This is a genomic window from Pseudomonas alkylphenolica (assembly GCF_000746525.1).
GTDB classification, from domain to species: domain Bacteria; phylum Pseudomonadota; class Gammaproteobacteria; order Pseudomonadales; family Pseudomonadaceae; genus Aquipseudomonas; species Aquipseudomonas alkylphenolica.
Genome location: NZ_CP009048.1, coordinates 1,413,699 through 1,471,369, shown reverse-complemented (window position 1 = coordinate 1,471,369; position 57,671 = coordinate 1,413,699). Strand labels below are relative to the sequence as shown.

At 62.4% G+C, this 57,671-nt stretch carries 49 protein-coding genes, 2 tRNA genes and 1 pseudogene (2 of these 52 cut by a window edge); 21 read left to right on the top strand and 31 right to left on the bottom strand.

Translation table 11 applies throughout. The annotated features are described in order from the left end of the window. From PSAKL28_RS06825 to PSAKL28_RS06815, 4 genes are all read left to right on the top strand, one after another. Positions 1-36 carry the final stretch of an RluA family pseudouridine synthase gene (locus PSAKL28_RS06825; protein ID WP_038608228.1) on the top strand. It extends 600 nt beyond the left edge of the window, so 36 of the gene's 636 nt are visible here — the last part of the coding sequence; the start codon falls outside the window, past its left edge; it ends in the stop codon at positions 34-36. 137 nt (positions 37-173) lie between these two features. Further along, positions 174-1,463, top strand: coding sequence for a M18 family aminopeptidase (locus PSAKL28_RS06820; protein WP_038608226.1), 1,290 nt, complete (start codon positions 174-176; stop codon positions 1,461-1,463). 102 nt (positions 1,464-1,565) lie between these two features. Continuing rightward, positions 1,566-1,730 (top strand): hypothetical protein, encoded by a 165-nt coding sequence (locus tag PSAKL28_RS27830; RefSeq protein WP_167335113.1) that lies wholly within the window; start codon positions 1,566-1,568, stop codon positions 1,728-1,730. A gap of 48 nt (positions 1,731-1,778) precedes the next feature. Then, the gene (locus tag PSAKL28_RS06815; RefSeq protein WP_038608225.1) at positions 1,779-3,911 is read left to right on the top strand and encodes a mechanosensitive ion channel family protein; all 2,133 of its coding nucleotides are present in this window, start codon (positions 1,779-1,781) and stop codon (positions 3,909-3,911) included. 75 nt (positions 3,912-3,986) lie between these two features. Here the strand turns inward: PSAKL28_RS06815 and phnR are convergent, their stop codons facing one another. Next, positions 3,987-4,700: a phosphonate utilization transcriptional regulator PhnR gene (phnR, locus tag PSAKL28_RS06810; protein ID WP_038608223.1), complete on the bottom strand. Its 714-nt coding sequence runs from the start codon at positions 4,698-4,700 to the stop codon at positions 3,987-3,989. Positions 4,701-4,992: 292 nt separating this feature from the next. On the opposite strand from phnR, the gene PSAKL28_RS06805 reads away from it, so the two are divergent. The 6 genes from PSAKL28_RS06805 to PSAKL28_RS06780 all read left to right on the top strand — a co-directional run bounded on the left by PSAKL28_RS06805 (position 4,993) and on the right by PSAKL28_RS06780 (position 10,239). Then, on the top strand, positions 4,993-6,057 hold the full coding sequence (locus PSAKL28_RS06805) for an ABC transporter substrate-binding protein (protein WP_038608222.1): 1,065 nt from the start codon (positions 4,993-4,995) through the stop codon (positions 6,055-6,057). An 82-nt stretch (positions 6,058-6,139) separates the two neighbouring features. Further along, positions 6,140-6,946, top strand: coding sequence for an alkaline phosphatase family protein (locus tag PSAKL28_RS06800; protein WP_038608221.1), 807 nt, complete (start codon positions 6,140-6,142; stop codon positions 6,944-6,946). Between the two features lie 5 nt (positions 6,947-6,951). Then, entirely contained in the window at positions 6,952-7,785 is an 834-nt protein-coding gene (locus tag PSAKL28_RS06795) for an ABC transporter permease (RefSeq protein WP_167335141.1), read from the top strand. After that, a complete protein-coding gene (locus PSAKL28_RS06790; protein ID WP_038608219.1) occupies positions 7,772-8,569 on the top strand; it encodes an ABC transporter permease in 798 nt (265 codons plus the stop codon). The genes PSAKL28_RS06795 and PSAKL28_RS06790 overlap by 14 nt, the downstream gene beginning before the upstream one ends. A 1-nt stretch (position 8,570) precedes the next feature. Beyond that, entirely contained in the window at positions 8,571-9,560 is a 990-nt protein-coding gene (locus tag PSAKL28_RS06785; RefSeq protein ID WP_038608217.1) for an ABC transporter ATP-binding protein, read from the top strand. 25 nt (positions 9,561-9,585) lie between these two features. Then, positions 9,586-10,239, top strand: coding sequence for an HAD family hydrolase (locus PSAKL28_RS06780; protein ID WP_038608215.1), 654 nt, complete (start codon positions 9,586-9,588; stop codon positions 10,237-10,239). A gap of 80 nt (positions 10,240-10,319) precedes the next feature. On the opposite strand, the gene PSAKL28_RS06775 is transcribed toward PSAKL28_RS06780, so the two are convergent. Then, complete coding sequence (locus PSAKL28_RS06775) at positions 10,320-11,282, bottom strand: NAD(P)H-quinone oxidoreductase (protein WP_038608213.1); 963 nt, start codon at positions 11,280-11,282, stop codon at positions 10,320-10,322. Positions 11,283-11,422: 140 nt separating this feature from the next. On the opposite strand from PSAKL28_RS06775, the gene PSAKL28_RS06770 reads away from it, so the two are divergent. Both PSAKL28_RS06770 and PSAKL28_RS06765 read left to right on the top strand, forming a co-directional pair. After that, positions 11,423-13,510, top strand: a complete 2,088-nt coding sequence (locus tag PSAKL28_RS06770) for a carboxy terminal-processing peptidase (RefSeq protein ID WP_167335112.1) — start codon at positions 11,423-11,425, stop codon at positions 13,508-13,510. Between the two features lie 123 nt (positions 13,511-13,633). Next, positions 13,634-15,412, top strand: a complete 1,779-nt coding sequence (locus tag PSAKL28_RS06765) for a bifunctional diguanylate cyclase/phosphodiesterase (RefSeq protein WP_038608209.1) — start codon at positions 13,634-13,636, stop codon at positions 15,410-15,412. On the opposite strand, the gene PSAKL28_RS06760 is transcribed toward PSAKL28_RS06765, so the two are convergent. From PSAKL28_RS06760 to PSAKL28_RS06725, 8 genes are all read right to left on the bottom strand, one after another. Beyond that, entirely contained in the window at positions 15,388-15,762 is a 375-nt protein-coding gene (locus PSAKL28_RS06760) for a hypothetical protein (protein ID WP_133215943.1), read from the bottom strand. The genes PSAKL28_RS06765 and PSAKL28_RS06760 overlap by 25 nt on opposite strands. Then, entirely contained in the window at positions 15,759-16,097 is a 339-nt protein-coding gene (locus PSAKL28_RS06755; RefSeq protein WP_038608205.1) for a helix-turn-helix domain-containing protein, read from the bottom strand. Before PSAKL28_RS06755 ends, PSAKL28_RS06760 begins: the two co-directional genes overlap by 4 nt. Positions 16,098-16,195: 98 nt before the next feature. Continuing rightward, complete coding sequence (locus PSAKL28_RS06750; protein WP_038608203.1) at positions 16,196-16,636, bottom strand: YkvA family protein; 441 nt, start codon at positions 16,634-16,636, stop codon at positions 16,196-16,198. 283 nt (positions 16,637-16,919) lie between these two features. Next, positions 16,920-17,639, bottom strand: coding sequence for a BamJ family beta-barrel-assembly machinery protein (gene bamJ, locus PSAKL28_RS06745; RefSeq protein ID WP_038608201.1), 720 nt, complete (start codon positions 17,637-17,639; stop codon positions 16,920-16,922). A 227-nt stretch (positions 17,640-17,866) separates the two neighbouring features. Further along, positions 17,867-18,799: a pca operon transcription factor PcaQ gene (gene pcaQ, locus PSAKL28_RS06740; protein ID WP_038608199.1), complete on the bottom strand. Its 933-nt coding sequence runs from the start codon at positions 18,797-18,799 to the stop codon at positions 17,867-17,869. Between the two features lie 129 nt (positions 18,800-18,928). Next, positions 18,929-19,291, bottom strand: a complete 363-nt coding sequence (gene nirD, locus PSAKL28_RS06735; protein WP_038608197.1) for a nitrite reductase small subunit NirD — start codon at positions 19,289-19,291, stop codon at positions 18,929-18,931. Further along, positions 19,291-21,849, bottom strand: a complete 2,559-nt coding sequence (nirB, locus tag PSAKL28_RS06730; RefSeq protein WP_038608195.1) for a nitrite reductase large subunit NirB — start codon at positions 21,847-21,849, stop codon at positions 19,291-19,293. The genes nirD and nirB overlap by 1 nt, the downstream gene beginning before the upstream one ends. Positions 21,850-22,123: 274 nt before the next feature. Next, positions 22,124-25,915, bottom strand: coding sequence for a bifunctional nitrate reductase/sulfite reductase flavoprotein subunit alpha (locus PSAKL28_RS06725; RefSeq protein WP_038608193.1), 3,792 nt, complete (start codon positions 25,913-25,915; stop codon positions 22,124-22,126). A gap of 329 nt (positions 25,916-26,244) precedes the next feature. Here PSAKL28_RS06725 and PSAKL28_RS06720 point away from each other — a divergent pair, with 329 nt between their 5' ends. Next, positions 26,245-26,943 carry a DUF1266 domain-containing protein gene (locus PSAKL28_RS06720; RefSeq protein WP_038608191.1) on the top strand — a complete coding sequence of 233 codons (699 nt, stop codon included), beginning with the start codon at positions 26,245-26,247 and terminating at the stop codon, positions 26,941-26,943. Further along, positions 26,940-29,624, top strand: coding sequence for a DUF805 domain-containing protein (locus PSAKL28_RS06715; RefSeq protein WP_038608189.1), 2,685 nt, complete (start codon positions 26,940-26,942; stop codon positions 29,622-29,624). The genes PSAKL28_RS06720 and PSAKL28_RS06715 overlap by 4 nt, the downstream gene beginning before the upstream one ends. On the opposite strand, the pseudogene PSAKL28_RS06710 reads toward PSAKL28_RS06715, so the two are convergent. The 3 genes and pseudogenes from PSAKL28_RS06710 to PSAKL28_RS06700 all read right to left on the bottom strand — a co-directional run bounded on the left by PSAKL28_RS06710 (position 29,621) and on the right by PSAKL28_RS06700 (position 31,696). After that, positions 29,621-31,312, bottom strand: a pseudogene (locus tag PSAKL28_RS06710) (Hsp70 family protein). The gene PSAKL28_RS06715 and the pseudogene PSAKL28_RS06710 sit on opposite strands and share 4 nt — an antisense overlap. A 155-nt stretch (positions 31,313-31,467) precedes the next feature. Continuing rightward, positions 31,468-31,544: transfer RNA gene (locus PSAKL28_RS06705), tRNA-Asp, on the bottom strand. 76 nt (positions 31,545-31,620) lie between these two features. Further along, positions 31,621-31,696: transfer RNA gene (locus PSAKL28_RS06700), tRNA-Val, on the bottom strand. 160 nt (positions 31,697-31,856) lie between these two features. Here PSAKL28_RS06700 and rdgC point away from each other — a divergent pair. Together rdgC and sugE are read left to right on the top strand one after the other, a co-directional pair. Next, positions 31,857-32,777, top strand: coding sequence for a recombination-associated protein RdgC (gene rdgC / locus PSAKL28_RS06695; protein ID WP_038608187.1), 921 nt, complete (start codon positions 31,857-31,859; stop codon positions 32,775-32,777). Between the two features lie 121 nt (positions 32,778-32,898). Further along, positions 32,899-33,216: a quaternary ammonium compound efflux SMR transporter SugE gene (gene sugE, locus PSAKL28_RS06690; RefSeq protein ID WP_038608185.1), complete on the top strand. Its 318-nt coding sequence runs from the start codon at positions 32,899-32,901 to the stop codon at positions 33,214-33,216. Positions 33,217-33,231: 15 nt separating this feature from the next. Here the strand turns inward: sugE and PSAKL28_RS06685 are convergent, their stop codons facing one another. Both PSAKL28_RS06685 and PSAKL28_RS06680 read right to left on the bottom strand, forming a co-directional pair. Further along, entirely contained in the window at positions 33,232-35,106 is a 1,875-nt protein-coding gene (locus tag PSAKL28_RS06685; RefSeq protein WP_038608183.1) for an MFS transporter, read from the bottom strand. Positions 35,107-35,185: 79 nt separating this feature from the next. Further along, positions 35,186-36,331: a TDT family transporter gene (locus PSAKL28_RS06680; protein ID WP_038608181.1), complete on the bottom strand. Its 1,146-nt coding sequence runs from the start codon at positions 36,329-36,331 to the stop codon at positions 35,186-35,188. 186 nt (positions 36,332-36,517) lie between these two features. Between PSAKL28_RS06680 and PSAKL28_RS06675 the strand changes: the two genes are divergently transcribed. Continuing rightward, the gene (locus PSAKL28_RS06675; RefSeq protein WP_038608179.1) at positions 36,518-37,693 is read left to right on the top strand and encodes an MFS transporter; all 1,176 of its coding nucleotides are present in this window, start codon (positions 36,518-36,520) and stop codon (positions 37,691-37,693) included. Between the two features lie 211 nt (positions 37,694-37,904). Next, positions 37,905-41,378 carry a hybrid sensor histidine kinase/response regulator gene (locus tag PSAKL28_RS06670; RefSeq protein WP_038608177.1) on the top strand — a complete coding sequence of 1,158 codons (3,474 nt, stop codon included), beginning with the start codon at positions 37,905-37,907 and terminating at the stop codon, positions 41,376-41,378. Here the strand turns inward: PSAKL28_RS06670 and PSAKL28_RS06665 are convergent. Both PSAKL28_RS06665 and PSAKL28_RS06660 read right to left on the bottom strand, forming a co-directional pair. Continuing rightward, positions 41,350-42,738, bottom strand: a complete 1,389-nt coding sequence (locus PSAKL28_RS06665; RefSeq protein WP_167335140.1) for a DNA recombination protein RmuC — start codon at positions 42,736-42,738, stop codon at positions 41,350-41,352. The two genes, PSAKL28_RS06670 and PSAKL28_RS06665, sit on opposite strands and share 29 nt — an antisense overlap. Before the next feature lie 179 nt (positions 42,739-42,917). Continuing rightward, entirely contained in the window at positions 42,918-43,346 is a 429-nt protein-coding gene (locus PSAKL28_RS06660; RefSeq protein ID WP_038616287.1) for a tetratricopeptide repeat protein, read from the bottom strand. A 956-nt stretch (positions 43,347-44,302) separates the two neighbouring features. Here PSAKL28_RS06660 and PSAKL28_RS06655 point away from each other — a divergent pair. The 3 genes from PSAKL28_RS06655 to PSAKL28_RS06645 all read left to right on the top strand — a co-directional run bounded on the left by PSAKL28_RS06655 (position 44,303) and on the right by PSAKL28_RS06645 (position 46,784). Beyond that, positions 44,303-44,527, top strand: coding sequence for a hypothetical protein (locus tag PSAKL28_RS06655; protein ID WP_038608173.1), 225 nt, complete (start codon positions 44,303-44,305; stop codon positions 44,525-44,527). A gap of 344 nt (positions 44,528-44,871) precedes the next feature. Beyond that, positions 44,872-45,354: a hypothetical protein gene (locus tag PSAKL28_RS06650; RefSeq protein ID WP_038608171.1), complete on the top strand. Its 483-nt coding sequence runs from the start codon at positions 44,872-44,874 to the stop codon at positions 45,352-45,354. Between the two features lie 146 nt (positions 45,355-45,500). Further along, on the top strand, positions 45,501-46,784 hold the full coding sequence (locus tag PSAKL28_RS06645) for an OmpP1/FadL family transporter (RefSeq protein ID WP_038608168.1): 1,284 nt from the start codon (positions 45,501-45,503) through the stop codon (positions 46,782-46,784). A gap of 60 nt (positions 46,785-46,844) precedes the next feature. On the opposite strand, the gene PSAKL28_RS06640 is transcribed toward PSAKL28_RS06645, so the two are convergent. The 14 genes from PSAKL28_RS06640 to PSAKL28_RS06580 all read right to left on the bottom strand — a co-directional run. Next, positions 46,845-47,402 (bottom strand): glutathione peroxidase, encoded by a 558-nt coding sequence (locus tag PSAKL28_RS06640; protein ID WP_038608166.1) that lies wholly within the window; start codon positions 47,400-47,402, stop codon positions 46,845-46,847. Positions 47,403-47,445: 43 nt separating this feature from the next. Then, complete coding sequence (locus tag PSAKL28_RS28080; RefSeq protein WP_257011861.1) at positions 47,446-47,568, bottom strand: hypothetical protein; 123 nt, start codon at positions 47,566-47,568, stop codon at positions 47,446-47,448. Next, complete coding sequence (locus PSAKL28_RS06635; protein WP_038608164.1) at positions 47,565-48,767, bottom strand: MFS transporter; 1,203 nt, start codon at positions 48,765-48,767, stop codon at positions 47,565-47,567. The genes PSAKL28_RS28080 and PSAKL28_RS06635 overlap by 4 nt, the downstream gene beginning before the upstream one ends. Before the next feature lie 64 nt (positions 48,768-48,831). Next, positions 48,832-49,236 carry a MarR family winged helix-turn-helix transcriptional regulator gene (locus PSAKL28_RS06630; protein WP_038608162.1) on the bottom strand — a complete coding sequence of 135 codons (405 nt, stop codon included), beginning with the start codon at positions 49,234-49,236 and terminating at the stop codon, positions 48,832-48,834. 52 nt (positions 49,237-49,288) lie between these two features. Then, positions 49,289-50,401 (bottom strand): glycoside hydrolase family 5 protein, encoded by a 1,113-nt coding sequence (locus tag PSAKL28_RS06625; protein ID WP_257011896.1) that lies wholly within the window; start codon positions 50,399-50,401, stop codon positions 49,289-49,291. A gap of 149 nt (positions 50,402-50,550) precedes the next feature. Beyond that, entirely contained in the window at positions 50,551-51,279 is a 729-nt protein-coding gene (locus PSAKL28_RS06620) for an adenosylcobinamide-GDP ribazoletransferase (protein WP_038608159.1), read from the bottom strand. A 1-nt stretch (position 51,280) separates the two neighbouring features. Beyond that, positions 51,281-51,850, bottom strand: coding sequence for an alpha-ribazole phosphatase family protein (gene cobC, locus PSAKL28_RS06615; protein WP_038608157.1), 570 nt, complete (start codon positions 51,848-51,850; stop codon positions 51,281-51,283). Further along, positions 51,847-52,902, bottom strand: a complete 1,056-nt coding sequence (gene cobT, locus PSAKL28_RS06610) for a nicotinate-nucleotide--dimethylbenzimidazole phosphoribosyltransferase (protein ID WP_038608155.1) — start codon at positions 52,900-52,902, stop codon at positions 51,847-51,849. Before cobT ends, cobC begins: the two co-directional genes overlap by 4 nt. Beyond that, positions 52,899-53,420: a bifunctional adenosylcobinamide kinase/adenosylcobinamide-phosphate guanylyltransferase gene (gene cobU / locus PSAKL28_RS06605; RefSeq protein ID WP_038608153.1), complete on the bottom strand. Its 522-nt coding sequence runs from the start codon at positions 53,418-53,420 to the stop codon at positions 52,899-52,901. The genes cobT and cobU overlap by 4 nt, the downstream gene beginning before the upstream one ends. Position 53,421: 1 nt before the next feature. Further along, positions 53,422-54,876, bottom strand: a complete 1,455-nt coding sequence (locus PSAKL28_RS06600) for a cobyric acid synthase (protein WP_038608152.1) — start codon at positions 54,874-54,876, stop codon at positions 53,422-53,424. Then, complete coding sequence (cobD, locus tag PSAKL28_RS06595; RefSeq protein ID WP_038608150.1) at positions 54,873-55,865, bottom strand: threonine-phosphate decarboxylase CobD; 993 nt, start codon at positions 55,863-55,865, stop codon at positions 54,873-54,875. The genes PSAKL28_RS06600 and cobD overlap by 4 nt, the downstream gene beginning before the upstream one ends. Next, on the bottom strand, positions 55,858-56,766 hold the full coding sequence (gene cbiB / locus PSAKL28_RS06590; RefSeq protein WP_038608148.1) for an adenosylcobinamide-phosphate synthase CbiB: 909 nt from the start codon (positions 56,764-56,766) through the stop codon (positions 55,858-55,860). The genes cobD and cbiB overlap by 8 nt, the downstream gene beginning before the upstream one ends. Continuing rightward, complete coding sequence (bluB, locus tag PSAKL28_RS06585; protein WP_038608146.1) at positions 56,766-57,413, bottom strand: 5,6-dimethylbenzimidazole synthase; 648 nt, start codon at positions 57,411-57,413, stop codon at positions 56,766-56,768. The genes cbiB and bluB overlap by 1 nt, the downstream gene beginning before the upstream one ends. Then, on the bottom strand, positions 57,410-57,671 hold the end of the coding sequence (locus tag PSAKL28_RS06580; RefSeq protein ID WP_038608144.1) for a cobyrinic acid a,c-diamide synthase CobB. It continues 1,034 nt past the right edge of the window; only the last 262 of its 1,296 coding nucleotides appear in the window; its start codon lies beyond the right edge, outside the window; it ends in the stop codon at positions 57,410-57,412. Before PSAKL28_RS06580 ends, bluB begins: the two co-directional genes overlap by 4 nt.

The window sequence follows — 57,671 nt, the reverse complement described above, 5'->3', positions numbered from 1 at the left end:
GAGCGGCTGCGCTTTGAGTGTCCGGCGCCGTTCTGATTCACCGCATCGCGGGGCAAGCCCGCTCCCACCGAGATCAAAAGTAGCTTGTGGGAGCGGGCTTGCCCCGCGATAGGCACGCCACAAATCCCCCGCCAAGTACGCTAAACTCGCGCCACTGCTGTCTGGAGTGACCTATGCGCGATGCACTGAACCAAGGCCTGATCGACTTTCTCAAGGCTTCCCCCACGCCGTTCCACGCCACCGCTGCCCTGGCCCAACGCCTGGAAGCCGCCGGTTACCAGCGCCTGGACGAGCGCGACAGCTGGGCCACCGTGGCCGGCGGTCGCTATTACCTGACCCGCAACGACTCCTCGATCATCGCCTTCAAGCTCGGCCGCCATTCGCCGCTGCTCGACGGCATCCGCCTGGTCGGTGCGCATACCGACAGCCCGTGCCTGCGGGTCAAGCCGCAACCGGAGCTGCAGCGCCAGGGCTTCTGGCAGCTGGGCGTTGAAGTCTACGGCGGCGCCCTGCTCGCCCCGTGGTTCGACCGTGACCTGTCGCTGGCCGGACGGGTGACCTTCCGTCGTGACGGCAAGGTCGAAAGCCAGCTGGTCGACTTCAAGCTGCCGATCGCGGTCATCCCCAACCTGGCGATCCACCTCAATCGCACCGCCAACGAAGGCTGGACGATCAACCCGCAGACCGAACTGCCACCGATCCTGGCCCAGGTCGCCGGTGACGAGCGTGTCGACTTCCGCGCCCTGCTCACCGACCAGCTGGCGCGCGAGCATGGCCTGAACGCCGATGTGGTGCTGGACTACGAACTGAGCTTCTACGATACCCAAAGCGCCGCGCTGATCGGCCTTAACGGTGAGTTCATCGCCGGTGCGCGCCTGGACAATCTGCTGTCCTGCTACGCCGGCCTGCAGGCCTTACTCAGTGCCGACAGCGAAGAAACCTGCGTACTGGTGTGCAACGACCACGAAGAAGTCGGCTCGTGCTCGGCCTGCGGCGCCGATGGCCCGATGCTCGAACAGACCCTGCGCCGCCTGATGCCCGAGGGTGACGACTTCGTCCGCGTGATCCAGCGCTCGCTGCTGGTCTCGGCGGACAATGCCCATGGCGTGCACCCCAACTATGCCGACAAGCATGACGGCAACCATGGTCCCAAGCTCAATGCCGGCCCGGTGATCAAGGTCAACAACAACCAGCGCTACGCCACCAACAGCGAGACGGCCGGGTTCTTCCGCCATCTGTGCATGGCCGAGGAAGTGCCGGTGCAAAGCTTCGTGGTGCGCAGCGACATGGGTTGCGGCTCGACCATCGGCCCGATCACCGCCAGCCACCTGGGTGTGCGTACCGTGGACATCGGCCTGCCGACCTTCGCCATGCACTCGATTCGCGAGCTGTGCGGCAGCCACGACCTGGCGCATCTGGTCAAGGTGCTGACGGCGTTCTATCGCAGTCGCGATCTGCCCTGAAAAGCAGCGCAGGGCAAGCCCCGCTACTGACCTCAATCACACTCCCTCAAAGCCATACCCGCTATGCTTGCAGCATAAATTCGAATCCAAGGACCTTGCCGCATGTCTGCTTTCCAATCCCTGTTCCTTCCGGTAATTGCCGGCCTGATCCTGCTGACCGTGGGCTTCACCCTGCGTGAGCGCAATGTCGGTGTGTTCATGATGTGGATCGGCACCCTCGGCATGATCGGCATCATGTGCTGGAAGATCCTCGAGAAACTCAACTGACAAATACACTACACTCGGGCGATTGATCGTTTTGAGGTTGATTGTCCGGTGCCCGCTTTTTTCCGCGTTCTAGCTGTATTCCTGGCGTTATTCTTCCTGGCCCCGGCCCACGCTGCCGGCCTGCCGAGCCTGCTTGGCGGTAGCAAAGCCCAGCCCGAGGCCAGCGAGCCGCTGGCCCAGTCCCTGGACGAAGTCATCAAGAACCTGGAAAACGATCAGCAGCGCAGCAAGCTGCTGGCCGACCTGAAGAAGCTGCGCGACAGCACCAAGCAGGCGCAACCGGCTGCCGAGCAAGGCGTACTGGGCCTGATCGGCAGCACGTTCGCCGAGCTGGAAAAACAGTTCAGTGGAGACGCCAGCCCGCTCACGCGCTGGACCCGCGAGCTGGAACTGGCCCAGATCGAATTCAACGCTCGCCTGGTTCCACTCCAGGAATGGCCCCCCATCCTGTTTGGCTTCGCCACCATCATTGCGCTCTGGAGCCTGCTGGCCTATGCCCTGAACTGGGTCAGCCATCGGCTGCGGCTGCGCTTCGGTCTGACGGAAGAATTGCCGCAGCACCCACGCACCTGGGACCTGGTGCGCTTTGCCTTGCGCAAGCTCGGCCCGTGGCTGGTGGCGCTGCTGATTACCGTGTACCTGAGCTTCGCCCTGCCCTCGTCACTGGGCAAGTCGATGGCCATGGTGCTGGCGTATGCCCTGGTGGTGGGTACCTGCTTCTCGGCGATCTGCGTCATCGCCTTTTCCCTGCTCGACGGCCCGCACCGCCATCGCGCCCTGCACATCCTTCGCCACCAGGCCTTTCGCCCGCTGTGGCTGATCGGCAGCTTCGCCGCCTTTGGCGAGGCGATGAATGATCCGCGTATGGCCGGTTCCCTCGGCGATCACCTGGCACACACCCTGGCTACCCTGGCCAACATTCTGGCGGCACTGTCGACTGCGCTGTTCATCCTGCGCTTTCGCCGTCCCATCGCTCATCTGATCCGCAACCAGCCGCTGTCTCGGCGCCTGACCCGCCGGGCGCTTAGCGATACCATCGAAATCCTCGGGACCTTCTGGTATTTGCCAGCGCTGGTGCTGGTTGGCATCTCGCTATTTGCCACGTTCATCTCCGCGGGTGATACCAGCACCGCCCTGCGTCAGTCGTTGATGTGCACGGTGCTGCTGATTCTGTGCATGGTCATCAATGGTCTGGTGCGTCGCCATGGGCTTAAACCGCAACGGGCCAACCGCCGCCAGGCGGTGTATAACGAACGCCTGCGCAACTTTGGCTACACCTTGGTGCACATGGCGATCTGGCTGGTGTTTATCGAGCTGGGCTTGCGGGTCTGGGGCTTTTCCCTGATTGGCTTCACCGAAGGCGAAGGCCATGAGGTAGCGATGCGCCTTCTCGGCCTGGCCGGCACCCTGATCGCCGCCTGGCTGGTGTGGATCCTCGCCGACACTGCCGTGCACCATGCCTTGACCCGCTCGCGCAAAGGCCTGGCCAACACCCGCGCGCAAACCATGATGCCGCTGATCCGCAACGTGCTGTTCGTAGCGATTTTCATCATTGCGGTGATCGTCGCCCTGGCCAATATGGGCATGAACGTCACCCCGTTGCTGGCCGGTGCCGGGGTGATCGGCCTGGCCATCGGCTTCGGTGCCCAGTCACTGGTCGCCGACCTGATTACCGGCCTGTTCATCATCGAAGACTCGCTGGCGATTGACGACTATGTCGATGTCGGCGGTCACCTCGGCACGGTCGAAGGCCTGACCATCCGCACCGTACGCCTGCGCGATATCGACGGCATCGTCCACACCATCCCGTTCAGTGAAATCAAGAGCATCAAGAACTACTCCCGCGAGTTCGGCTACGCGATTTTCCGCGTGGCGATTCCGCACAGCATGAACATCGACCAGGCCATCAGCCTGATTCGCGATGTCGGCCAGAAGATGCGCAACGACCCGTTGATGCGCCGCAACATCTGGTCGCCACTGGAGCTGCAAGGGGTGGAGAGTTTCGAATCGGGCTCGGCGATCCTGCGCGCACGCTTCAAGACCGCGCCGATCAAGCAGTGGGAAGTGTCGCGGGCCTTCAACCTGGCGCTCAAGCGTCAGCTCGATGAAGCCGGGCTGGACCTGGCGACGCCGCGGTTGTCGGTGCAGGTGATCACGGCTGGCGGGGCGAGCGCTGATTAGGGCCTTATCGCGGGTCAAGCCCGCTCCCACCGGGCTTGAGGTGACCGCTGTGGGAGCGGGCTTGACCCGCAATGCTCACCCTGCCTCGGCCTTGATGCGGATCGCATCGTGCCGCCAGTACTCAAGATCACAGTCGATCAGCCGGCCCTGCTGGTCACTGTTGACCCGGGTGATATGCAGCCCGGGGCTGCCGGCTGACACCTTGAGCGCGGTGGCCGCCGCCACTGGCAAGGCCGTGGGCAGAATCTCGAAACGTACCCTGCCGTATTCGATGCCGTAGCTGCGGGCATAGAGCTCGGTCAGCGACTGGCTGAGGTCGTGCTCAAGAATGCCCGGAAAATACTCGGGGTTCAGGTAATGCTCTGCATACAGCACCGCGCGGCCATCAATCCGGCGCAGGCGGCAGATCTGGATCACGCTCGACAACGGCGGCAACTGCAAGCGTGCGCATACCGCCGCGGCCGCCGGTAACAAACGCGCCGACAACAGCTCGGTACGTGCCTCGCGCCCCTGTTCGCGGACCATCGCATGAAAGTGGCTGCGCTCGATCAGGTCGTAGGTCAGCCGTTCGGGCGCGACAAACCAGCCGCGCCGCTCCTCGCGGTAAATCAGCCCGCGTGCCTCCAGTTGCACCAGTGCCTCGCGCAGGGTGATGCGCGTGGTGTCGAACACCTCGCTGAGCTTGCGTTCGGCCGGCAGCTTGCAGCCGGGCGAGAGAAGGCCATGCTCAATCTGCTCCTGCAGGGCATGACAGATAGCTGTTACTGCTCGCGGCGGCAGTGGCTGCATCGAAGGTTACCTATCTGGACTAGTCCAGCACCGGCAGCGCACACATTTGGCGCCTTCAGGGCTATGAGAATAGTGCAAGCCTAGGCAAACCAGATGAATCTCAGATGACAGCCAAGGTGGTCTACGCTTGGTTTTCAGGGGTGCAAGCCCTGACCGGGGGCGGCGCTGGACATCAAATTGTCATGCAACAGGCCTACCTTGGCTCGGGTATTGCTGACCTAGACCAACCGAATCGCAACAACGTCCAACAACACCATTCGCGTTTTGCACGGCACCCACCAAGGAGCTTCGGATGAAACAGCTTTTTCTGGCATCACTGCTAGGCTCGACCATCGCCCTGTGCACGTCGGCCATGGCCGCCGACACCGACCTCAAGGCCCTCGAAGACGCCGCCCGCAAGGAAGGCGCAGTCAACAGCGTGGGCATGCCCGATGCCTGGGCCAACTGGAAAGGCACCTGGGAAGACCTGGCGAAAAAATACGGCCTCAAGCACATGGATACCGACATGAGCTCGGCCCAGGAAGTCGCCAAGTTCGATGCCGAGAAAGACAACGCCAGCGCCGACATCGGTGACGTTGGTGCCGCCTTCGGCCCGATTGCCGTGGCCAAGGGCGTGACCCAGCCGTACAAACCCAGCACCTGGGAGCAGGTTCCGGCCTGGGCCAAGGATAAAGACGGGCACTGGGCCCTGGCCTATACCGGCAGTATCGCCTTCATCATCAACAAGCAAGTGGTGAAGGAAGCTGACATGCCCAAAAAATGGGCAGACCTGAAAAATGGCAAGTACAAGGTGGCCATCGGTGACGTGAGCACCGCAGCCCAGGCGGCCAACGGCGTGCTGGCTGCCGCCATCGCCAATGGCGGTAGCGAGAAGAACATCGAGCCGGGTCTGGCGCTGTTCGCTGACCTCGCCAAGCAAAAACGCCTGTCGCTGGCCAACCCGACGATCCAGACCCTGGAAAAGGGTGAAATCGAAGTCGGCGTGGTCTGGGACTTCAACGGCCTGAGCTATCGCCAGCAGATCGACCCGAATCGTTTCGAAGTGTTGATCCCGTCTGACGGTTCGGTGATCTCCGGCTATACCACCATCATCAACAAGTACGCCAAGAACCCCAACGCCGCCAAGCTGACCCGCGAGTACATCTTCAGTGATGCCGGGCAGATCAACCTGGCTGAAGGTCACGCCCGGCCGATCCGCGCCGAGCACCTGACATTGCCGGCTGAGGTTCAGGCCAAACTGCTGCCCAATGACCAGTACAAAGCCGTGCAGCCAATCAAGGATGCGGCGGCCTGGGAAGCGACCTCGAAGAAGCTGCCGCAGATGTGGCAGGAGCAAGTGATCATCGAGATGGAGTGATCCTGATCGCGGGGCAAGCCCGCTCCCACCGGTGGGAGCGGGCTTGCCCCGCGATACGGCCACCACCTACTGCGGAGAAACCATGAACAACAACGTCATCCTGGTCCTGCTCGATGGTCTGAACCATCAGGTCGCGCACCATGCCATGGGCCACCTGCACGCCTACGTCGAGGCCGACCGCGCCGCCCTGTATCGTCTGGAATGCGAGCTGCCAGCGCTGTCACGCCCGCTGTACGAGTGCATCCTCACCGGCGTAGCGCCCATCGACAGCGGCATCGTGCACAACAACGTCACCCGCCTGTCCAACCAGCGCAGCATCTTCCACTACGCCCGCGAAGCCGGTCTGGGTACTGCGGCGGCGGCCTATCACTGGGTCAGCGAGCTGTACAACCGCTCACCGTTCGACCCGCTGCGCGACCGTCACACCCATGCGCCCAAGCTACCGATCCAGCATGGCCTGTTCTACTACGCCGACCATTACCCGGATTCACACCTGTTCGCCGATGCCGAATACCTGCGCCGCCGTCATGCACCGAACTTCCTCCTGGTGCATCCGATGAACATCGACGATGCCGGCCACCGCCATGGCCTGGACAGCAGCCAGTACCGCAACAGCGCGCGCAGCGCCGACATCCTCCTGGCCGACTACCTGCAAACCTGGCTGCAAGAGGGTTACCAGGTGCTGGTCACCGCCGACCATGGCATGAACAACGACCGCTCGCACAACGGCCTGCTGGCCGAGGAGCGCGAGGTGCCGCTGTTCGTGTTTGGCGATGCCTTCAGCCTCGACCCCGCCGCCAAACCGCTGCAAACCGAACTGTGCGGGACGATCTGCGAACTGCTGGGCGTGCCCCACGACAAGCCGGTGTGCCGGGAGCTGCTCAAGTGAATTCGATCAAACGCAGCAAGTGGCTGGCGTCACTGTTCCTGCTGCCTTTTGCGCTGTTTTTCATCATTTTCCAGATCGCCCCACTGGCCTGGGTGGCGATCCACAGCCTGCAAGCCGAAAGCGGCTGGGGCTTGGCCAACTTCAGTAAAGTGTTCGAATCGCGGTTCTACCGCCAGGCGATCCAGCACAGCCTGGAGATCAGCTTCTGGTCGAGTGTGTTCGGCATCCTCATCGCCATTCTTGGCAGCTACTCGCTACGCAAGGTCGACTCGCGCCTGCGCGACTTCGTCAACGCCTTCGCCAACATGACCAGCAACTTTGCCGGCGTGCCGCTGGCCTTTGCCTTCATCATCCTCCTCGGTTTCAACGGCGCGCTGACCATGCTACTGAAACAGGCCGGGATCATCGAGGACTTCAACCTCTATTCGAAAACCGGCCTGATCATCCTTTACACCTACTTCCAGATTCCGCTGGGCGTACTGCTGCTCTACCCGGCCTTCGATGCCCTGCGTGAAGACTGGCGCGAATCGGCTGAACTGCTCGGCGCCAACGCCTGGCAGTACTGGCTGCATATCGGCCTGCCGGTGATGACACCGGCACTGTTGGGCACCTTCGTGATTCTGCTGGCCAATGCCCTCGGCGCCTACGCCACGGTCTATGCCCTGACCACCGGCAACTTCAACGTCCTGCCGATTCGTATCGCGGCGCTGGTGGCCGGCGATATTTCCCTGGACCCGAACCTGGCCAGCGCCCTGGCAGTGATCCTGGTCGGGCTGATGACCCTGGTGACCGTCGTCCATCAATGGCTGTTGAAGAGGAGCTACCATGTCGCGCGCTGAACCGGGCACGAGCCGCCTCTACCATCGCCTGATGGTGTACCTGCTGTTCATCATCCTGTTGCTGCCGCTGGCGGGCACCCTCCTCTACTCCCTGGCCACCAGCTGGTCGGCGAGCCTGTTACCCAGCGGCCTGACCTTCAAGTGGTACCTGGCGCTATGGAGCGATCCGCGCTTTCTGGCTGCCTTCGGCCAGTCGCTGCTGGTCTGTGTCGGTGCGCTGCTGCTGTCGGTGCTGCTGATCCTGCCGTTGCTGTTCGTGGTCCACTACCACTTCCCGCGGCTCGATGCGCTGATGAACATCCTCATTCTGCTGCCCTTCGCCGTGCCGCCCGTGGTGTCTTCGGTGGGCCTGCTGCAGCTGTACGGTTCCGGGCCGATGGCCATGGTCGGCACGCCGTGGATCCTGATCGGCTGCTATTTCACCGTGGCCTTGCCGTTCATGTACCGGGCGATTACCAACAACCTGCAGGCAATCAACCTGCGCGACCTGATGGACGCCGCCCAACTGCTCGGCGCCAGCACCTTCCAGGCGGCGTTCCTGGTGGTACTGCCGAACCTGCGCAAGGGCCTGCTGGTGGCCTTGCTGCTGTCGTTCTCGTTCCTGTTTGGCGAGTTCGTCTTCGCCAACCTGCTGGTCGGCACCCGCTACGAGACCCTGCAGGTGTACCTGAACAACATGCGCAACAGCAGTGGTCACTTCAACAGTGCGCTGGTGATTTCCTATTTCCTCTTCGTGCTGGTGCTGACCTGGGCAGCCAACCGCCTGAACAAGGACAAGTCCTGATATGAGTTTTGTCAGCGTACAGAATCTGCAAAAAAGCTATGGCGCAAGCCCGGTGTTCACCGACATCAACTGCCAGATCCAGCGCGGCGAGTTCGTCACCCTGCTCGGCCCCTCTGGCTGCGGTAAATCCACCCTGCTGCGCTGCATTGCCGGGCTGACGGCGGTCGACAGCGGCAAGATCCTTCTCGACGGCAACGACCTGGTACCCCTGAGCCCGCAAAAACGCGGGATCGGCATGGTGTTCCAGAGCTACGCCTTGTTTCCCAACATGACCGTGGAGCAGAACGTCGCCTTTGGCCTGCGCATGCAAAAGGTCAATGCCGACGACAGCCGCAGCCGCGTGCGCGAAGTATTGCAACTGGTAGAGCTGCAGGACTTCGCCAGCCGTTATCCGCACCAGCTGTCCGGCGGCCAGTGCCAGCGTGTGGCCCTGGCCCGTTCACTGGTCACCCGCCCGCGCCTGCTGCTGCTCGATGAACCGCTGTCGGCGCTGGATGCGCGGATTCGCAAACACCTGCGCGAACAGATCCGCCAGATCCAGCGTGAACTGGGGCTGACCACCATCTTCGTCACCCATGATCAGGAAGAGGCGCTGACGATGTCAGACCGGATTTTCCTGATGAACCAGGGCCGCATCGTCCAGAGCGGCGATGCCGAAACCCTCTATACCGCGCCCGTGGACGTGTTTGCCGCAGGCTTTATCGGCAACTACAACCTGCTCGACGCCGACAGTGCCAGCCGCCTGCTGCAGCGCCCGGTGAACAGCCGCCTGGCGATCCGTCCGGAAGCCATCGCCCTGAGCCTTAGCGGTGAGCTGGAAGGCCAGGTACGCAGCCACAGCCTGCTGGGCAACGTGATCCGCTACCGCGTCGAAGCCCGCGGGGTAGAATTGTTGGTCGATGTACTCAACCGCTCGTCCGCCGACCTGCACCCGGACGGCCAGCGGGTATCCTTGTCGATCGATCCCACCGCCCTCTGCGAAGTCGCCTGAGGGTTGCACAGGAGTATTTCTGAACATGGCACTAGCGATTTTCGATCTGGATGAAACCCTGATCCACGGCGATTGCGCCTCGTTGTGGAGCGAGCAGATGGCCCGCCTTGGCTGGGTCGATGGCGAATCCTTCCTGCGTCGCGACAAGGAACTGATGGACGCCTACGGCCGCGGGCACCTGGCCATGGAGGATTACATGGCCTTCAGTCTGGAGCCGTTGATCGGACGTACACCGGCTGAAGTCGATCATCTGGTGGGGCCGTGGGTGGAAGATTTCATCGAGCCGATCATCTTCAGCGAGGCAACCCGTACCATCGCCGCCCATCGCAAGGCGGGTGACCGGATCCTGGTGATCTCCGCCTCCGGCACCCATCTGGTCGCGCCGATTGCCGAACGCCTGGGCATTGATGAAATTCTCGGCATCGAGCTGGAGGTGGTGAACGGTGTTTACACCGGCAAGACCGTCGGCACCCTGACCTACCGTGAAGGCAAGATCACCCGCTTGCTGGAATGGCTGGATCAGGAAGAAGAGAACCTGGAAGGCGCGAGCTTCTATTCCGACTCGCGTAATGACCTGCCGCTGTTGCTGAAGGTGGATTACCCGCATGTGGTCAATCCGGACCCGGTGTTGCGTGAGCAGGCTGAGAAAAATGGCTGGCCGATTCATAGCTGGTCTTGAATAAAAAGCATCGCGGGGCAAGCCCGCTCCCACAGGTGAAGATGACCCTGTGGGAGCGGGCTTGCCCCGCGATCAGCCGCTTACACCAGACTGTCGTCGATCACCAAAACCAGCTTGCCCGACACCTGGTTGCTCTCAAGCTCGGCAAACGCCGCCTCGGCATCCTTGATCGCAAAGGCCTTGGCCAGCTGCGGCTTGAGCCTGCCTTCAGTGAACAACGGCCACACCTGCTGCCCCAGATCGCTGAGCAGATCAGCCTTGAACTGATCATCCCGGGTACGCAGGGTCGAACCCAGCACCTGTACACGCTTGAGCAACAGCTGAGCCAGGTCCAGCTCGGCCTTGCGCCCGCCCATCAGGCCGATAATCACCCAGCGTCCGTCACGGGCCAGCAGCTTGAGGTTGAGCTCGGCATAGTTGGCGCCGACCGGATCGAGGATCACATCGAACGGGCCGAAATCATTCAGGCCGGTGAGGTCTTCGCCACGCACCACGCCTCCAGTGGCGCCGAGACTTTCGCAGTAGGCCAGGCGCTCAGCCGAGCCGACACTGACCCAGCACGGGCTGCCAAAGGCCTTGCACAGCTGGATCGCGGCCGAGCCCACGCCACTGGCGCCGGCATGCAGCAAAACCTTCTCGCCCGGCTTCAGCCCGGCCAGCTGGAACACGTTGAGCCAGGCCGTCGCATACACCTCGGGAATCGCCGCAGCCTCCTGCAGGCTCAGGCCTTCCGGCACCGGCAGGACATGACGGGCATCAACCACGACCTCTTCGGCCATGCCGCCACCGGAAAGCAGCGCACACACCCGGTCACCGACCTGCCACGAGGAGCCAGCGCCCACTTCGCTGATCACCCCGGAGCACTCCAGCCCCAGAAACTCGCTGGCTCCCGGCGGCGGCGGATAGAGCCCGGCACGCTGCAGCAGATCGGCACGATTGAGGCCGGCAGCAGCCACGCGAATTCGTACTTGACCGATATCGCAAGCTGGACTTGTCGTCGCAACCCACTCCACATGTCCGTCAACGCCTTGCAATGCCTTCACAGTGCCTCCATAGTTGTGTCATGACTGAGCCCGGGTGCTGTAGCCCCGGGCTTTTTGCATTATGCGTCCGGTTTTTATGGAACCGGCGAATTCAAAGACGGCCTAATATGCGTGATCAATTGTCCCTACGTCGAATCAGCATGAAGCATTTTTTGCCAAGCACCACCCTTGCACTGTTGATCGGTCTGGGCAGTCTGCCGTTGGCGGGCAATGCATGGGCCGCCAACAGCTGGGATAAACTCCAGCCCGATCGCGATGAAGTGGTCGCCAGCCTCAACGTGGTCGAGCTGCTCAAGCGCCACCACTACAGCAAGCCGCCGCTCAACGATGCGCGCTCGGTGATCATCTACGACAGCTACATCAAGCTGCTCGATCCGGCCCGCAGCTATTTCCTGGCCAGTGACGTCGCCGAGTTCGACAAGTGGAAGACCCAGTTCGACGATTTCCTCAAAAGTGGCAATCTCGATCCCGGCTTCACCATCTACAAGCGTTATCTGGACCGGGTCAAATCGCGTCTGGACTTCGCCCTGGCCGAGCTGAACAAGGGCGTCGACAACTTCGACTTCACCACTAATGAGACCCTGCTGGTCGACCGTAAGGACGCGCCCTGGATCAAGACCCAGGCCGAACTCGACGACCTCTGGCGCAAACGTGTCAAAGATGAAGTCCTGCGCCTGAAAATCGCTGGCAAAGAGCCCAAGGCGATCCAGGAGCTGCTGACCAAACGCTACAAGAACCAGCTCACGCGTCTGGACCAGACCCGCGCCGAAGACATCTTCCAGACCTATATCAACACCTTTGCCCAGTCCTACGACCCGCATACCAACTACCTGTCGCCGGACAACGCGGAAAACTTCGATATCAACATGAGCCTGTCGCTCGAAGGTATCGGTGCCGTGCTGCAAAGCGACAACGATCAGGTCAAGATCGTCCGCCTGGTGCCGGCCGGCCCTGCCGCCAAGACCAAGCAAGTGGCCCCGGCCGACAAGATCATCGGTGTCGCCCAGGGCGACAAGGAAATGGTCGACGTGATCGGCTGGCGCCTGGACGAAGTGGTCAAACTGATCCGCGGGCCGAAAGGTTCGGTGGTGCGCCTGGAAGTGATCCCGGCGAGCAACGCACCGAACGACCAGACCAGCAAGATCGTGCCGATCACCCGCGAGGCGGTGAAGCTTGAAGAGCAGGCGGCGAAAAAATCGGTGCTCAAGCTCAAGCAGGATGGCCGCGACTACAAGCTCGGCATCATCGAGATCCCGGCCTTCTACCTGGACTTCAAGGCCTTCCGTGCCGGCGATCCGGAGTACAAGAGCACCACCCGCGACGTGAAGAAGCTGCTCACCGAACTGCAGAAGGAAAAAGTCGACGGCGTGGTCATCGACCTGCGCAACAACGGCGGCGGTTCCCTGCAGGAAGCCACCGAGCTGACCAGCCTGTTCATCGACAAGGGCCCGACCGTACTGGTGCGTAACGCCGATGGTCGTGTCGACGTGCTCGAAGACGAAAACCCCGGCGCCTTCTACAAAGGTCCGCTGGCCCTGGTGGTCAATCGCCTGTCGGCCTCGGCTTCGGAGATTTTCGCCGGCGCCATGCAGGACTACCACCGCGCGCTGATCCTTGGCGGCCAGACCTTCGGCAAAGGCACCGTGCAGACCATCCAGCCGCTCAACCATGGCGAACTGAAGCTGACCCTGGCCAAGTTCTACCGGGTTTCCGGGCAGAGCACCCAGCATCAAGGCGTGCTGCCGGATATCGACTACCCGTCGATCATCGACACCAAGGAAATTGGCGAAAGCGCCCTGCCCGAAGCCATGCCGTGGGACACCATCCGCCCGGCGATCAGGCCTGCGGTTGATCCGTTCAAACCGTTCCTGGCCCAGCTCAAGGCCCGCCACGATGCCCGCACCGCCAAGGATCCGGAGTTCGTCTACATTCGCGACCGCCTGGCGCTGACCCAGAAGCTGATGAACGAGAAAACCGTCAGCCTCAACGAAGTCGAGCGTCGTGCCCAGCATGCCGATATCGAAAGCAAGCAGCTGGCCCTGGAAAACACCCGACGCAAGGCCAAGGGCGAAGAACCGCTCAAGGAACTGAAGAAGGAAGACGAAGACGCCCTGCCGGTCGAGCCGGACGATACCAAACCGGAAGACGACGCCTACCTGTCGGAGTCCGGGCGGATCCTGCTCGACTACCTGGGCCTGAATTCGGCAGTGGCAAAGAACAACCCGTAAAAAGGTGATGGCAAAATAATGTGACTGTGCCTCCATTGCGTCATTAAACAGTCACGATTCTGTCGTGAAATAAGGGACTGAGCGCCGCTGGCCTCAGTCCCTTTTTTTCAAGGTAGTGCCGCCATGACCGTGACCGAACAGCTCAGTGCGTTGAGCACCATTCTTGCTCAAAGCGCCCTGCACAGCCTGTTCCAGCCCATAGTCTGCCTGTCTGAGCGGCGCATCCTCGGTTACGAAGCGTTGAGCCGCGGCCCCTCCAACAGCCCGCTGCACTCGCCGATCAACCTGTTCGCCGTGGCCCGCCAGGCCGGGCGCCTGACCGAGCTGGAAGTGGCCTGCCGCGAAAGCGCCTGCCGGCGCTTCAGCCAGCAGAACCTTGAAGGCAAGTTGTTTCTCAACGTCTCGCCCGAGTCGTTGCTCGAGCCGCAGTACCAGTCCGGACGCACCCTGAAGATGCTCCATGACCTCGGCGTACCGCCCAGCCGCGTGGTTATCGAACTGACCGAGCAAACCCCGACCGACGATTTCCAGCTGTTGTTCAATGCCCTGCACCATTACCGCGACATGGGTTTTTCAATTGCCCTAGATGACCTCGGTGCCGGTTATTCGAGCCTGCGCTTGTGGTCGGAACTGCGCCCTGATTACGTCAAGATCGACCGGCATTTCATCGACGGTATTCACCTCGACGCGGTCAAGCGTGAATTTGTCGGCTCCATTTTGCAAATCGCCCGGGCCTCACGGGCCCAAGTGATCGCCGAGGGCATCGAGCTTGCCGAAGAACTCAAGGTGCTGACCGAAATGGGCGTCGACCTGGTCCAGGGTTATCTGCTCGGCCGTCCTCAGGAACAACCGTCACGGGACGTCCAGCAGATGCTGGGCAGCCCCAACCGGGATATCCAGGTGCTCAGCGAAGACGGCGGCAACCTCGCCGCCCTGCTCAACGAACAACCTGCGGTGAGCCAGGACACACCGACGGCGCAGGTGCTGGAGCTGTTCCGCCGCCAGGCCAACCTCAACTCTTTGGCGGTGCTCAACGAACGCCGCCAACCCTGCGGTATCGTTCACCGCCACTCGCTCTCCGATGCGCTGCTCAAGCCGTTTGCCACCGACCTGTTCGCCCGCAAGCCGATCAGCCGGCTGATGAGTGACGACTTCCTCGCAGTAGAGCTGACGCAGTCATTGCAACAGGTCAGCCGCCTGCTCACCAGTCGTGCCCGCCAGCGCATCGAAGAAGATTTCATCATTATCCACAACGGCCGCTACCTGGGCCTGGGCCGGGTGATCGACGTGCTCAAGCTGATTACCGAACAGAAGATCCAGCAGGCCCGTTACGCCAATCCCCTGACCTTGCTGCCCGGCAACGTGCCGATCCAGCAGTGCCTGACGCGCCTGCTGCAACAGCAGCGTGAGGCGGCGATCTGTTATGTGGATATCGACAGTTTCAAGCCGTTCAACGACATCTACGGCTATGCCCGTGGCGATGAGGTGCTGCTGTGCCTGGCCCAGTGCTTGAACGAGCGGGTCGACCCCAATCATGACTTCGTCGGCCACATCGGCGGCGACGATTTCATGCTGGTGCTGGGTTCGGCTGACTGGGAGCGCAGGTTGCAGTTGCTGCTGGAAGACTTTCAACGCCAGTGTCGGCGCTTCTATCGGCCTGAGCATATGCAGGCCGGGGGCTTCATTGCCGCCAACCGTCAGGGGCAACGCCAGGAGTACGCCCTGCTGTCGCTCTCGATCGGCGTGGTGCACCTACGCCCGCAAGCCTGCGCCGACCTCGATGCCGGGCAGCTGGCGGAGCTGGCGTCACAAGCCAAGCATCAGGCCAAAGACCTGAGCGGGTACAGCCTGTACCTGATCGATACGGCGCCGGCGGTTCAGGCTTCTTCTTTTTCCGGGTAGCTGTACTCGAACACCCGCACCACTTCCGAGGCATGCCAGGACGCGGCGGCCATACCGTCCGATGGCCCGGAAAAACGTCCCAGGCGCTCCACGCACTCGAAGAAGCCGGTGCGCGGCAATCGGCTGGCACCCTGGCTGATAACCAGCGAACTGCGCAGCGGCTGTTCAGCACGGGCATCCAGCGCCGCCAGATGCTCCAGGGCAGCGGTCAGGGTCTGCATGGCCGGGCTTGGCAGTTGCAGGCGCTCGAGCAAGGCGCGGTAGGTCAACAGGTGGCGTTGGCGACGGGCCAGGTCAAGCTCGCCAAGCAGACCTTCCCAGTGCTGGCGGCTGATCCGTACGCTGCTCACGACGGCTCGCTCCATCCGGCCACCCCCAGCTCCCAGGCCAGGCTGCGGCGAATCGCGGCATCCGGCTGGCGCTCGCCACTCTCGATCAGGGCCAGGTACACCGGACTGATGCCGACGCTGCGCGCCAGTTGTTCGGCTGCCAGTCCCTTGCCCTCACGCAAACGCGCCAACTCGCTGAAACTCGGCAAGCTGGCGCTTTGTGGAGGGGTGACCTGTGTGTTCTCGATGGCTGCCGATTCAAGCTGACCGGCGGCCTTCAGTAGTGCCTGGTACTGCTCCCAGGGTACAACCGCATACTCGGGTTGACCGTCCCGGCTGATGACCTGAATACCCATTACAACCCCCTTGTAGGATTACGATATGTAATCGGTAGGCATAATCCTTATGCCAATTATATTACCAGCCAGCAAGGGTGTGCAGGGTCCTGATGTAATTAGCCTTTTGGATGCTCCAGGCGCAGGGCTTCCGGCGTAGCCGGCAGACGTTCGACCACCCGCAGTTTTTCCGGTGCCTGGCGATGGCGCCAGGCGCTGAAAGCGGCGAGTTCATCAGACACCGCTTTGAGCACCCAGGCCAGCACGGCGATGTCATCGAGCATGCCGACACCCAGCAACCAGTCCGGGATGGCATCCACAGGGCTGACGAAATACAGCAGGCCGGCCACCACGGTCACCAGCGCCTTTGGGCTGATGGTCCGGTACTCACCACGCCACCAGGCCAGGCACAGGGCCTGCATCAGACCGACATCTTCACGCAGCTTGCTCAGCCGTGGCCCTTTACGCGCCACGGCAAAAATCAGCGCCGGTAAACGACCGCGGCTGAGCAAGCGCTCGGCCAGCGGCAGAAAACGGGCGAAGGTCCAGGGTGCTTTCATACAGCCTCCAGGGCATGACCGAGGGAAAGGTTATCCACATTTATTGTGGATAACCTTGTGAACAGAGCCACTTTTAGCGCTCAGGGCGCCCGTCCGGCAAGGGCCGGGCTTAAATCGGGCGTTTTTTACACACCTGTTTCAATCGCGCAAACGTTTTGCCTATCCTGCACCTTTTCTGCGTCAGGTCCAGCTTTTCAGACCGTCCCTGGCCGATGAGGTTCGGGGTGATTGCAGAAACGACAACGCCCCGTCGAGACGGGGCGTTGGCTGTACCGCGAGTGGATTACTCGGCGGCGTCGGCTTCAGGCTTGGCCTGATCCTTGATACCCAGCAGTTCCAGTTCGAAAACCAGGACCGAGTTGGCCGGGATCATCGGGCTCGGGCTCTGGGCACCGTAAGCCAGGTCGGACGGGATGTACAGCTTGTACTTCTCGCCAACGTGCATCAGTTGCAGGCCTTCGACCCAACCCGGGATCACGCCGCTGACCGGCAGGTCGATCGGGCTGCCACGTTCAACCGAGCTGTCGAAGACCTTGCCATCGATCAGCTTGCCTTCGTAGTGAACGGTAACCACGTCAGTCGGCTTTGGCTGGGCGCCGTCGGCCTTCTTGACCACTTCGTACTGCAGACCGGAAGCGGTGGTGACGATACCGGCTTTCTTGCCATTCTCTTCAAGGAACTTCTTGCCGGCGGCAGCCGACTCTTCGCTCATCTTGGCCAGACGCTCTTCAGCGCGCTTTTGCAGGGCAGCAAAGGCTTCGACCAGTTCTTCGTCCTTGATTTTCTGCTCTTTCTTGCCGACAGCATCTTCGATGCCTTGAGCAACTGCTTTTGAATCAAGGTCGTCCATGCCTTCCTGAGCCAGGCTCTTGCCCATGTTCAGGCCAATACCGTAGGAGGCTTTCTGTGCCGGAGTCTTGAGCTCGACGCTGGTCTGCGAATCGCAACCCGCCAGGACCAGACCAACCAGGGCAACCGCAGCCGCCAACCGATGCTGTTTCATGCTATTTCCTTGTTCATGCGCCAATAGGGCAATCGAGTAAAGCCGCGAGCTTATCAGGCGGCCACGACCAATGGCTACCGGCATGAGAGCAAGAAAAGCCGGATAAGTTCAGCCAAGTAAAAGCTTCTTCATACAAAGCTGCAGCCAGTGGCCAGTATTGACGGGACTACGTACTTGAGCAACTTCGCCACAGTGCTTTTGTAGCTGTTTGTAAGATTGCCGGGATTTCAGGGATAGCTGCCGTCGCGGTACTGCCCCGCCACTTCTCGCAGCACCTCGCACAACCAGCGCGCTGGCAGGCTCATCGGCAAAGCAGCATTGCTACAGATACCGACCGAGCCGCCCGGCTCCTGCACACCCAGGTCCAGCTCGCACAATTCGCCGCGCCCCAGGTCGATCCGCACCGCATCGCGCGGTGCCACCCAGACCGCGTCGCTGCTTTGCACATAGCGGCGGCTCAAGGCTGGCGAAAGGGTCTCCAGGCGCTGCAGCGGTTGCTCGATGGCGCACTGCACGAACAGGCTGTCGGCATGCTTGCGGATGGTCGTGCCAGCCAGTGGCAGTACCAACGGATAGCGACCGAGCTGGCTGCGCTCGATCGGCTGGCGGGCGAGCAATGGATGCCCGGGACGCACCACCAGCGACATCGATTCGCTGTACAGATGCTCGAACAACAGACCCTGGATCTGCGGGCTTTCGGTCATGCGCCCGATCACCAGATCCAGCTCACCGACATGCAGTTGCGCCAGCAGGTGCGCACTCGGCCCGGTCGCCACGCTGACCACCAGGGCCTCATGACGTTGATGCAAGCGGCACAGCACCTCCGGCATCAGCAGGCTTTCGACCGTGGACAGTACACCGATACGCACCTGCGGCGGCGCATGTTCCTCACCGCGCAGGGTGCTTACGCCTTCACGCAAGGCCTGCACGCTGGGCCCGGCGTAACGCATGAAACGCACCCCGGCCGGGGTCAGTTCGACACCCTGCTTGCTGCGTTCGAACAGGCGCGTCTGCAGCAGCTCTTCAAGCTCCTTGAGGGTCTTGGAGATGGCCGGCTGACTGATCGCCATGGCATCGGCGGCCTTGGCGAAACTGCCCTGACGGGCAATTTCGAGAAAGCACAGCAGGTGACGGAATTTGATGCGGGTGTCGAGGTTCATGCCCCGGAGTTTATAGGAGCATCAACCTGGGCGGGAGGCTGTCTAATGCAATGCCCCTCCCCGGTGGGAGCGGGCTTGCCCCGCGATGGCGGTAAATCAGCTACATCGCATCGCGGGGCAAGCCCGCTCCTACAGGCCTATCTCCACCTGCTCCCCCCTGATCCGCACTGGCCATACTTGCAAGGCTTGCTGGGAATCCTCCAGGCAACGCCCATCGCTCAAGCTGAAATGCTGCTTGTACAACGGCGCTGCCACCACCAATTCACCCTTGAGATGCCCCACCAAGCCGCGACCGATCACATTGGCGCCGGACTTGGGGTCCTGGTTGTCGACAGCAAACACCGGCGTGTCCTGCTCCGGCAGGTAGAACAACGCCACCTGCCTACCTTCGAACCACACCACCACGCCCGATTGCGCAACCAGGTCCTGGCGGCTGCAGACCGCTTGCCAGTCTTGCGTTTGCAGGTTTACAGCGACATTGGACAGGCTCATCACAGCACCTCTTCAGTGGTCGGAATCAAATGAAGCTCAGCCGCGGCGATCGGCCGGCGCTGGCCACGCTCGCGAACAAAGTGCACGCCCGGGTCAGCACGCTGGTCGTTGACGAAGGTACGAAAGCGCTTGAGCTTTTGCGGGTCCTTAAGGGCATTGGCCCATTCGCACTCGTAGCGGTCGACCACCAATTGCATCTGCGCCTCAAGCTCGGCACCCAGGCCCAGGCTGTCGTCGATAATCACCTGTTTGAGGTAATCCAGCCCGCCCTCCAGGCTCTCGCGCCAGACCGAGGTGCGCTGCAATTTGTCGGCGGTACGGATATAGAACATCAGCACCCGGTCGATGAGACGGATCAGCCCGGCGTCATCCAGGTCGGTGGCGAACAGTTCAGCATGGCGTGGACGCATACCGCCGTTGCCGCAGATGTACAGGTTCCAGCCCTTCTCGGTGGCAATCACGCCGATGTCCTTGCTTTGCGCCTCGGCGCATTCGCGGGTACAGCCGGATACGGCGAACTTGAGCTTGTGCGGCGAACGCAGGCCCTTGTAGCGATCCTCGATCGTCAGGGCCATCTGCACGCTGTCCTGCACACCATAGCGACACCAGGTGCTGCCGACGCAGGATTTCACTGTACGCGTGGATTTGCCGTAGGCATGACCGGTTTCGAAACCGGCTTCGATCAGCTCGCTCCAGATCGCCGGCAGCTCGTGCAACTGCGCGCCGAACAGGTCGATGCGCTGGCCACCAGTGATCTTGGTATAGAGGTCGTATTTCTTTGCTACCTGGCCGATGACGATGAGCTTTTCCGGGGTGATCTCGCCAGCGGGAATCCTCGGCACCACCGAGTAGGTACCGTTCTTCTGCATGTTGGCCATGAAGGTGTCGTTGGTGTCCTGCAACGGCACCAGCGAAGGGTCCATGATCGGCTGGTTCCAGCACGAGGCGAGGATCGAGCCGACTGTGGGTTTACAGATATCGCAGCCGACGTGGCCGCGGCCATGCCTGGCGAGCATTTCCTCGAAGCTGAGAATGCCTTCAACCCGTACCAGGGCGTAGAGCTCCTGGCGGGTATAGGCAAAGTGCTCGCACAGGCTCTTGTCGACGCTGACACCACGGGCGATCAGTTCGTGCTCGAACACCTGCTTGAGCAGCGCCGCACAACCGCCGCAGCCGGTGCACGCCTTGGTCTGCTGTTTGAGCTCACCGAGCTCGCCACAGCCGTTGTCGATGGCAGTGCAGATCGCGCCTTTGCTGACGTTGTGGCAGGAGCAGATAGTGGCGCTGTCCGGCAATGCGTCGGCACCCAACGTCGGTGCACCGGCGGTTTGCGGCAGGATCAATGCCGCCGGGTCGGCCGGCAGGGCGATGCCGTTCTGCACGTATTGCAGCAAGGTGTCGTAGTAACTGTTGTCGCCCACCAGCACCGCACCGAGTACACGTTTGCCGCTGGCATCGACCACCAGACGGCGATACGCCGAGCTGGTTTCGTCAATAAAGCGGTAGCTGCGCGCTCCGGGGGTTGCGCCGTGCGCATCGCCGATCGAGCCGACATCCACACCGAGCAGCTTGAGCTTGGTCGACATGTCGGCGCCGGTAAAACTGGTGGCGTTCTCACCCGCCAGCGCCGCCGCGACATTGCGCGCCATGCTGTAACCCGGTGCAACCAGGCCGAACACACTGCCGTTCCACGAAGCGCACTCGCCGATGGCATAGATGTGTGGATCGCTGCTGCGACAGGCGCTGTCGATCACCACCCCGCCGCGCGCGGCAACCTCCAGACCGCTGCTACGGCCCAGAGCATCCTGCGGACGAATCCCGGCGGAGAACACGATCAGGTCCGTTTCGAGAAACTCGCCGCCCTCGAAGTTCATCCGGTAGCGATAGTCTTCACCGACCACCACCGACTGGGTCGCCCGCGACAGGTGCACGCCGACCCCGAGCGCTTCGATCTGCGCACGCAAGGCCGCGCCGCCTTCAGCGTCCAGCTGCACCGGCATCAAGCGCGGGGCGAATTCCACTACGTGCGCTTCCAGGCCCAGCGACTTGAGGGCGTTGGCAGCTTCAAGCCCCAACAAGCCACCACCGACCACCACGCCACGCCGGGCATCGGTTGCCGCGGCGCGGATGGCATCGAGATCATCGAGGGTGCGGTAAACCAGACGCGAAGCGCCCTCGCAGCCCTCGATCGGCGGCACAAAGGGATAAGAGCCGGTGGCCAGGATCAGTTGGTCATAGGCGTAACGCCCCGCCGAAGTCAGCACTTGCCGGCGCTCGCGATCAATCTGAAGCACCGCTTCGCCCAGGTGCAGATTCACCCCGTGCCCGGCATACAGACCCGCTGTGCCGAGGGCCAGGGTTTCAGCGCAGCTGCCGCTGAAATATTCGGACAGGTGCACGCGGTCGTAGGCACGCTGGCGTTCCTCACCGAACACCCGCAGCTCATAACGGCTCAGGGCGCCGCGTTCGATCAGTTGCTCGACGCAGTGATGCCCGACCATGCCGTTGCCGACGATGATCAGTTTTTCCCGCTGGGCGATGGTCGTTGCTGCATTCATACCCGATCCTCACTCAAGGCCATTCACGGTGGCTGTACTGCCGGGGCGAGCCCCGAAAAACAAAAAAAGGCGCCTGGAGCCGAAGCTCCAGGCGCCTTTGCCTGGTGGTTTTATGTAGTTCCGGGTGCAGATCGCCATTGACCCGCAGGAACGTTGTAACAGTGCAAAAGCAGGGACCGTGCCAACTGCCAAAGCCTTTGAAACCGGGCCTGTTCGCTAGCACAAGCGGCCGTTATCGACCCAGGCTGGTGCAACCCTCCCCCTTATGGGGCACTCAATACACATCGCGCAGATAACGTTTACTGCGGCTCAATTCAGCAACGTAGGCGTCGGCCTGCTCGACGCTCAATCCGCCGTGCTCAGCCACCACTTGCTTGAGCGCGGCATCGACGTCACGGGCCATGCGCCCGGCGTCACCGCAGATATAGAAGTAGCCACCCTCTTCCAGCCAGCGCCAGAGTTCGGCGCCGTGTTCGAGCATGCGCTGTTGCACATAGATTTTTGCCACCTGGTCACGTGAAAACGCTGTGTCCAGACGGGTGAGATGCCCCTCGCGCTGCCAGGCCAGGAGTTCGTCGCGGTAATAGAAATCACTGGCCGCTTTCTGTTCGCCGAACAGCAACCAGTTACGCCCCGTGGCGCCTTCGGCCTGACGCTCCTGCAGGAATGCCCGGAACGGCGCGACGCCGGTGCCGGGACCGACCATGATCACCGGCGCAGTACCGTCCTTGGGCAGGCGAAAATGTGCGCTTGGCTGGTTGAAAATAGCCACTTTGCCTTGTGCGGCCCGGTCGGCCAGGTAGGTTGAGCAGACGCCTTTGCGCTGGCCATAACGGACCGTGGAAACCGTCAGATGAACCTGATCGGGGTGGTACTTGGCGCTGGAGCTGATCGAGTACAAGCGTGGCTGCAACGGTTTGAGCAGGCTCAGCCAGGTTTCCAGGTCGAGCGCCGGTTTGAAGGCATGCACCAGGTCAATCAGTTGCTTGCCCCATAACCATTCCTTGAGCGGCGCTTTGTTCTGCGGCTTGAGCAGGTCCTGCAGCTGCGCGTTACCACTGCGCAGGGCAATGGCTTCCAGCATGGCCGGGGTGATCCGGGCGATTTCCAGGTGCTCGCCCAAGGCCGCGGCCAGCGGCATGTCGGCCTGGCCCTTGAGGCTGACCAACCGCCGGCCATCCAGGCCGGTCGCCGTAAGCAGCTCGTCCACCAGTGCAGGACAGTTGCGCGGCCACACGCCGAGGGCATCGCCGGCCTGATAGCTGAAGCCGCTGTCGGCCAGGTCGAACACGATTTTCCGAGTTTCCTTGGTGGCGCCCGGGCTGTTGAGCAAGCGGTTTTCCAGCATCCTGGCGGGCAGCGGCTGTTGTTTGCTGAAGCCCGTGGCCGCTGGCCTGGACACAGGCAACGCCAGCGTCTGCTGATCCCGCCCGAACTTGGCCAGCAGCGCCTGCAACCACTGCCCTGCCGGTGCGGCAAAGTCACCCTCGCAATCGACCCGTTCCAGCAAGCGCCGACCACCGAGCTCGGCCAGGCGCTGGTCGAGCTTGCGGCCGAAACCACAGAATTGCTCAAAGCTGGAATCGCCCAGGGCCAGTACGGCATAAGGCAGCCCGGCGCAGCGTTGCGCATGTTCACCCTGCAAGTCCTGCCAGAACGCCGCACCGCTATCCGGTGCGTCGCCGTCGCCAAAGGTGCTGGCAATCAGCAGCAGGCTGGCGGGACTGTCCAGCTGCGCCAACGCGACATCTTCCATGCAGCTCAACTGCACCGGCAGGCCAACCTCACGCAGCTGTTCGGCACACTGTTCGGCCAGGGCCTGGCCGTTGCCGGTTTGCGAGGCCCAGAGCAACAGATGCTGGTCCTGCATCGAGGCGAGCGGTTGCTCGACTTGCACTGCGCTGATGCGCTCGCCAGCGACCCGGCGCAGGGCCACCGCGCAATACTTGAAGGCCGGTTGCAGCGACAGCGGGTCGACGGCGTCGCTGGTGACTGCATTGATGGCCAGGTTGTCGCCGTAGACATCATTCCAGTGAAACGGCGCAAAGCAGTTGCCGGGCAATACCCGTGTGCTGATGCGCGCGGGCAACACCGCCTGGCCGCGCCGCGAGCGCACTTGCACCTGGTCCTTTTCGGCAATGCCCAGGCGTTTGGCATCTTCGGGATGAATCTCGACAAAAGGGCCGGGATCGAGCTTGTTCAACGCCGCGACTTTGCCGGTCTTGGTCAAGGTGTGCCATTGATGCTGAACCCGCCCGGTGTTGAGCACCAGGGCGAACTCGTCATCCGGCAGCTCGGCGCTCGGCAGGCAGGGCCGGGCAAAGAAGCGGGCCTTGCCACTCGGGGTGGCAAAGGCGATGGCCGGCGCCTGGCCAGCGGCATCGCGATAGAGGCTCTGGCTGACCCCGTCATTGCGATAACGCAGCGGGCTGCGGCTGTCCTCGCGCCCCGGCTGACACGGCCATTGTTGAGGCGTCTGACGCAAACCGGCGTAGCTGACGCCGCGCACATCGTAGCCGGTGGCCGGATTCCAGGCCTGTCGGATCTCGTCGAACACCGCTTCGGCACTGGCGTAGCTGAACGCCTCGGCGTAACCCATGGCACAGGCGACACGGGCAATGATCTGCCAGTCGGGCAAGCTGTCGCCCGGCGGTTCGACGGCCTTGTTCATCAACGTCAGGTTGCGCTCGGAGTTGACCATCACCCCTTCGCCCTCGGCCCACAGCGCGGCGGGCAGAAGGATATCGGCATAGCGGTTGGTCTCGGTGTCGAGAAAGGCATCCTGGGTGATCACCAGCTCCGCCCGCTGCAAGCCATCGATCACCCGTTGGCGATTGGCGACGCTGGCCACCGGGTTGCTGCAGATAATCCAGCAGGCCTTGATCTGCCCGGCTGCCAGTTGCTCGAACAGGGCTATGCTGCCGTCACTGCTTTCGCTGCGCAGACTGCCGGCGGGCACCTGCCACAGCTGCTCGACGAAAGCGCGGTCACTCTCGACCTGGGCCGAACGCTGGCCGGGCAGGCCCGGGCCCATATAGCCCATCTCGCGCCCGCCCATGGCATTGGGCTGGCCGGTCAGGGAAAACGGCCCGCTGCCGGGCCGGCAAATCGCTCCGGTGGCCAGGTGCAGGTTGCACAGGGCGTTGGTCTGCCAGGTGCCATGGATGCTCTGGTTCAGGCCCATGGTCCAGCAACTCATCCATTCCGGCGCCTGGCCGATCCATGCGGCGGCCTGGCGGATATCGGCTTCGGCGAGCCCGGTGATGGCGGCGACCCGCTCGGGTGTGTAGTCCTCGAGAAAGTCCGGCAGGGCTTCCCAGCCTTCGGTGTAACGCTCGATGAAGTCATGATCACAGTGACCATTGTGCTTGAGCAGATAGAGCAGACCATTGAGCAACGCCAGGTCAGTGCCCGGTCTGATCTGCAGGAACAGGTCGGCTTTGTCGGCGGTGGCGCTGCGCCGCGGATCGACGACGATCAGCCGGGCACCGGCCTTGAGCCGGTCGAGCAGGCGTAGAAAGAGGATCGGGTGACAGTCGGCCATATTCGCGCCGATGACGAAGAACACCTCGGCACGATCAAAGTCCTGATAGCTGCCCGGCGGTCCGTCGGCCCCCAGCGACAGCTTGTAGCCGCTGCTGGCGCTGGCCATGCACAAGCGCGAATTGGATTCGATGTGGCGGCTGCGGACGAAGCCTTTGGCCAGTTTGTTGATCAGGTACTGGGCCTCCAGCGACATTTGCCCGGAGACGTAGAACGCCAGGGCATCGGGCCCATGCTCATCAATGACTGCGCGCAATCGCCGGGCCGTTTGTTCAATGGCTACATCAATGGGCGTCTGCACCGGATCGCGTTGACGCTGATCACGCAGGTAAGCCTGCTGCATGCGCCCTGATTCGCGCAGCGGCTGATGTGCGGTCAGGCCCTTGGTGCATAAGCGGCCAAAATTGCTCGGGTGCTGTTTGTCCCCGCTAACCTTGGTCACCCGGTTACCCTCAACCGTCATGACGATGCCACACCCCACACCACAATACGGGCAAACGCTGCGCACAGTGCTGCTGCTCATCTGCCAACCTCCTGCTTGCGCAAACAAAAAGGCGCCCTGTCGCCCCGGCTTGTGAAAACAAGCGGGAGCAACACGGCGCCTTTGTCGTGAACGGGGCAATCTGCGTTGATTGCCGGATATTCAAGCGTTAGCAAGGGTCGCGCCAGAACCGTACAAGCCCGTAGCAACAGGCTTGCGCTGCAAACTGTGGCGAAATATCTGCACTGTCTTGGGCGGGTATGCACCAAGGCGGCCCACTTCAGATTTGCCGCTGCTCCCATGGCTCTTTACAATTCGCGCCACTTTGGTCGGTACCCGCACATCCTTCTGCCGACCCCCGGAGCTTTTTCATGGAAGAAATAGAGCAGCACTGGCTGTATGCCCTGTCCGCGCCCATGGCCGCCCTCAATGGCGCCAGCTACACCGCCGCCACCTATTACGAACCGGCAGACGATGACGCAACGGACCTGCAGAAATGGTGGGGCATCAGCAATCGCCGGCAGTTGCTGGACATGCTGCCCATGGCCGATGACGGTCATGCCACCGAAGTCAGCAATGCCTATTGGCAAGCGGCGCGCTGCCTGCCCAGCGAATGGCACGACGCGCTGGAGCAATTGAACCCGCGCCAACGCATCCAGTACCAGTTCGCCTACCGCACCCTGGGCGACTGTGGCCCGGGTGGCGTCCGGGCCTGGGACCTGGGGCGCATGGGCTTCCTGCTGCGCAGCGGTCTGCGCAAAGGCTATGTCAGCGCCGATGAAAGCCTCTGGCTGCAAGGTCGCCTGGCGCTGCGCGCGCGTCATTACTACAACAACTGGAACACCTACCTGGCGGGCTACATCTATGGCAAAGCGCTGTGGAATTGCTCCGACAGCAGCGACGATGAACTAGCCCAGGAGCTCGCCCGTCAAGGGGGTGAACACTGGAACCGCTGCATTCTCAACAACCTGCGCAAGGGTGCCGGCGAACTGCTCGCCAGCCTGCCGTGGGACCTGCCGTTGAACCTGCCTGAACGCCCTGACACGCTGGAAGAGGATGCCTGGTCATGAGCTGCTGGATACGCCTGGGCATTGAGCCGACCAACGACCCTGACCTGATTCGCGGCGCCTACCGCGCACGCCTGCCGCACCACCACCCGGAAACCGACCCGGAGGGTTTCCAGGCCCTGCGCCAGGCCTATGAGGCCGCCTTGCAACTGGCCCGTGACGAGCAGAGCCCGACAGCCGCGGATGAAAGCCCGATGCCCGCCGAGGACGGTCCTGTCGAGCAGACTCAGGCAGCGTTTGCAGCGCTGCTCGAAGACTCGACCCGGCGCTTCGATCCCGCCGCTTGGCAAGCGTTTATCGAGCAGCTTGACCAGTTGTCCCTGGATGACCTGGAGCCGATCAGCTGGAACCTGCTCTACAACCTGATGCAGACCAGCCCGTTATCCCACAACTGCGTGCAGATGCTGGCTGCGCGCCTGGGCTGGGCCAGCCAGCTACTGAAGCTGGAACAACCGGAACAGGTTGAGGCCTTCCTCGAACGCACGGCCGAGCCGGACCCCTTTGACACCGCGCTGATGAAGGACTGGTCGCCGGCTGCGCAGATGGAGACCTTGTGGTTCACCCGTAGCCTTGAGTATCTGTTCCATAACCGGCCACTGTTCGAGTACAAACGCTTCGCCACCACGCACACCTGCATGGCCTTGCCCGCGGACGAGGCCTTTATCCAGCGTTTGCTGGTGCAGTTCAGCCAGGCCGGCATCGCCAGCAAAACCTTCTGCGCGATGGTTGCCGAGCAACAGCGCCAGGCACCGGACGATCTCGACCTGCTGTATATGCTGGCCTGCCAGAGCAGCGACAGCGGTCAGGAAGAACTCGCTCGCCAGTGCTGGACCCGCCTTTGGCGTGAACACCAGCATCCGCGGGCCGCACGCTGGCTGCTGGAGCTGTGCCGCAAGCACCAACCACAACGCCTGCCCTTGCTGATCCAGGCCTTCGATCGACTGGAGCCAGTCGCCACCTGGCCAGACGATCTTGAAGCGCCAGCGCAGGCCTGGGGCAGCCCGTCACAGCGCCCGGAAACCCTGACGCGCTGGTTCGAAGCCGCACGCAGCAAGCTGCCTGGCATTGCCGGCAGCTTTGTCGCCTGGCGGATGGACGGTGATGACGAACAGCCTTTGCTGGCCTGGCTGCTCGAAGAGCAGCAAGATACTCAGCTGCAGCGTCTGTACCGCCACGCCTGGGCGCTGCATCGAGGCGACAGCGGCTTGCTGCACCAGCTCATGGCCGAAGCGCCCGGCGATGATCCGTTGGACGCGCTGATCCTCGAAGGTTTCCAGTACCAGGCCACGCAACAGCTGCGCTGGCTGAACGAATCACCGGTTGCCCTGGCCCTGACCGCCTGCATCAACAACCCGTCGGCCCAGGCGCAATTGCCCGAAGCCTTGCGCGAAAGCCACCTGCGGCCAGTGTGCCGCGACTGGATGCGCCGGGTGCGCAGTTACCCGGCCACTGGCCTGATACGCCTGGCCGAGGCGTTCAAGCCGGGTGGAATGTTCCCGGCACCTTATGCGCTTGAGCTCCAGGCGCAACTTGCCGCTGCCGGTGTCGAACTGCCTCGCCCACCCGCCGATGAAGGCCTGTGGACCTGGCACCGGCAGAACCTGTTCATGCTGGCCCTGATCGACCAGCCGGAACGTTGGCTGGCGCTGACTTCGTCCGCCTTGCTGGCCATGCCCTACCCTGCCGATCACCCGTTTGCCGCGCTGCAACAGGTGCTGCTGCGCCTGCAAGCGGAGCAAGGCAACCTGGACGGGATGCTGGGCTGGCTGGACGACAATGATCCGGTTCAGCAGTTGATGGGCCAGCGCCTGCTCAGCGTGCAACAGGTGCTCGACAGCACCAGGTTGCCCAGCAACCTGCAGCTTTTTGCCTGCCTTGAGCGTGATCCAGGCGCCTTCGAAGACGACATGCTCGGTTTGATGCTGCTCTGCGGCGTGCTGTATCACGACCCAAGCCTGAACGCCGAGCAGCACCGCGAAGTGTTGCAACAGATCGCCAACCTGACCTGCGCGCAGGACTGGTTCGAACCGTTTCGCGACGGGCTGATCAAGGGCGAGCCGGTCCGCCCGCCAAGCAAAGTGCTCGAAGAAGATTATTTGCTCAACAGTACGTTGTTCTATACCGCGCTCGACGCCCTGAAGAACCTGGCGCGCTACGGTCGCGCCGGTGTGCCGAGGGTCAAAGTGCTCAAGGAGCTGCAACGCGCCAAAGACTTCCCGGGCATGGACACCGGGATTCGCGCTGCAATGACGGCGTTGCTGTCTTGGTCCGAACGCTTGTTGCCGGCCAATGCCAGCAACCAGGCAGCGCCAGCCTCGCATATCTGGAAACTGGGTAGCCGCCTGAGTCGCAAGGCCTATGGCGTGCAGGTGGTCGGCAGCATCATCCTCGGGCCGCTGTTGATCCTGATGGCCGGGAGCATGCCGTTACAGATCCTCTTCGCCCTGTTGTTCGTCGGCCTGTTGGGCAGCGCCAGCCTGCGCCGTTTGCACGATATGGGCCGAGGCATCCCGACGCTGATCCTGTTCGCGGCGCTGCTGCCGTTCCTGCCGTTTCTGCCGCTGGTGCTGCTGATCCTGCCGGGTGAACCGCTGCCCAACCGCTACGGTCTGCCACCGGTGAACGCCGCGCAAAACAACCTGCAGGCGGGCCTGCAAGCGGCTTTGCGGCGCTTGAACGGTTAGAACCGCAACTGCTCCAGCGCCTCGCTGAGGCGCTGGCGCTGACGGCTGATCTGCTCAGGTTGCTGGCTGGCCAAGGCGCTGGAAAAATCGTCCAGCCAGCTGCCGATCCGCTCGCGGTCATCTCCCAGGCTCTGCATCCAGGCCCGCTCCAGACGGGCCAGCAGGGTGCGGTTGGGCAACGCATCGCGTGGGTGGATTTTCAGCCCCGCGAGCCGCGCATGGCTGGCCTGCCGTGCCTGTTGGTCGAGCCCGGTGGGGCTGCGGTCAATGCTGTGACTATGCTGCTTGCCAGTGTCGAGCAGGGTCACGTCAACCTCCAGCAGGCCGTTGATGTCATAGCTGAAGCGCACATCCAGGCTCTGGATGCTGCCATTGGGCGTGAGTTCGATATCGAAGGCGTCGATAAAGATATTGTCACGAACCCAGGGCCGCTCCCCCTGGTACACCTCGATCCGGATCATTTTCTGCTCGGCATGGGTACTGCTGAAGCGCTTGACCCTGGACGTCGGGATCACCGTGTTGCGTTCGATGATCGGCGCAAACACACCGCTGACTTCTTCGCTGCGCGCGGCACTGATCCCCAGCGTATACGGACAGACATCGGTCAGGATCAGCTCTTCAATGGCCTCGTCGCGGGCCTTGCATGCCGCCTGGGTGGCGGCCCCGAGCGCGACGATGGTGTCCGGGTCCAGGTGCCGGTATGGCAGGCGGCCGAACAGGGTGGCGACCATCTGTTGCACCGCCGGCATACGCGTGGCGCCGCCCACCAGCACCAGGCTGTCGAGGTCCTTGGGGCTCACCCGGGCGTCGCGCAACGCCTGCTCGATCGGTGCCCGGATACGCGCCAGCAACCCGGTCCAGATCTTCAGCGCGCGGGCTTCGTCCAGTGACCATTGGCGGGTTTCACCGGCAACCTCACAGCTCAGGTGTTGCTCACCCTCACTCAGTTTGCACTTGAGTTGCTCGATGGCATCGGCAAGGCTGGCCAGGGTTTGCGGCGCCACTGCCGACGCTTTGAGTTGCCAGTCCTGCAAACAGGCTTGCAGCAACGCTGCGGTGAAGTCTTCACCGCCGAGGAAGTTATCGCCGGTCGATGCATGCACTTCGATCAGCGGCAGGGCGTACTCCAGCACCGTGACATCAAAGGTACCGCCGCCCAGATCGAAGATCAGCGTGCGCTCAAACTTCTTTTCGTGCAGGCCGTAGGCCATGGCTGCGGCCGTCGGCTCGTTGATCAGGCGTTGCACGCTCAAACCGGCGAGTTCGGCGGCGAAGCTGGTGCGCTTGCGTTGTTCGTCGCTGAAATACGCTGGCACCGAGATAACTGCCTCGCTCACCGGGCAGCCCAGGAAGGCTTCGGCATCGGCTTTCAAGGCACCGAGCACCAACGCCGAGAGTTCCTCCGGGCTGAACGACTGCTCACCAAGCTCAAGTTTTTTGTCACTGCCCATGAAGCGCTTGAAGGCGCCGACCGTGCGCTCGGGGTGAGTCGTCAGCCGTGCTCGTGCGGGCGCGCCGACCAGAATGCTGCCGTCGTCATCGAGACTGACAACCTAAGGGGTGAGGACATCGCCGAGGGCGTTGGGGATTAGTTGCGCCTGGCCCTCGCGCCAGACAGCCACCAGGCTGTTGGTGGTACCCAGGTCGATACCCAGCAAAGGCGCCGGGGAAGTGCGTGCATCCTGCATGATTGATCTCTTGCTCAGTAGGGGCTGGCACGGAGAAAGCAGCGACGTACCAGCGTGCTGGTGAATTCTGGGCGAAATCCAGAAACAAAAAAAGCGACCCTAAGGTCGCTTTCTTTGTTGCTTCCGGGTGTTCAGTGGGCCCTGGAAGCTAAATATGGCGCAGCGGACGGGACTCGAACCCGCGACCCCCGGCGTGACAGGCCGGTATTCTAACCGACTGAACTACCGCTGCGCATATGGACTTGCGTCCGGTTCCTCTCTGGTAACACCTTCTTGCGAAAGTGTCGGGTCAGGAACATCTCAGGAAGTGGTGGGTGATGACGGGATCGAACCGCCGACCCTCTGCTTGTAAGGCAGATGCTCTCCCGGCTGAGCTAATCACCCTTTCGTCTCGGTGTGGCGCGCATTCTACGGAGCACCGAACACTCTGGCAAGCACTTTTTTAAAAAAATTTTTCAGGCGTTCCAAAGACTTAGCGGACTTGGCCTGAAGCGTCCGCTCGGAGAATAATGCCCTCCTTATGTGTTGAGGAGAGATTCATCCCATGTGGTTCAAAAACCTGCTGACCTATCGCCTGACCCAGGATGTCCCGTTCGATCCCGAAGCACTGGAAACCGCTCTGGCCAGCAAGCCGGCGCGCCCCTGCGCCAGCCAGGAGTTGACCACTTACGGTTTCGTCGCGCCGTTCGGCAAAGGTGAAGATGCACCTTTGGTTCACGTCAGCGGTGACTTCCTGCTGATCGCCGCCCGTAAAGAAGAACGCATCCTGCCCGGCAGCGTGGTGCGTGATGCCGTTAAAGAGAAGATCGACGAGATCGAAGCCGAACAGATGCGCAAGGTCTATAAGAAGGAGCGCGATCAGATCAAGGACGAGATCATCCAGGCGTTCCTGCCGCGCGCCTTTATCCGTCGCTCGATGATCTTCGCTGCCATCGCTCCCAAGCAGGGCCTGATCCTGGTCAACTCGGCCAGCGCCAAACGCGCCGAAGACCTGCTCTCGACCCTGCGGGAAGTAATGGGTTCGTTGCCGGTACGTCCGGTAACCGTGAAGATCGCCCCGAGCGCGACCATGACCGACTGGGTCAAGACCCAGCAAGCCGCGCCTGACTTCTTTGTACTGGACGAATGCGAACTGCGTGACACCCACGAAGACGGCGGTATCGTGCGCTGCAAACGCCAGGACCTGACCAGCGACGAGATCCAGTTGCACCTGGGTACCGGCAAGGTCGTGACCCAGCTGTCGCTGGCCTGGCAGGACAAACTGTCGTTCGTACTCGACGACAAGATGGTCATCAAGCGCCTGCGTTTTGAAGAACTGCTGCAGGACCAGGCCGAAGAAGACGGCGGCGACGAAGCCCTGGGGCAACTCGATGCCAGCTTTACCCTGATGATGCTGACCTTCGGCGAGTTCCTGCCGGCGCTGTTCGAAGCGCTGGGTGGCGAAGAGATTCCGCAGGGGGTCTGACGTCACAAACCTCCCCCGGTGGGAGCGGGCTTGCCCCGCGATTGCGGTTTTCCAGCCACATCGCATCGCGGGACAAGCCCGCTCCCACCGGGACGGCCCCATCCACTGCTAGAGATGCTGCATGTCCTGGATCATCCTGTTTTTCGCCGGCCTGTTCGAAGTAGGCTGGGCTGTCGGCCTCAAATACACCGACGGTTTCACCCGCCCCCTGCCCACTGTCCTGACCATCGCCGCCATGGCGATCAGCCTCGGCCTGCTGGGCCTGGCCATGAAAGAATTGCCGCTGGGCACCGCCTATGCGATCTGGACCGGTGTCGGCGCCGTTGGTACGGTGATCGCCGGTATCATCCTGTTCGGCGAATCCATGGCGCTGGTGCGTCTGGCCAGCGTCGCTTTGATCATCACCGGCCTGATCGGCCTCAAGGTCAGCGCCAGCTGACCTTGCCCTGTGCGCTCAGCGCAGGTTGCCACGCAACTGGCTGACCCGCTCACGCAATATCGCAGGTTCCGCCGCCTCTACCGGGATGGCGGAACCCGCCACCAAGGTTACCCGCGACCACAAACGGCGAAAGAAGCCCTTGGCCGGGTCGCGACTGAAGAAACTCCCCCACAACCCCTGCAACGCCAAGGGAATCACCGGTACCGGGGTCTGCTCGATGATCCGGCTCAGGCCGCCCTTGAACTCATCGATCTCACCGTCGGTGGTCAGCTTGCCCTCGGGGAAGATGCACACCAGCTCGCCATCGGCCAGGTAGGCAGCAATCTGCTTGAATGCCCGCTCATAGGTCTCGGGGTCTTCATTGCGTCCGGCAATGGGAATGGCGCCGGCGGTGCGGAAGACAAAGTTGAGCACCGGCAACTGGTAGATCTTGTAGTACATGACAAAGCGAATCGGCCGACGCACCGCTCCGCCAATCAACAGGGCATCGACGAACGACACATGGTTGCACACCAGCAACGCCGCACCCTCCTCCGGAATCTGCTGCAGGTCGCGGTGCTCGACCCGGTACATGGAGTGGCTGAGCAACCAGATCATGAAGCGCATGGTGAACTCGGGCACGATCCTGAAGATGTAGGCGTTGACGCCGATGTTCAGCAGCGACACCACCAGGAACAACTGCGGGATGGTCAGCTCAACCAAGGTCAACAGCACGATGGTGACAATCGCCGACACCACCATGAACAGCGCGTTGAGAATGTTGTTGGCGGCAATCACCCGCGAACGCTCTTGTTCAGGCGTACGCGACTGGATCAGCGCATACAGCGGCACGATATAAAAGCCGCCGAAAACGCCGAGGCCGACAATCGCCAGCAACACCCACCAGGCTTCGGACATGCCCAGCAACGCCAGCCAGTCATGCGGCGTCGCCGCGGGCGGAACATCCCCCGAGTGCCACCACCAGAGCAAACCGAACAGGGTCAGGCCGAACGAGCCGAACGGCACCAGGCCGATTTCCACCTTGTGGCCGCTAAGGCGTTCACACAGCAGCGAGCCCAGGGCGATGCCCACCGAAAACAAGGTCAGCACCAGCGTGACTACGGTCTCGTCGCCGTGCAGCCAATCCTTGGCATAGGCCGGAATCTGCGTGAGATAAATGGCGCCGACGAACCAGAACCAGGAGTTGCCGACAATCGAACGCGACACAGCCGGGGTCTGGCCCAGCCCCAGACGCAAGGTCGCCCACGACTGGGTGAAGATGTTCCACTCCAGCTTCATCTGCGGCGACGCCGCACTCGCCCGCGGAATCCACTGGCTGGACAGGTAACCCAGCGCAGCCACCAGAACCACCGCACAGGCCACCACCGGCGCATAGTGGGTGCTGGACATCATCACCCCGGCGCCGATGGTGCCGGCCAGAATGGCCAGGAAGGTGCCCATCTCGACCAGGCCGTTACCGCCGACCAGCTCCTGCTCATGCAGGGCCTGGGGCAGGATCGAGTACTTGACCGGGCCGAACAGCGCCGAATGGGTGCCCATGGCAAACAGTGCCAGCAGCATCAGCACCAGATGGTTGGTCAGAAAGCCGATGGCGCCGATGGCCATGATGCCAATTTCGGCCAGTTTGATCAGGCGGATCAGCGCATCCTTGGGGTACTTCTCACCGAACTGTCCGGCCAGTGCGGAAAACAGGAAGAACGGCAGAATGAACAGCAAGGCACAGAGGTTGATCCAGATCGAGCGGTCGCCGTCGATGGCCAGTTTGTAGAGAATCGCCAGGATCAACGACTGCTTGAACAGGTTATCGTTGAACGCTCCCAGCGACTGGGTAATGAAGAACGGCAGGAACCGTCGTTTGCCTAGAAGGCTGAACTGCGAGGCTTGACTCATCGTCCGTGTACCTGAGTGGGGCTTTGTCATTGGAGGCACGCAGAGCGGACAAAGCCACAATCACCCAGGTAAATGCAATCTACTTGTGTAACCCGGCAATGCATGGCGAGACAAACAGTTCACCGCGCCAGGCCCCGCGCAGGGTGAGGCTGGCGACCATCATCCACAGACCGGCCAGCGCCACCACCAGCACCAGGCCCATGTGCTGGAAGAAGGCCAAGCCCAGCCAGGCACCGAGCTTGAGGGTGGCCAGGGTGTAGACCCCCAGTGGAAAGGTGAAGCCCCACCACCCCAGGTTGAACGGCATGCCGTGGCGCATGTAGCGCAGGGTGATCAGCACGGCAGTGAGCAACCACCACAAGCCGGCGCCCCACAACACAATCCCGGCAACCAGGCCCAGGCCGCGGGCAATTTCACCCAGGTCGCCGAAGCCGTTGGCAGCGAAGATCGCCGGTGCGTCGGCGCCCAGCAGCAACATGCCCAACGCCCCGGTACCGATCGGGCCCAGTGCCAGCCAGCTGGAAGCGGCCATGTTGGCGTGGGGCAATTTGTGCAGGGCCATACGCAGCATAAGGATGGTCAGGATGCTGAACGCCACCGGCAGCGACACCGCCCACAATACATAGCTGGTAATCAGCACCAGAAATTGGCTGTGGGCATCGACCAGGTGCGGCGCCAGCTGGCCACCACTGGCGGCGGCGACCTCAGCGGCAACCACCGGCAACAGCCACACCGCGGTCATCTGATCGATGCTGTGCTCCTGGCGGGTGAACATCAGATAGGGAATGGCCACGCCGCAGAGCAGCGCCAGCCCCACATCGAACCACCACATGGCCTCGACCCAGGGCACGATGCCTTCACCCCAGCGATTGACGCCAAACAGCAAGCAACCGTTGAGGATGGTGGCCAGCCCCATGGGGATGGTGCCGAAGAACATCGATACCGTGGAATGGGCAAAAATCTGCCGCGCCTCATCGAAGAACATCAGCCAGCGCGCGGCATACAACACGCTGAACAGGATGAACAGGGCAATGGTCAGCCACCACAAGGCTTCTGCCGTTCCATGCAGGCTGTCGATGCCGATCTGCATCAGGGCCAGGGCCAAGACCCCGGTGCCCATGGTCGCGGCGAACCAGTTGGGGGTGAACTGGCGGATGACTTCACGCGGGTGAGCCAGATGGCTCAACGGGCGCAGGGGTGAAGCGGTCTGTTGCAGGCATGGCATGGTCGGAGTCTCCTGTAGTCCGGTGACGTGAGACCATCTTATGCTCACAAAGAATATCCATATAACGGGTATTTTCTCTATCTGTTATCTATTTCATAGATATGGATCCAGCTCTATCCACCCCTTCCCGCCCAGGCGTATGCTTGGCCGCTGACGGCCCCAATGCAATAACAACAAGGACGTGCCATGCTCGACGCCGTAAGACGCTACAACCCGCAAGTGCGCCTGCTGCTGACCACCACTTTTGTCTTGACCCTGGCGCGGGCGATCACCCTGCCCTACCTGGTGGTCTACCTCGCGGAAAACTTCGCCCTGGATGTCAGTGGCATCGGCCTAATGATTGGTGGCGCGCTGATTGTCGCCTCGCTGCTGAGCCTGTACGGCGGCTACCTGATCGATACCCTGCGCAGTTACACGGTGATCATCGTCTCTACCCTGGTGTTCGCCATAGCCTTCGTTACCGCCATCGTCAGCCGTGAACTGAGCCTGTTCTTCACCAGCCTGGTGGTGATCAACCTGGCGCTGGCGGTGGTCGACATTGCCGCCAAGGCCGGGTTTTGCGCCCTGCTACCGCTGGAAGAACGCTCCGAGGTGTTCTCGATCAAATACACCTTGAGCAACGTCGCCTACGCCGTCGGCCCGTTTGTCGGTGTGGCGCTGATCATGCTCGACAATCACCTGCCCTTTCTGGTTTCAGCGGCGTTGGGGCTGGCCATGTGCCTGTGCTACCGGCGTTGGGGCGAGCGCTCGGCGCGGGCGCAACTGGACGGCAGCCCGCAGGCCGGGTTTCTCAGCGTGGGCGGACAACTGCTCAAGGATCGCCGGTTGGTCTGTTTCACCCTCGGCGGCGCGCTCAGTGCCGTGGTCTTCGGCCAGTTCACCGCTTACCTGTCGCAGTACCTGGTAGTGACCACCAATGCCAGCGAGGCGGCGCGGTATATCAGTTACCTGGTAGCCACCAACGCCATCACCGTCATCGCCTTGCAGTATGTGATCGGGCGGCACATCAACAGCCGCCAGCTGATGCCCTGGTTGCTGGCCGGTATGGCGCTGTTCCTGGCTGGCCTGCTGGGATTCTCCCTGGCCCAGTCGCTGCTGGTCTGGTGCCTGGCGATGCTGGTGTTCACCCTCGGCGAGATCATCGTCATTCCGGCCGAGTACATGTTCATCGACAGCATCGCCCCCGAGCATCTGCGCGGGGTGTATTACGGCGCGCAGAACCTGTCCAACCTCGGGGCAGCGCTGGGGCCGGTGATCTGCGGCTTTGCCCTGGCACATCTGGTGCCGGTGGCCACCTTCTATCTATTGATTGGCTCGGTGCTGCTGGCGGCGCTGTTTTATTACCTGGGGGCTCGGCGCTGACCTCTTTCGCGGGGCAAGCCCGCTCCCACCGGGAGTTGAGGTAACCGGTGGGAGCGGGCTTGCCCCGCGATTGCATAACAACCGCCGCCCTCGACCTGCGACGCTCTGCCACTGCTACCATGGTCGGCGCTGACGAAGCGCCAGCGGCGTGCCAGACTGATTGATCGAGGTTCGCCGTTACACTGACGGCTGTTTTTGTTTCGGAGTAGTCATGTCGCTGTCCAGTGGGCTGATCGCCGTGGTCGCCCTGGCCTATATGGCCATCATGTTCGCTATCGCATTTTATGGCGACCGCCGCAAAACGCCGCTGCCACCGCGCCTGCGTGCCTGGGTGTACAGCCTGTCGCTGGCGGTGTACTGCACCAGCTGGACCTTCTTTGGCGCCGTCGGCCAGGCGGCCGAACAGCTCTGGGCGTTCCTACCGATCTACCTCGGCCCGGTGCTGTTACTGCTGTTCGCACCCTGGGTGCTGCAGAAGATGGTGCTGATCAGCAAGCAGGAAAACATCACCTCGATCGCCGACTTCATCGCCGCCCGCTACGGTAAATCCCAGTCCTTGGCAGTGGTGGTGGCGCTGATCTGCCTGGTCGGCGTCCTGCCTTATATCGCCTTGCAGCTCAAAGGCATCGTGCTCGGCGTCAACCTGTTGATCGGCGCCAGTGCCGACGCCACCGGCAGCCGCGTGCAGGACACCGCGCTGGTGGTGTCACTGGTGCTGGCGTTGTTCTCCATCGTTTTCGGTACCCGCAGCCTGGATGTCACCGAACACCACCGCGGTATGGTCCTGGCGATTGCCTTCGAATCGCTGGTCAAACTCCTCGCGTTTCTTGCCGTCGGCGCCTTTGTCACCTTCGGCCTGTTCAACGGCTTCGACGACCTGTTCAGCAAGGCACAACTGGCCCCGCGCCTGGAAGGCTTCTGGAACGAGACCATCAATTGGCCGTCAATGATCGTCCAGACCGGCGTGGCGATGATGGCGATCATCTGCCTGCCACGGCAGTTCCATGTCACCGTGGTCGAGAACATCGAGCCGCAGGATCTGCGCCTGGCCCGCTGGGTATTCCCGACTTACCTGATCCTCGCCGCGCTGTTCGTGGTGCCGATTGCCCTGGCCGGACAAATGTTGCTGCCGGGTGTGATTCCCGACTCTTACGTCATCAGCCTGCCGCTGGCCGAAGCGCATCCGGCGCTGGCATTGCTGGCGTTCATCGGCGGCGCCTCGGCCGCCACCGGTATGGTGATCGTCGAAGCAGTGGCGCTGTCGACCATGGTCTCCAACGACATGCTGCTGCCCTGGTTGCTGCGCCGCAACAACGCCGAGCGCCCCTTCGAAGTGTTCCGCCACTGGATGCTCTCGGTACGCCGGGTGACAATCGTCGTCATCCTCCTGCTGGCCTATGTCAGCTATCGGCTGCTGGGCTCTACCGCAAGCCTGGCGACCATCGGCCAGGTTGCCTTTGCCGCGGTGACACAACTGGCACCGGCCATGCTCGGCGCCCTGTACTGGAAACAGGCCAACCGTCGTGGGGTATTCGCAGGTCTTGCGGCGGGGATCTTCCTCTGGTTCTACACCCTGGTCCTGCCTATTGCCGCCCACAGTGTGGGCTGGTCGCTGGAGCTGTTCCCAGGATTGGCCTGGCTGCACGGCAACCCGCTGAACCTGCCGATCACCCCGCTGACCCAGGGCGTTGTGCTGTCGCTGGCGGGCAACTTCACCCTCTTCGCCTGGGTCTCGATCCTTTCGCGCACCCGCGTGTCCGAGCACTGGCAGGCCGGCCGCTTCATCGGCCAGCAAACCAGCGCCCGCCCCAACAGCCGCTCCTTGCTGGCCGTGCAAATCGCCGACTTGCTTGAACTGGCGGCACGCTTTGTCGGTGAAGAACGCGCGCGGCAAAGCTTCATCCGCTTCGCCTACCGCCAGGGCAAGGGCTTCAACCCCAACCAGAACGCCGACGGCGACTGGATCGAGCACACCGAACGCCTGCTGGCCGGTGTGCTCGGCACCTCCTCGACCCGTGCCGTGGTCAAGGCGGCCATCGAAGGCCGCGACATGCAGCTTGAGGACGTGGTGCGCATCGCCGACGAAGCCTCGGAAGTGCTGCAGTTCAACCGCGCCCTGCTGCAAGGCGCGATCGAGAACATCAGCCAGGGCATCAGCGTGGTCGACCAGAACCTGCTGCTGGTGGCCTGGAACCGCCGCTACCTGGAACTGTTCAACTACCCCGACGGCCTGATCAGCGTCGGCCGGCCGATTGCCGACATCATCCGCTACAACGCCGAACGCGGCCTGTGCGGCCCTGGCGAAGCCCAGGTGCATGTGGCCCGCCGCCTGCACTGGATGCGCCAGGGCCGTGCGCACACCTCCGAACGGCTGTTCCCCAACGGCCGGGTCATCGAACTGATCGGTAACCCGATGCCTGGCGGCGGTTTCGTCATGAGTTTTACCGACATCACCCCGTTCCGCGAAGCCGAACAAGCCCTCAAGGACTCCAACGAAGGCCTTGAACAACGGGTCGCCGAACGTACCCAGGAGCTGTCGCAACTGAACCAGGCGCTGACCGAAGCGAAAAGCCATGCCGAGGCCGCCAACCAGTCCAAGACCCGCTTCCTGGCCGCTGTCAGTCATGACCTGATGCAGCCGCTGAACGCTGCCCGACTGTTCTCTGCCGCCCTCTCCCACCAGGGCGATGGACTGTCGGCAGACGCCCAGCAACTGGTCCAGCACATGGACAGCTCACTGCGTTCAGCCGAGGAGCTGATCAGCGACCTGCTCGATATCTCGCGCCTGGAAAACGGCAAGATCACGCCCGACCCGAAACCCTTCGCCCTCAACGAGCTGTTCGATACCCTAGGTGCGGAGTTCAAGGTGCTGGCCCAGCAACAGGGCCTGGATTTCCGCCTGCGCGGCAGCCGCCTGCGGGTGCACAGCGACATGAAACTGCTGCGCCGGATCCTGCAGAACTTCCTGACCAACGCCTTCCGTTACGGCAAGAGCCCGATCCTTCTGGGCGTACGCCGCAACAACGGCAAACTGTGGCTGGAAGTCTGGGACCGCGGCCCGGGCATTGCCGACGACAAACTGCAAGTGATCTTCGAAGAGTTCAAACGCCTGGACAGCCACCAGACCCGCGCCGAAAAAGGCCTGGGCCTGGGCCTGGCGATCGCCGACGGCCTGTGCCGGGTACTCGGCCATTCCCTGGAAGTGCGCTCCTGGCCCGGCAAAGGCAGCGTGTTCCGCGTCAGCGTGCCGCTGGCGACGACGCCGGCTGTGGCCGTCGTCACTCCGGCCGAGCAAGCCGGGCAGCCGCTGGCGGGGATGCAGGTGCTATGCGTCGACAACGAAGACAGCATTCTGGTCGGCATGAACAGCCTGCTCAGCCGCTGGGGCTGCCAGGTCTGGACCGCGCGCAACCGTGAGGAGTGCGATGCCCTGTTGAACAAGGGTATGCGTCCGCACCTGGCATTGGTCGACTACCACCTGGACGATGGCGAAACCGGTACCGAACTGATGGCCTGGCTACGCACGCGCTTGGGCGAACCGGTGCCTGGCGTGGTGATCAGTGCCGATGGACGCAGCGAAACGGTCGGCCAGGTGCATGCCGCCGGCCTCGACTACCTGGCCAAGCCGGTCAAGCCGGCGGCCTTGCGCGCCCTGCTCAATCGGCATCTGAGCCTGGTCCAGTAAGGGCGCTGGCGGCCAGCGGGTCGCCTTCGCTCATGGCCCGCTCCAGCAAGTCGGCCGGCAGGCTCTTGCTGGCGCGGGCCCCGAGCAATTTGAGCTGTTCGCTACGGCTGATCAGGTTGCCACGGCCTTCGCAGAGCTTGTTGCGCGCGGCGCTGTAGGCTTTATCCACCTGCTGCAGGCGATTGCCCAGTTCGTCCAGGTCCTGGATGAACAACACGAACTTGTCGTACAGCCAGCCCGCACGCTCGGCGATTTCCCGGGCATTCTGGCTCTGGCGTTCTTGCTTCCACAGGCTGTCGATCACCCTCAGGGTCGCCAGCAAGGTGGTTGGGCTGACGATGACGATCTGCCGGTCGAAGGCTTCCTGGAACAGGTTCGGCTCAGCCTGCAGTGCTGCAGAGAACGCTGCCTCGATCGGCACGAAGAGCAGGACGAAATCCAGGCTGTGCAAGCCTTCCAGGCGGTTGTAATCCTTGCCCGACAATCCTTTGACATGGTTGCGCAACGACAGCACGTGCTGCTTGAGCGCCGCCTGGGCAATCTCGCTGTCGTCAGCGGCGACATACTGCTGATAAGCGGTCAGGCTGACTTTGGAGTCGACCACCACCTGCTTGTCACCCGGCAACATGATCAGCACATCCGGCTGGAAGCGCTCGCCGTCAGCACTTTTGAGGCTGACCTGGGTCTGGTATTCGCGGCCCTTTTCCAGCCCCGCGTGCTCCAGCACCCGCTCGAGGATCAGCTCGCCCCAGTTACCCTGGGTCTTCTGGCCCTTCAGCGCCTGGGTCAGGTTAGTGGCCTCATCGCTCAGGCGCAGGTTGAGTTGCTGCAGGCGCTCCAGCTCCTTGGCCAGGGAGAAGCGCTCGCGGGCTTCCTGCTGGTAGCTGTCTTCAACCCGCTTTTCGAACGCTTGGATGCGCTCCTTGAGCGGGTCGAGCAATTGCCCCAGGTGTTGCTGGCTGGTCTGGGCAAAGCGTTGCTCACGCTCGTCAAAAATCTTGGTCGCCATTTCCGCGAACTGGGCGCGCAGCTCATCCCGAGAGCCCTGAAGATCGTCAAGGCGCTGCTGATGGCTTTCCTGCTGTTCACGCAGCTCGGCGCTCAGGGCCGCGCTGTGAGCATCCAGACGGCGTAATTCGGCCTCGCGGGCGCTGCGTTCGATCTGCCAGGCATGGGCAGCGTCACGGGCGTTGTCACGGTCGATCTGCAGCAACTCCAGCTCACGGGCCTGCGCGGCCAGCGTCGCCTGCTTGGCCGCATTGGCCTGGCTCAGGTCACTGATTTCGTCGCGGCTGGCGTCGAGCTGGGCGAGCAAGCCTTCCTGGGCCATCTGCGCACTGCCCAGGCGCTCCTCGAACAAGACCGCCTGCGCTTCACGGGCGGCCTGCCGCCGTTGCTGGGCAAACACCCATCCCAGGCACGGCACTGCGGCCACCATGATACCCAGCACAATGCTGGTCAGATCCAACGCCATTACCACCCGAATACCCCCAGCTGAAATCAACGGCTGAGCTTATCAGCCTTGCCGCTGTACTGCAGTCAAGCGTCTGGCAGCTGTTTGAGCAAACGCCGGGCTTCCTGGGAGCCTTGGGACGCCGCCAGCTCCAGCCAGTAACGCGCTTGCTCGGGTTCGTTGATCTGCGCCTGAGCACACAAGCGGCCGTATTCGAGCTGGGCACGCCGGTCCCCGGCACGCGCGGCCTGACGCAGCAGGTCGTAGCCGATACGCCGATCGCGGGCATTGCCGCAATCACGACAGAGCATCTGCCCCAGACGGCTTTGCGCAACCACCACGCCCTGACGTGCAGGTTGCTTGAGCAAGCGCCCGGCAAAATGCTTGACGTTGGGGTTGTCACCCAGGCGCGGATTGTCGAGCAGCCACAAAGCGACCTTCAAGGTGAAGCGCTGGGGCTCTGGCAAGGGCGGTGGAGCGGAAGAAATGGCGGGGATTCTGGCGCGAAACTTCATAACCAACAGCGAAGGCAACTCGAGAGGCGCGCCACTCTACTCCATTTTTCCGACAATGGCCCGAGCCCTTTCGATACTTTTTTCAAAATATTTCTGTGTTTATTTATTGACGCCGGTTGCGGAATTTTCTTCTGACAGAAGTCCACGCGCTGATTGTCGGACACATCGGAAAAAGCTGGTACGCCCGTCCTAGAGCAAGCGCTCGGGACAATCCACAGAAGCTGTGGATAACTCGGTGGACAACCCCCTCCAGGACCCCGCAAACCCCTATGAAATGGGGCTTTCGCTCAAACTGTCGATTTTTTCACCAGCTAAAATAAGTGTTTTTTTTCATTGACTTAAGCTTACGGTCAAGTCATTGGCGGGCCCATCAGGTGCTGTTGCAGCGCTGTAACATCGATTGCGCCAAGTGTGCACAACCGCCCCAAAGGAAGGCAGTTCGCTGCACGAATTTGGCACGTTCCCTGCCTCTGCGCCCTTCTGCCAGGTCTTCACAGATGGCAAAAAACGCGAGATACTGGTCGGCTCCTCTGATGAAAAGCCATCAACCCTTGTCAAGACCCGGCCATTGCTGTAGTCTTGCGACCGTTAGTACCAAGCTGAAAGTCAATTCTGGCCAAAGCAGTCCTTACAGCGCCCTGCCCACCTTGGACCAGCGCCTGTTGAAACAAGGACCGGCCCACTTGATGGTTCCCAGGTAAATCACTTCTTACTCTGACCGAACCAACCTGCAGATTGATCAGGATCTTCACCCCGTGGCATAGAACCTCGACCCGGTGTGTTGCCTGCCCTCTGACGTACCTACCAGTCAGCCCCAGCGCCACATGATAAATGCGCCCAAAACTGGCTGCCCTGTTCCAGTCAGGTTCTTCGCCCGGACTAAATCCCGGCGTTACTGGAACGTTTTAAGTGTGCACGGATCGAAACCGTGTCTATTGCAGGAACATCTAATAACTATGACTCACTCTATCCATACTCAGGCTGCGATTCGCACCCTTTCCCAGGCATTTGCCCCATTGAACTGCTTGATCCTGGCGTCGCGCAAAGGCGGCTTCAGCTTCACCCTGGTCAACGAGCACGGTATTGCCCGTCATAGCGAGCGCCTGTACCCCGAGCAGTACAGCCAGTCCGAGCCGCTACAAGCGGTCATCGAGCGCACCCGTCAGGCCCTGGTTGCCTGACCCGCTACGCTGCAACAGCTCAAGCCCCGCCCTCTCGCGGGGCTTTTTTATGCGCGCCACCTCAGTAGGAACGGGCTAGCCCCGCGATTGCGGACAGTCAGCCACATCGCATCGCGGGGCAAGCCCGCTCCCACAGCAAGCCCCTCTCCGGCATCCAGCCCTAATCACCCCACGGCATATGATTTATAACCAAAAGCTGCAAATGTTTTAAAAACAGACCTTTACACCGCGAATATGACACTACACTTCAACTCAAGCGGCATAGGCCGCTTCCGGCGGGCCTGACCGACTCTCCAGCTGCCAAGCTCCAGCGTCCGCCGGCCAAATTCAAGTTCGAGGGCATTATGGGTATCGCCGCGAGCGAGTTGAGCCAGTTTGTCATCCGCCCGACTCTGATCTACCTGGGTCGTCACAGCCCAAGCGCTGAAGCTCTATTACTAGGCATTGCCGCAAGCCAGTCCGCACTCGGCTCAGCCCTGCATGATCGCCGCGGCCACGGCCTCTACCGTATCGGCGAACTCCGCCACCAAAGCATCTGGGACCAGTTTCTGGCCCGCGACCCGGAACTGGCCAGCCTGGTCCGCGGCCTGGCCAGCCAGCATGCCTTCCTCAGCGGCCCGCACCTGGAACTGACGGTCAACCTGCGCTACGCCACCGCCATCGCCTGGATGCTCATTGAAGAACAAGCCCCCAAACTCCCCGCTGCCGACGATCTACTCGGCCTGGCACGCATCTGGCGCCAGACCTTCCAGCCCCAGGGACGCCTGCGCGATTTCACCTGCGCCTGGCAAACCTGCATCGCGCCTGTGACTCTTGAAGCCTGCTGATAGTCACTGAACTCCATATTCGGAAAACTCCCACCAATCTGGTCGGATTGTCCTACAAAACCGCTCTATCTCCTGCGATACAGCCTATAGCGCTGCGGGCGAAATGTTGGTAGTTTTCGCCCCGGAGATCCCAAGGAGTTCTAATAATGAAAAAAGTAATGCTCAAAACCTCTCTCGGCCTCGCCGTCACACTCGCCTCGACTCAATTGTTCGCCAGCGGCTTTGCCCTCAACGAACAGAGCATCAGCGGCATGGGCACAGGTTTCGCGGGTCGTTCTTCTTCTGCCGATGATGCCAGCACCGTATTCGGCAACCCTGCCGGTATGTCGCGCCTGAAACGCGAGCAGGTCACCGTGGGTGGCGCAGCCATTTTTGCCAAAACCGACATCAAGGACGGTCGTGGCACCTTTGGCGGCAGCAACGACGGCGACATGGTTCCAACCGTCGGCGTTCCAATGGGCTTCTACGTCAAGCCAATCGATGAACACTGGGCTTTCGGTATCGGTATGTATGTACCGTTCGGCCTGGTCACCGACTATGAAAGCGGCTTTGCCGGCCGTTACTTCGGCAGCAACAGCGAAGTTCAGGTCGTCACCCTGCAGCCGACCATCAGCTATGCCTTCAACGACAAGGTTTCGATCGGTTTTGGTCCAACCATCAACCGCATCGACGGCACCCTGGAATCTGCTGCGCTGAACCGCCGCTCGCCGGGCCGCGATGACGGCAAAGTGAAGATCTCCGGTGACGACACCGCCATCGGTTACAACATCGGTATTCTGGTACAGGCAACCGACAGCACCCGCGTCGGCCTGACCTACCACTCGATGGTCGATTACAAACTCGAAGGCGACACCAAGATTTCCGGCTCTGGCTTCGGCCCGTTCAGCGGCAGCAAGTTCGACGCCACGTTGAAAATCAAGACCCCGGAATCGGTCGACTTCTCGGTTACCCACGAGCTGAATGCCGACTGGACGCTGTACGCCGGTAGCACCTGGACCCGCTGGAGCCGCCTGGAAGCCATCACCGTCAACAACGAGGGCGTCCCGGGCGCATTGGCACCAGCCCTTGGCCAGATCAGCGAAGAGCAGAACTGGCATGACACCTGGGCTCACGCCATCGGTGCAGCCTACAAGCTGAACAAGGAATGGACCCTGCGCGCCGGCTTCAGTGTCGACCAGGCGCCAACCAACAACGCCAACCGCTCGCCGCGTATTCCGACTGGCGACCGCACGGTGTTCAGCCTGGGCGCTGGCTGGAGCCCGAACGATGACATGACCATCGACGTGGCCTACTCCTACCTGATGGAAGAAGACGTCAAGGTCAATCAGCGCACCTCGCCGACCGACCCTGCTCACTTCAAAGGCTCCTACAGCGCCAAGTATGAAAACAGCGCTCACGGTCTCGGTGCTTCCCTCACCTACCGTTTCTGATTTCATCCTGCTGTAAAAAAACCGCCCTCGGGCGGTTTTTTCATTCTCGTTGGCCCGTCCTCACGGCTGCGAAGCGATGGCTTTCTCGATAGCAGCGGTGAACTCGGGATCATCCGGCTTGGTCAGGCTGGAGAAGCTGGCGACTACCTTGCCCTTGCGATCGACCACGTACTTGTAGAAATTCCACTTCGGTGCGCTGCTCTGCTCGGCCAGTTCCTTGAACAACGGTGTCGCATCGCTGCCACGCACCGGCTGCGGCTTGGTCATGGTGAAAGTCACGCCATAATTGGCGTAGCAGACCTTGGCGGTCTTCTCGATGTCGGCGTCTTCCTGCTTGAAGTCGTTGGATGGCACCCCAAGCATTTCCAGGCCTTGCCCGTGATAGGTCTTGTAGACGCTTTCAAGCCCCTCGAACTGCGGGGCGAAGCCACAGTAGCTGGCAGTGTTGACCACCACCAGCGGCTTACCGGCAAAACGCTCACACAGGTCGACCTGCTCCTTGCCGCGCAATTCCGGCAGGCTACCCTGCTTTTCAAGCAGTGCCGGACAGTCTGCGGCCTGCGCTGACGCCGCAGCCATCAGGGTGAACAGTGGAACCAGGATCCAGCGTGTACGCATCGTCGTCTCTCCTTTGAGCCCGCCTATAGCATGCAGAATACGCTTAGCACACGCCCATGCCTAACTGCATCAACGCCAGACCACCCTCATGCCAGCCCCACCAGATCAGGGCCAGCAGCAGTAACGCGACCAGGGCCAGCAGCCCGCGCAGGGCAAAGCGGTTCATGCCGTTTGCGCCTGCAGGCGCGCTACAGGGCGTTCGCGCACCGGCCAGTTAAGTGCCGCCGCCAACAGGCTGAGCAGGATCGAGATCTGCCAGACCAGGTCGTAATTACCGGTCTGGTCGTACACCACACCACCCAGCCAGCCACCGAGGAACGCTCCCAGTTGGTGGAACAGGAAGACAATACCGCCGAGCATCGACAAGTTGCGCACACCGAACAGGGTCGCCACCGTGCCATTGGTCAGCGGCACCGTCGACAGCCACAGCAAGCCCATGGCGATACCGAACAGGTAGGCACTGAACTGGGTGACCGGCGCCCACAGGAACAGCACGATGACCACCGCGCGCAACAGATACAGCGCGGTCAGCAGGCGCGGCTTGGACATCCGCCCACCCAGCCAGCCGGCGGTGTAGGTGCCAACGATATTGAACAAGCCCACCAGCGCCAGCACCGTGGTGCCGATGGTTGCCGGCAGGTGCTGGTCGACCAGATAGGCCGGCAGGTGCACGCCGATGAACACCACCTGGAAACCACAGACGAAAAAGCCCAGCGCCAGCAACCAGAAACCGGAGTGCGAGCAGGCCTCGCGCAGCGCCTGGCCCAGGCTCTGTTCGACACCCTGGCTGGGCAGCGGACGATCCTTCAGCAAGCCCACCAGCGGCACGATGAACGCCACCAGCAGGCCCAGCACCAGCAACGCTACCGACCAACCCAGCCAGCCAATCAGGCCGAGCGTACCCGGGAGCATGGCGAACTGGCCGAAGGAGCCTGCGGCACTGGCAATACCCATGGCCATGCTGCGCTTTTCAGCCGGTACGGCACGACCGACCACGCCAAGGATCACCGAGAACGAAGTGCCGGAAAGACCAATACCGATCAGCAGGCCAGCGCTCAAGGACAGGGTCAGCGCCGAATCCGACATCCCCATCAGCACCAGGCCTACTGCATAGAGGATACCGCCGACCATCACCACTTTTGCCGCACCCAGGCGATCGGCCATGGCCCCGGCGAAGGGCTGCGCCAGGCCCCAGATCAGGTTCTGCAAGGCAATGGCGAAGGCGAACACTTCCCGCCCCCAGCCAAATTCCGCGCTCATCGGCGCCAGGAACAGGCCGAAGCCATGCCGCACACCCAGCGAGAGCGCCAGGATCAACGCCGCTCCCAGGAGAATCCAACCACTGGTCCGCCATACCGATGTCATTATTGTTCTCTCCACAGCGCCGCAAGGTTATGCGGGTATATACCCGCTTTAAGTCAAAAAAGCCTCAAGCCAGTATCTCTAACAGACGTACCAGTTCATCACGCTGTCCTTCACCCAGGGTATCGATCAGGCTTGCCTGGGCTTTTTCCCAGGCAGGCTCGGCAGCCTGCAAACGCTCATGGCCCTGCTCGGTCAGCAGCACCAAGCGATTGCGCAGGTCGCGGCCTTCAGCCAGCGCCACCAGCCCTTCAGCTTCCAGCACCCGCAGGTTTCGCCCGAGGGTACTGCGATCCAGGCCCATGGCTTCGGCCAGGGTCGAGATACTCGGCTGATCGAGACGACGCAAATGCCGCAACAGGGAAAACTGCGCGACATTGATCCCGAAACCTTCAAGGGCCTCGTCATAGTGCCGGCTGACCCCACGGGCAGCACGACGCAGGTGGGTGCAGATGCATTCACTGGTCAACATGAATACGTGTATATACCCGCACATTTATCGGCGCAAGCATTTCCTGATCAAGCTACGGCTGCAGGCGTTTTCGAATCGGCTCGAATTCGGCTGTGGCCTGGCGTTTCAGCGGGTCGGGACGCCTCTGCTCTATCGCCTGCCAATACACCCAGGGCACCTTGGCGCTGCCCAGCTCATAGTCCATGCCATCCCAGCTGTCTTCGCGAAAGCTGTAGAAGGCCCAGTGCAGCTTGGCCCGATCCAACGTGCCCAGCACATCCTCCAGATATTGCCGGCACCCCGGTAAGCGGCGCATGCAGCCAAACTCGCCTGCCACCAGGCGGCTGACGGGCACTTGATGGGTTTGCGCCCACTGCAACGGGTTCTGCAGATAAGCCTCGACCCTGGCGCTGTCCCACGCCTGCTGCTGCCCGGCAAACTTCACAGGCCCTGGATAGGCATAAGGTTTGGCGCGGTTCATGTTTGGTGCGCTGGTCGCCTGATAGGGTTCATACATATGAAAGCTGTACAGCACGCGCGTATCAGGCAACGCGGCTGGCCAGTAGACAAAGGCATCGGCACCGGCATACCAGCCGGCATCGACCATAACCGGCGTCAGCGGGTCCACTTCACGGATGGCGGCGATAATTTGCATGTAGAAACCAGGCAAATCCCGGGCGCCGCCCTGCTGTTGCCGATACCAGGCGTGCATCCCGGTGGCTGTTGCATGCTCGGCAAGCCCGCCCATCTTCTCCGGTGCCGGCTCGTTGATCAGGTTGTAGGCGGCAATTGCCGGATGCTCCTTGAGGGCAGTGGCCAGATCTCGCCAGAACGCGGCTGATTGCGCCCACCAGGCCTTGTCCTGCCAGAGGCGGTCGTCGAAACGGTCATGATTGTTCTGCGCCCAGCGCATGCCCGGTAATGACAGCGGCGCAATGACCACCTTGAGCCCGGCGGCATGGGCAGCATCAAGCGTCTTGCGCAGGTGCGCCAGGTCTTCGGCTGCCAGCCCTTTGTAGCCGTCGGCATTCCCCAGCAGGAAGTCACGACCGGCAGGCTGCCACTTGTCATAAGACAACCGGACCCAGGTCGCACCGTAGTCTTTGAGCGCCTGGAAGTACGCCTGATCAGGCGGCAGTCGATTGAAACTGTTGCCACCGTGACGGGGTGTATCCCAGAAATCGATCAGGTCCGCAGCCTGGGCGCTGCCGAACAAACAACACAGGGCCAGCAGCCCGCCTCGTACTGATTCGCGCATATGCCACCTCCCGACCAGAAAGGGGGCAGCATACGCCTGTGACTACCCAGGGAAATGGCGCCCCGGATGGCCAGGAACTACAGCGCCAGGCTGAGCAAAACCGCCAACTCCAGCAATTCCAGTAGCGCACCGGCGGTGTCACCGGTGGTCCCGCCCAACCGCTGAATCATCAGTCGACGAAACCAGAAAAAAGCTACACCCGCGACAGCCAGAACGTACAACCCTTGCAGCCCCGTCAGACACAAACACAGGACGCAACTGGCAAGCAGCACCCATGCCCCGCTACGCCGTGGCACATGATCGGCCAAGGCCTGCCCCAATCCCCCGGCCCGCACATAGGGCGTGGACAAAAACAGCCCGAGCAAAGCCGTCCGGCCCAGCAACGGCGCTACTATCAACAACAGGCCCTGCCCTCGTTCCACCAGCACCAGCAACGCGCAGAACTTGAGCAGCAGCACCAGCACCAGCGTCACCACAGCAATCGGTCCGCTGCGCGGGTCCTTCATGATTTCCAGGGTGCGTTCGCGGTCACCGAAGCCGCCCAGCCAGGCATCGGCACTGTCGGCCAGGCCATCCAGGTGCAGGCCGCCACTGAGCAGTACCCAGGCACAAAGCAACAAGGCGGTGTGCAGCAGCAACGGACTGCCGTCGAGCAAGGTGTTCAAGCCCCACAGCAGCACACCAAACAACAGCCCCACCAGCGGATAGAACAGCAGAGAGCGGCCCAATTGTTCAGGTGTCGGCATCCCCGGCAAACGCACCGGCAGGCTGCTGAGAAACTGCAAGGCAATCCAGAACGCGAGCATCTCAGTGCACTTCCCGCAGACTGCCGTCAGCCAGCACCTCAAGGCGGCACAAGGCGCCATGACCGACTTCGACCTGCAGTAACTGTTCACGGGGCAGGCCCCTGGCCCGCGCCAGCAACAGCCGCATCACACCACCGTGGGTAACCAGCAGCAGGTGCTTGCCAGCATGTTCCCGGTGCAATGAGGCAATGGCGGCCAGTACCCGTTGCGAGAAGTCGAGCACCGGCTCACCGCCAGGCGGGGTGAAAGCATAGGGATCGGCCCAGAACTGCCCCAGTTGCTGCTCATGGGTGAGCATCAGGTCAGCGGCACTGCGCCCTTCCCACTCACCAAAATGCAGCTCCTGCAACCCGGGCGCCAACTGCACCGGCAGGCGCATTTGCTCACCCAGCGCCTGGGCAAAACGGGCGCAGCGCTGCAAGGGGGAGCTGACCAGAACCTGCCAGGGCCCGTCGCTGTCCACCGCAGCCTGCATCTGTGCCCAGCCTTTGGCGGTCAGGGCATCATCGAGGCTACCGCGCAGGCCGCCGCCCAGCTCGGTTTCACCGTGGCGCAGCAAGTCGATAATCATGCCGGACGGTCCGCCACCGCAGCTTCGGCGAACGTCGCCATCTGCCCGTGCAGGTCGCAGGCCAGACGCAATACGGGGACGGCCAGCGCCGCACCACTGCCCTCACCCAAACGCAAACCGAGCTCCAGCACCGGCTCTGCATCCAGTTCGGCCAGCACCCGACGGTGCCCGGGCTCGGCGCCGCAGTGACCAAACAGCAGCCAGTCACGACAATCCGGATTGATCCGCACCGCGACCAACGCGGCAACGGTGCAGATAAAGCCATCGATCAGTATGGTAATACCGGCCTGGGCGCAGCCCAGATAGGCCCCGACCAGGGCGGCGATTTCAAAGCCACCGAAGCAAAACAGCTGCTGCAACGGATCATCCGCCAGATCCTTATGGAGCGCCAAGGCGCGCTCGATCACCTCGGCCTTGTGGCGAACGCCAGCGGCATCCAGGCCGGTACCCGGACCGCTGAGCTCGATCGCCGGGCAACCGAGCAAGGCACAAGCCAGGGCACTGGCTGCGGTGGTATTGCCGATGCCCATCTCGCCGCCAATGAACAGCTGGGCGCCGCCGTCCGCCGCACGCAAGGCACTTTCACGACCACCTTGCAGCGCTTGCATGCCCTGCTCCCGGGTCATTGCCGGGGCCTTGGCGAAGTTCTCCGTACCCGGCCCCACCCGCAGGTGACGTACACCCGGCAGGCTCAAGTGCGGGTCGATGGTGCCCAGGTCCACCACCTCCAGCTGCGCTTTGAGCTGACGCGCCAGCACGCTGATCGCCGCGCCACCGCCAACAAAGTTCTGCAGCATCTGCCCGGTCACCGCCTGGGGATAGGCGGAAATACCTTCGGCGACCACCCCGTGATCACCGGCGAAGATCGCGATGCTCACCTGGTCCAGGCGCGGTTTGAACTGCCCCTGCAAACCGGCAAGTTGTACTGCAATCAATTCCAGCCGCCCCAGCGAGCCGGCCGGCTTGGTCAATTGTTGTTGACGCGCCAGGGCCTGGTCGCAGGCAGCCTGATCAACGGCGCGGCAGGCATCAAGCCACCAGTTGTGACTCATGGTGCAGTTCCTTTCAGGGTCAGAGGCAGGCCAGCGACGGTCAGTACCACCCGCTGGCAACGTTCGGCAATCGCCTGGTGCAGCCAGCCGGCTTCATCGACATAGCGGCGGGTCAGCTCGCCCAGCGGCACAACGCCAAGGCCGCTCTCGTTGCTGACCAGAATGATTTCACCCGGCAACCCGGCCAGGCAATCAAGCAGCGCCGTGCGCTCGGCCTGCAGACGCTCGGGGTCGTCCAGCATCAGCAGGTTGGTCAGCCACAGGGTCAGGCAGTCGACCAACAGGCAGCGCTCGGCGCTGGCGTTGGCACGCAGGACATCGGCCAGCGCAAGAGGCTCTTCGATCAGCCCCCAACTGGAGGGCCGGCGCTCACGGTGCAGTTGCACCCGGGCATTCATTTCACCATCCAGCGGTTCGCTGGTGGCGATGTAGGTGACCGGCAAGCCGCTGCGCTCGGCCAGTTGTTCAGCCAGGCGGCTCTTGCCGGAACGGGCACCCCCGAGGATCAGATTGAGCATGTCAGTTCAGCCCGCACAGTTGACGTAGGCAGGGGGTATCCAGGTGCTGTTCGACCAGGTCGGCGAGGCGCTCGATGTCGCGTTCGCGCAGCGCCTGGTAATCGATCTGTTCGACCTCATGCAGACCGGCCCAGCGCAACAATGCCGCGCACGACTGCGGGCTTTCGAACAGACCGTGCAGGTAGGTCGCGAGAATCTGCCCGTCAGCACTGATGGCGCCATCGCTGCGACCGTCCGCCAGTTGCACCGCAGGCCGCTCCAAAGCCGCGCCCTGGGTCACCCCGGCATGGATCTCATAACCGCTGATCGGTGCCTGCTCCAGCTGCAAGGTACCCGCGACGTTACGCAGTTGCTTGTGCGCTTCCAGCACGGTGACGAAATCGAGCAAACCCAGGCCATCGCTGCTGCCGGCCGCGCCTTCCAGGCCCAGCGGGTCTTCCACCCGCTGGCCGAGCATCTGCAGGCCGCCACAGATGCCCAGCACCTTGCCGCCGTAACGCAGATGCCGGGTGATGGCCTGATCCCAGCCACGGGCGCGCAATTGCGCCAGATCGCCGCGCACGCTCTTGGAACCCGGCAGGATGATCAGGTCCGCAGGCGGAATCGGATCGCCTGGGCCGATGAACTGCAGGTCGACTTGCGGGTGCAGGCGCAGCGGGTCGAAATCGGTATGGTTGCTGATGCGCGGCAGCACCGGCACGATCACTTTGAGTGCGCGCGCCGCCTTGTCACCCTGGCGCTGGTCGATACCGTCCTCGGCTTCCAGGTGCAGGTCCAGCACATACGGCAATACGCCCAGTACCGGTTTGCCGGTACGCGCCTCCAGCCAGTCCAGGCCCGGCTGCAATAGCGCGATGTCCCCCCGGAAACGGTTGATGACAAAACCTTTGACCCGCGCCTGCTCACTTGGCGACAACAGCTCCAGGGTGCCGACCAGATGGGCGAACACCCCGCCGCGATTAATGTCGGCAATCAGGATCACCGGACAGTCCACCGCTTCGGCAAAACCCATGTTGGCGATATCGCCGGCACGCAGGTTGATCTCCGCTGGCGAACCGGCGCCTTCGACCATTACCACCGGGTACTGGGCACTCAAGCGCTGGTGCGACTCCAGCACCGCCTGCATGGCGATGACCTTGTAGTCGTGGTACGCCACCGCGTTCATGCTGGTGACCGCGCGGCCATGGACGATGACTTGAGCGCCGGTGTCGCTATTGGGCTTGAGCAGCACCGGGTTCATGTCGGTGTGCGGCGCCAGCCCAGCGGCCTGAGCCTGAACCGCCTGAGCCCGGCCGATCTCGCCGCCGTCCTCGGTCACGGCACTGTTGAGCGCCATGTTCTGCGGCTTGAACGGCACCACCGCCACGCCCTGGCGCAACAACCAGCGGCACAGCGCGGTCACCAGGGTGCTCTTGCCGGCATCGGAGGTGGTGCCCTGCACCATCAGGGTACTCATGGCTGTTCCTTGCAGTAATCGTTGAATGCCTGCTGCAGGCGCTGAAAGTCCTGCTCGGTGGCCGGCAAACCAAAGCGCAGACTGGCAGGCTGGCTGAACAGACGCAGCAAAATGCCCCGTCGGGCCATGAACTCATGCAGCAGCACGGCTTGATCGGTAACCAGGTACTGAAACAGATCGCAGCCCCCTGTCGGGGCAAAGCCTGCGCGGCTCAGCAAGTCTGCCAGGCGCTGGCTGGCTGCCGCGCAGCGAGCGATCTGGCGTTGATGCGCAACGCTGTCGAGCAGGCAAACCTGGCCAAGAATCCGCGTTGGCCCGCTGACGGTCCAGGGCCCCAGCAGTTCGGCCAGGCGTTGCAACAACACCGCTTCAGCCAGCACAAAGCCCAGACGTACACCGGCCAGACCAAAGAACTTGCCGAACGAGCGCAGCACAATCAGCCCCGGACGTTGTGCCTCGGCGCCAATGCTGTGCTGCGGGGTGTTGTCCATAAAAGCTTCATCGACCAGCAACCAGCCACCGCGCGAGGCCAGGCGGGCATGCCAGGCGAGCAACTGCTCAGCCGTCAGCAGGCAGCCGGTGGGATTGTTCGGGTTGACCACCACCAGCACATCCAGGCTGTCGAGCAGTTCGTCCACCTGCTCACTCTGCAACTCAAGCACCTGATGCCCGGCACGACGCCAGCCCTCGGCGTGTTCGGCATAACAGGGCGACAACACGCCAACCGTGCCGCGAGCGCGCAGGTGCGGCAAGGCCTGGATCGCGGCCTGAGAGCCGGCCACCGGCAGCACCTGCTGGACCCGGTAGTACTCGGCCGCAGCCTGTTCCAGACCATCATCGGTTTCCGGCAGGCGCGCCCAGGCCTGCAGCGGGATTTGCGGAATCGCGTAAGGCCAGGGCGCAATACCGCTGGACAGGTCCAGCCAGTGCTCCCGGGCGATACCGTAGTGCTGCACTGCGCGCTGCAGGCGCCCACCGTGCTCAAGCATAGAATTCAGCTCCCAGACACAACAGCAGCAACCACAACCACACGCCTTGGCAAACCAGGCGCCAGCCACGCTCAATCGAGTCTGCATCAGCCACCGGGCCTTCGCCCAGTTGTGCGCGTTCGTGCAGCTCACCGTGATAGACCGCCGGGCCACCCAGCTCCACAGCCAGGGCACCGGCGCCTGCGGCCATCACCGGACCGGCGTTGGGGCTGTCCCACAGCGGCGCCTGACGCCGCCAGCACTTCAGCGCCAGGCGGGTTTTGCCGAGCAGCGCGTAGGTCAGTGCGACCAGCCGCGCAGGAATGTAGTTGAGCACATCATCGATGCGTGCAGCGGCCCAGCCGAAACGCTCGAAACGCTCGTTGCGATAGCCCCACATGGCATCCAGGGTGTTGCTCAGCCGATAGAGCACCACACCCGGTGCGCCCGCCACGACAAACCAGAACAGCGCAGCGAACACTGCATCGCTACCGTTTTCCAGCACCGACTCGGTGGCTGCGCGCGCCACAGCGGTTTCGTCCAGTTCGCGGGTTTCGCGGCTGACCAGAAAACCCACACGACGGCGTGCTTCATCCAGGTCACCGCAGCGCAAAGCGTCGGCCACCGGGGTCACGTGCTCGCCCAGGCTGCGCAGGCCCAGGGCGCAATACAAGGCCAGCACTTCCACCAACCAGCCGATATAGGGCAGCCAGGACAGCAAGGTGGCCAACAGGGTCAGGGGAATCACCGCCAGGAACCAGGCAGTCACGCCATGGCTGCGCCAACCACGGCCAGCGGCGTTGAAACGCTGCTCCAGGCGCCCGGCCAGGCGGCCAAAGGCAACCAGCGGATGACGACGCTGGGGCTCACCCAACAACGCATCCAGCGCCACCCCGGCAACGGTCAGCAACGCCACACTCATCAAGACTCTCCCCACTGGTTTTCATACAGCATGTCACTCAAGGGCCGCGCCGTGGCCCAGCCTTCGAGGACCAGCATCGGCGCGGGATAGAACGCCTGGACCGGGCCCAGGCAGAGAATCGCCAGCGGCTTGGCACCGGCCGGCATTCCCAGCAACTGCGCCAGCGCCAGGGGCTCGAACAGCGATACCCAGCCCATGCCCAGGCCTTCGGCACGCGCTGCCAGCCAGAGGTTCTGGATCGCGCATGACAACGAGGCGAGGTCCATCTCCGGCAAGGTGCGACGGCCGAAAATGTGCTTGTCGCGGTCATCCATCAACGCCGCCACCAGCACTTCGGCGCAATCGCTGATGCCTTCGACCTTGAGCTTCATGAATTCGTCCGAGCGCTCACCCAGTGCCTCAGCGGTGCGCACTCGCTCGGCTTCCACCAGGCCCTGGATACGCTGGCGCAGGTCGCGGTCGGTGATGCGGATAAAGCGCCATGGCTGCATCAGGCCGACGCTGGGCGCCTGATGCGCCGCTTCGAGCAGACGCGCAAGCAGCTCCGGCGCTACTTCGCCCTTGATGAAGTGCCGCATGTCGCGGCGCTCGCCGATGGCCCGGTAAACGGCAGCGCGCTCGGCGTCTGTAAAAGCCTGGTCGCTCATGGTGCCAACAGCGCCGCCGCCGCGTGCGGGTTGGAGGCAAAGTAGAAATGCACGTAGGACGCCGTCAGCCGGCCACAGCGATAGACCGCTTCGGCGCCACGGCCGCCATTGGGGCTGTGGCCACGGGCAATCGGCTCGAGCGAGGTAGTGGTCAGCGAGTGGTGATAGGTATGGCCGCGCAAGGTCCCTTCCGGCAGCTCCACCGCCTGCAGCGCCAGGGCTGCGAGGCGCTTCTGCATCACCGCTTCGCCTTCCAGC

Coding starts and splice junctions, on each gene's coding strand:
- PSAKL28_RS06820 (WP_038608226.1), top strand. CDS start 174: ATGCGCGATGCACTGAACCAAGGCCTGATCGACTTTCTCAAGGCTTCC.
- PSAKL28_RS27830 (WP_167335113.1), top strand. CDS start 1,566: ATGTCTGCTTTCCAATCCCTGTTCCTTCCGGTAATTGCCGGCCTGATC.
- phnR (WP_038608223.1), bottom strand. CDS start 4,700: ATGCAGCCACTGCCGCCGCGAGCAGTAACAGCTATCTGTCATGCCCTG.
- PSAKL28_RS06805 (WP_038608222.1), top strand. CDS start 4,993: ATGAAACAGCTTTTTCTGGCATCACTGCTAGGCTCGACCATCGCCCTG.
- PSAKL28_RS06800 (WP_038608221.1), top strand. CDS start 6,140: ATGAACAACAACGTCATCCTGGTCCTGCTCGATGGTCTGAACCATCAG.
- PSAKL28_RS06790 (WP_038608219.1), top strand. CDS start 7,772: ATGTCGCGCGCTGAACCGGGCACGAGCCGCCTCTACCATCGCCTGATG.
- PSAKL28_RS06785 (WP_038608217.1), top strand. CDS start 8,571: ATGAGTTTTGTCAGCGTACAGAATCTGCAAAAAAGCTATGGCGCAAGC.
- PSAKL28_RS06780 (WP_038608215.1), top strand. CDS start 9,586: ATGGCACTAGCGATTTTCGATCTGGATGAAACCCTGATCCACGGCGAT.
- PSAKL28_RS06770 (WP_167335112.1), top strand. CDS start 11,423: ATGAAGCATTTTTTGCCAAGCACCACCCTTGCACTGTTGATCGGTCTG.
- PSAKL28_RS06765 (WP_038608209.1), top strand. CDS start 13,634: ATGACCGTGACCGAACAGCTCAGTGCGTTGAGCACCATTCTTGCTCAA.
- PSAKL28_RS06755 (WP_038608205.1), bottom strand. CDS start 16,097: ATGGGTATTCAGGTCATCAGCCGGGACGGTCAACCCGAGTATGCGGTT.
- PSAKL28_RS06750 (WP_038608203.1), bottom strand. CDS start 16,636: ATGAAAGCACCCTGGACCTTCGCCCGTTTTCTGCCGCTGGCCGAGCGC.
- bamJ (WP_038608201.1), bottom strand. CDS start 17,639: ATGAAACAGCATCGGTTGGCGGCTGCGGTTGCCCTGGTTGGTCTGGTC.
- pcaQ (WP_038608199.1), bottom strand. CDS start 18,799: ATGAACCTCGACACCCGCATCAAATTCCGTCACCTGCTGTGCTTTCTC.
- nirD (WP_038608197.1), bottom strand. CDS start 19,291: ATGAGCCTGTCCAATGTCGCTGTAAACCTGCAAACGCAAGACTGGCAA.
- nirB (WP_038608195.1), bottom strand. CDS start 21,849: ATGAATGCAGCAACGACCATCGCCCAGCGGGAAAAACTGATCATCGTC.
- PSAKL28_RS06725 (WP_038608193.1), bottom strand. CDS start 25,915: ATGAGCAGCAGCACTGTGCGCAGCGTTTGCCCGTATTGTGGTGTGGGG.
- PSAKL28_RS06720 (WP_038608191.1), top strand. CDS start 26,245: ATGGAAGAAATAGAGCAGCACTGGCTGTATGCCCTGTCCGCGCCCATG.
- PSAKL28_RS06715 (WP_038608189.1), top strand. CDS start 26,940: ATGAGCTGCTGGATACGCCTGGGCATTGAGCCGACCAACGACCCTGAC.
- rdgC (WP_038608187.1), top strand. CDS start 31,857: ATGTGGTTCAAAAACCTGCTGACCTATCGCCTGACCCAGGATGTCCCG.
- sugE (WP_038608185.1), top strand. CDS start 32,899: ATGTCCTGGATCATCCTGTTTTTCGCCGGCCTGTTCGAAGTAGGCTGG.
- PSAKL28_RS06685 (WP_038608183.1), bottom strand. CDS start 35,106: ATGAGTCAAGCCTCGCAGTTCAGCCTTCTAGGCAAACGACGGTTCCTG.
- PSAKL28_RS06680 (WP_038608181.1), bottom strand. CDS start 36,331: ATGCCATGCCTGCAACAGACCGCTTCACCCCTGCGCCCGTTGAGCCAT.
- PSAKL28_RS06675 (WP_038608179.1), top strand. CDS start 36,518: ATGCTCGACGCCGTAAGACGCTACAACCCGCAAGTGCGCCTGCTGCTG.
- PSAKL28_RS06670 (WP_038608177.1), top strand. CDS start 37,905: ATGTCGCTGTCCAGTGGGCTGATCGCCGTGGTCGCCCTGGCCTATATG.
- PSAKL28_RS06660 (WP_038616287.1), bottom strand. CDS start 43,346: ATGAAGTTTCGCGCCAGAATCCCCGCCATTTCTTCCGCTCCACCGCCC.
- PSAKL28_RS06655 (WP_038608173.1), top strand. CDS start 44,303: ATGACTCACTCTATCCATACTCAGGCTGCGATTCGCACCCTTTCCCAG.
- PSAKL28_RS06650 (WP_038608171.1), top strand. CDS start 44,872: ATGGGTATCGCCGCGAGCGAGTTGAGCCAGTTTGTCATCCGCCCGACT.
- PSAKL28_RS06645 (WP_038608168.1), top strand. CDS start 45,501: ATGAAAAAAGTAATGCTCAAAACCTCTCTCGGCCTCGCCGTCACACTC.
- PSAKL28_RS06640 (WP_038608166.1), bottom strand. CDS start 47,402: ATGCGTACACGCTGGATCCTGGTTCCACTGTTCACCCTGATGGCTGCG.
- PSAKL28_RS28080 (WP_257011861.1), bottom strand. CDS start 47,568: ATGAACCGCTTTGCCCTGCGCGGGCTGCTGGCCCTGGTCGCGTTACTG.
- PSAKL28_RS06635 (WP_038608164.1), bottom strand. CDS start 48,767: ATGACATCGGTATGGCGGACCAGTGGTTGGATTCTCCTGGGAGCGGCG.
- PSAKL28_RS06630 (WP_038608162.1), bottom strand. CDS start 49,236: ATGTTGACCAGTGAATGCATCTGCACCCACCTGCGTCGTGCTGCCCGT.
- PSAKL28_RS06620 (WP_038608159.1), bottom strand. CDS start 51,279: ATGCTCGCGTTCTGGATTGCCTTGCAGTTTCTCAGCAGCCTGCCGGTG.
- cobC (WP_038608157.1), bottom strand. CDS start 51,850: ATGATTATCGACTTGCTGCGCCACGGTGAAACCGAGCTGGGCGGCGGC.
- cobT (WP_038608155.1), bottom strand. CDS start 52,902: ATGAGTCACAACTGGTGGCTTGATGCCTGCCGCGCCGTTGATCAGGCT.
- cobU (WP_038608153.1), bottom strand. CDS start 53,420: ATGCTCAATCTGATCCTCGGGGGTGCCCGTTCCGGCAAGAGCCGCCTG.
- PSAKL28_RS06600 (WP_038608152.1), bottom strand. CDS start 54,876: ATGAGTACCCTGATGGTGCAGGGCACCACCTCCGATGCCGGCAAGAGC.
- cobD (WP_038608150.1), bottom strand. CDS start 55,865: ATGCTTGAGCACGGTGGGCGCCTGCAGCGCGCAGTGCAGCACTACGGT.
- cbiB (WP_038608148.1), bottom strand. CDS start 56,766: ATGAGTGTGGCGTTGCTGACCGTTGCCGGGGTGGCGCTGGATGCGTTG.
- bluB (WP_038608146.1), bottom strand. CDS start 57,413: ATGAGCGACCAGGCTTTTACAGACGCCGAGCGCGCTGCCGTTTACCGG.